The organism is Ensifer sp. ENS11 (assembly GCF_014851895.1).
Taxonomy (GTDB): domain Bacteria; phylum Pseudomonadota; class Alphaproteobacteria; order Rhizobiales; family Rhizobiaceae; genus Ensifer; species Ensifer canadensis.
On sequence record NZ_JACVAN010000015.1, the window covers coordinates 1 to 55,517 of the forward strand.

57 protein-coding genes, 4 tRNA genes and 1 pseudogene (1 of these 62 running past the window's edge) are annotated in these 55,517 nt (G+C 60.0%); 37 read left to right on the plus strand and 25 right to left on the minus strand.

Annotated elements, in window-relative coordinates; translation table 11 throughout:
* The first annotated feature begins 284 nt into the window (after positions 1–284).
* Positions 285–1,232 (plus strand): phosphoribosylaminoimidazolesuccinocarboxamide synthase, encoded by a 948-nt coding sequence (locus IB264_RS23775; RefSeq protein ID WP_025427063.1) that lies wholly within the window; start codon positions 285–287, stop codon positions 1,230–1,232.
* Between the two features lie 33 nt (positions 1,233–1,265).
* Here IB264_RS23775 and IB264_RS23780 read toward each other — a convergent pair whose 3' ends face one another.
* The 3 genes from IB264_RS23780 to metG are packed head-to-tail and all read right to left on the minus strand — an operon-like array spanning position 1,266 to position 4,449.
* The gene (locus IB264_RS23780; RefSeq protein WP_025427062.1) at positions 1,266–2,102 is read right to left on the minus strand and encodes an MBL fold metallo-hydrolase; all 837 of its coding nucleotides are present in this window, start codon (positions 2,100–2,102) and stop codon (positions 1,266–1,268) included.
* A gap of 1 nt (position 2,103) precedes the next feature.
* Positions 2,104–2,883 (minus strand): TatD family hydrolase, encoded by a 780-nt coding sequence (locus IB264_RS23785; RefSeq protein WP_025427061.1) that lies wholly within the window; start codon positions 2,881–2,883, stop codon positions 2,104–2,106.
* A gap of 15 nt (positions 2,884–2,898) precedes the next feature.
* Positions 2,899–4,449 (minus strand): methionine--tRNA ligase, encoded by a 1,551-nt coding sequence (gene metG / locus IB264_RS23790; protein WP_025427060.1) that lies wholly within the window; start codon positions 4,447–4,449, stop codon positions 2,899–2,901.
* A 179-nt stretch (positions 4,450–4,628) separates the two neighbouring features.
* Here metG and IB264_RS23795 point away from each other — a divergent pair, with 179 nt between their 5' ends.
* Entirely contained in the window at positions 4,629–4,934 is a 306-nt protein-coding gene (locus IB264_RS23795) for a pyrophosphatase (protein ID WP_025427059.1), read from the plus strand.
* On the opposite strand, the gene IB264_RS23800 is transcribed toward IB264_RS23795, so the two are convergent.
* The 4 genes from IB264_RS23800 to IB264_RS23815 form a co-directional block, all read right to left on the minus strand.
* Positions 4,929–5,960 (minus strand): DNA polymerase III subunit delta', encoded by a 1,032-nt coding sequence (locus IB264_RS23800; RefSeq protein ID WP_025427058.1) that lies wholly within the window; start codon positions 5,958–5,960, stop codon positions 4,929–4,931. The genes IB264_RS23795 and IB264_RS23800 overlap by 6 nt on opposite strands.
* A complete protein-coding gene (gene tmk, locus IB264_RS23805) occupies positions 5,957–6,637 on the minus strand; it encodes a dTMP kinase (protein WP_038576098.1) in 681 nt (226 codons plus the stop codon). Before tmk ends, IB264_RS23800 begins: the two co-directional genes overlap by 4 nt.
* 80 nt (positions 6,638–6,717) lie before the next feature.
* Entirely contained in the window at positions 6,718–7,878 is a 1,161-nt protein-coding gene (locus tag IB264_RS23810; protein WP_025427057.1) for a D-alanyl-D-alanine carboxypeptidase family protein, read from the minus strand.
* Between the two features lie 60 nt (positions 7,879–7,938).
* A complete protein-coding gene (locus IB264_RS23815; protein WP_025427056.1) occupies positions 7,939–8,970 on the minus strand; it encodes a septal ring lytic transglycosylase RlpA family protein in 1,032 nt (343 codons plus the stop codon).
* 276 nt (positions 8,971–9,246) lie between these two features.
* Here IB264_RS23815 and IB264_RS23820 point away from each other — a divergent pair.
* The 4 genes from IB264_RS23820 (at position 9,247) to IB264_RS23835 (ending at position 11,406) form a co-directional block, all read left to right on the plus strand.
* Positions 9,247–9,336 (plus strand) — tRNA-Ser (locus tag IB264_RS23820).
* 673 nt (positions 9,337–10,009) lie between these two features.
* Complete coding sequence (locus tag IB264_RS23825; protein WP_025427055.1) at positions 10,010–10,300, plus strand: DUF4242 domain-containing protein; 291 nt, start codon at positions 10,010–10,012, stop codon at positions 10,298–10,300.
* A 108-nt stretch (positions 10,301–10,408) separates the two neighbouring features.
* Positions 10,409–10,621, plus strand: coding sequence for a hypothetical protein (locus IB264_RS23830; RefSeq protein ID WP_038576095.1), 213 nt, complete (start codon positions 10,409–10,411; stop codon positions 10,619–10,621).
* Between the two features lie 497 nt (positions 10,622–11,118).
* Positions 11,119–11,406, plus strand: coding sequence for a hypothetical protein (locus tag IB264_RS23835; RefSeq protein WP_025427054.1), 288 nt, complete (start codon positions 11,119–11,121; stop codon positions 11,404–11,406).
* Positions 11,407–11,464: 58 nt separating this feature from the next.
* Here the strand turns inward: IB264_RS23835 and IB264_RS23840 are convergent, their stop codons facing one another.
* A complete protein-coding gene (locus IB264_RS23840; RefSeq protein WP_025427053.1) occupies positions 11,465–11,704 on the minus strand; it encodes a hypothetical protein in 240 nt (79 codons plus the stop codon).
* Between the two features lie 180 nt (positions 11,705–11,884).
* Here IB264_RS23840 and lexA point away from each other — a divergent pair, with 180 nt between their 5' ends.
* On the plus strand, positions 11,885–12,601 hold the full coding sequence (gene lexA / locus IB264_RS23845; RefSeq protein ID WP_025427052.1) for a transcriptional repressor LexA: 717 nt from the start codon (positions 11,885–11,887) through the stop codon (positions 12,599–12,601).
* Between the two features lie 219 nt (positions 12,602–12,820).
* Here lexA and IB264_RS23850 read toward each other — a convergent pair whose 3' ends face one another.
* Positions 12,821–13,153 (minus strand): hypothetical protein, encoded by a 333-nt coding sequence (locus tag IB264_RS23850; protein ID WP_025427051.1) that lies wholly within the window; start codon positions 13,151–13,153, stop codon positions 12,821–12,823.
* Between the two features lie 643 nt (positions 13,154–13,796).
* Positions 13,797–13,943 (minus strand): hypothetical protein, encoded by a 147-nt coding sequence (locus tag IB264_RS23855; protein WP_025427050.1) that lies wholly within the window; start codon positions 13,941–13,943, stop codon positions 13,797–13,799.
* A gap of 435 nt (positions 13,944–14,378) precedes the next feature.
* Here IB264_RS23855 and IB264_RS23860 point away from each other — a divergent pair, with 435 nt between their 5' ends.
* On the plus strand, positions 14,379–14,810 hold the full coding sequence (locus IB264_RS23860; RefSeq protein WP_025427049.1) for a GFA family protein: 432 nt from the start codon (positions 14,379–14,381) through the stop codon (positions 14,808–14,810).
* A 301-nt stretch (positions 14,811–15,111) separates the two neighbouring features.
* On the opposite strand, the gene IB264_RS23865 is transcribed toward IB264_RS23860, so the two are convergent.
* The 3 genes from IB264_RS23865 to IB264_RS23875 form a co-directional block, all read right to left on the minus strand.
* Positions 15,112–15,185, minus strand: a tRNA-Cys gene (locus IB264_RS23865).
* Positions 15,186–15,855: 670 nt separating this feature from the next.
* Positions 15,856–16,557 carry a thermonuclease family protein gene (locus tag IB264_RS23870; RefSeq protein ID WP_025427047.1) on the minus strand — a complete coding sequence of 234 codons (702 nt, stop codon included), beginning with the start codon at positions 16,555–16,557 and terminating at the stop codon, positions 15,856–15,858.
* Positions 16,558–16,798: 241 nt separating this feature from the next.
* Positions 16,799–17,092: a hypothetical protein gene (locus tag IB264_RS23875; protein WP_025427046.1), complete on the minus strand. Its 294-nt coding sequence runs from the start codon at positions 17,090–17,092 to the stop codon at positions 16,799–16,801.
* Positions 17,093–17,242: 150 nt separating this feature from the next.
* Here IB264_RS23875 and IB264_RS23880 point away from each other — a divergent pair.
* From IB264_RS23880 to IB264_RS23900, 5 genes are all read left to right on the plus strand, one after another.
* Positions 17,243–17,317: transfer RNA gene (locus IB264_RS23880), tRNA-Asn, on the plus strand.
* A gap of 101 nt (positions 17,318–17,418) precedes the next feature.
* The gene (locus tag IB264_RS23885) at positions 17,419–18,861 is read left to right on the plus strand and encodes a deoxyribodipyrimidine photo-lyase (RefSeq protein WP_025427045.1); all 1,443 of its coding nucleotides are present in this window, start codon (positions 17,419–17,421) and stop codon (positions 18,859–18,861) included.
* A 106-nt stretch (positions 18,862–18,967) separates the two neighbouring features.
* Positions 18,968–20,221, plus strand: coding sequence for a cyclopropane-fatty-acyl-phospholipid synthase family protein (locus IB264_RS23890; RefSeq protein ID WP_025427044.1), 1,254 nt, complete (start codon positions 18,968–18,970; stop codon positions 20,219–20,221).
* Between the two features lie 184 nt (positions 20,222–20,405).
* Entirely contained in the window at positions 20,406–20,777 is a 372-nt protein-coding gene (locus IB264_RS23895) for an SMR family transporter (protein ID WP_025427043.1), read from the plus strand.
* On the plus strand, positions 20,764–21,090 hold the full coding sequence (locus IB264_RS23900; protein WP_025427042.1) for an SMR family transporter: 327 nt from the start codon (positions 20,764–20,766) through the stop codon (positions 21,088–21,090). Before IB264_RS23895 ends, IB264_RS23900 begins: the two co-directional genes overlap by 14 nt.
* Here the strand turns inward: IB264_RS23900 and IB264_RS23905 are convergent.
* On the minus strand, positions 21,078–21,920 hold the full coding sequence (locus IB264_RS23905) for an SDR family oxidoreductase (protein ID WP_025427041.1): 843 nt from the start codon (positions 21,918–21,920) through the stop codon (positions 21,078–21,080). The two genes, IB264_RS23900 and IB264_RS23905, sit on opposite strands and share 13 nt — an antisense overlap.
* A gap of 324 nt (positions 21,921–22,244) precedes the next feature.
* Here IB264_RS23905 and IB264_RS23910 point away from each other — a divergent pair, with 324 nt between their 5' ends.
* From IB264_RS23910 to IB264_RS23930, 5 genes are all read left to right on the plus strand, one after another.
* A complete protein-coding gene (locus IB264_RS23910; protein WP_025427040.1) occupies positions 22,245–23,285 on the plus strand; it encodes a cysteine synthase A in 1,041 nt (346 codons plus the stop codon).
* Positions 23,286–23,293: 8 nt separating this feature from the next.
* On the plus strand, positions 23,294–24,043 hold the full coding sequence (locus IB264_RS23915) for an alanyl-tRNA editing protein (protein ID WP_025427039.1): 750 nt from the start codon (positions 23,294–23,296) through the stop codon (positions 24,041–24,043).
* A 15-nt stretch (positions 24,044–24,058) separates the two neighbouring features.
* Positions 24,059–24,913 (plus strand): 3-mercaptopyruvate sulfurtransferase, encoded by an 855-nt coding sequence (gene sseA / locus IB264_RS23920; protein WP_025427038.1) that lies wholly within the window; start codon positions 24,059–24,061, stop codon positions 24,911–24,913.
* 4 nt (positions 24,914–24,917) lie between these two features.
* Complete coding sequence (locus IB264_RS23925; protein WP_025427037.1) at positions 24,918–25,481, plus strand: GNAT family N-acetyltransferase; 564 nt, start codon at positions 24,918–24,920, stop codon at positions 25,479–25,481.
* A 91-nt stretch (positions 25,482–25,572) separates the two neighbouring features.
* On the plus strand, positions 25,573–26,040 hold the full coding sequence (locus IB264_RS23930) for a DUF1203 domain-containing protein (RefSeq protein ID WP_025427036.1): 468 nt from the start codon (positions 25,573–25,575) through the stop codon (positions 26,038–26,040).
* A gap of 40 nt (positions 26,041–26,080) precedes the next feature.
* On the opposite strand, the gene ald is transcribed toward IB264_RS23930, so the two are convergent.
* The gene (gene ald, locus IB264_RS23935) at positions 26,081–27,199 is read right to left on the minus strand and encodes an alanine dehydrogenase (RefSeq protein WP_025427035.1); all 1,119 of its coding nucleotides are present in this window, start codon (positions 27,197–27,199) and stop codon (positions 26,081–26,083) included.
* Between the two features lie 155 nt (positions 27,200–27,354).
* Here ald and IB264_RS23940 point away from each other — a divergent pair, with 155 nt between their 5' ends.
* Entirely contained in the window at positions 27,355–27,816 is a 462-nt protein-coding gene (locus IB264_RS23940) for an Lrp/AsnC family transcriptional regulator (protein ID WP_025427034.1), read from the plus strand.
* Between the two features lie 15 nt (positions 27,817–27,831).
* Here the strand turns inward: IB264_RS23940 and IB264_RS23945 are convergent, their stop codons facing one another.
* Positions 27,832–29,079 carry a GGDEF domain-containing protein gene (locus IB264_RS23945; protein WP_025427033.1) on the minus strand — a complete coding sequence of 416 codons (1,248 nt, stop codon included), beginning with the start codon at positions 29,077–29,079 and terminating at the stop codon, positions 27,832–27,834.
* A gap of 221 nt (positions 29,080–29,300) precedes the next feature.
* Here IB264_RS23945 and IB264_RS23950 point away from each other — a divergent pair, with 221 nt between their 5' ends.
* Positions 29,301–31,283, plus strand: coding sequence for a bifunctional 2',3'-cyclic-nucleotide 2'-phosphodiesterase/3'-nucleotidase (locus IB264_RS23950; protein WP_025427032.1), 1,983 nt, complete (start codon positions 29,301–29,303; stop codon positions 31,281–31,283).
* Positions 31,284–31,495: 212 nt separating this feature from the next.
* Here the strand turns inward: IB264_RS23950 and IB264_RS23955 are convergent, their stop codons facing one another.
* Both IB264_RS23955 and ilvA read right to left on the minus strand, forming a co-directional pair.
* On the minus strand, positions 31,496–31,816 hold the full coding sequence (locus IB264_RS23955) for an HlyU family transcriptional regulator (RefSeq protein WP_025427031.1): 321 nt from the start codon (positions 31,814–31,816) through the stop codon (positions 31,496–31,498).
* Positions 31,817–31,903: 87 nt separating this feature from the next.
* The gene (gene ilvA / locus IB264_RS23960) at positions 31,904–33,154 is read right to left on the minus strand and encodes a threonine ammonia-lyase (RefSeq protein ID WP_025427030.1); all 1,251 of its coding nucleotides are present in this window, start codon (positions 33,152–33,154) and stop codon (positions 31,904–31,906) included.
* Between the two features lie 153 nt (positions 33,155–33,307).
* On the opposite strand from ilvA, the gene IB264_RS23965 reads away from it, so the two are divergent.
* The 9 genes from IB264_RS23965 (at position 33,308) to IB264_RS24000 (ending at position 38,551) form a co-directional block, all read left to right on the plus strand.
* Positions 33,308–34,762 carry a TrkH family potassium uptake protein gene (locus IB264_RS23965; RefSeq protein WP_025427029.1) on the plus strand — a complete coding sequence of 485 codons (1,455 nt, stop codon included), beginning with the start codon at positions 33,308–33,310 and terminating at the stop codon, positions 34,760–34,762.
* Between the two features lie 80 nt (positions 34,763–34,842).
* Positions 34,843–35,433: a hypothetical protein gene (locus IB264_RS23970; protein ID WP_025427028.1), complete on the plus strand. Its 591-nt coding sequence runs from the start codon at positions 34,843–34,845 to the stop codon at positions 35,431–35,433.
* Positions 35,434–35,437: 4 nt separating this feature from the next.
* A complete protein-coding gene (locus IB264_RS23975) occupies positions 35,438–36,172 on the plus strand; it encodes an HAD family hydrolase (RefSeq protein WP_057210396.1) in 735 nt (244 codons plus the stop codon).
* 228 nt (positions 36,173–36,400) lie between these two features.
* Positions 36,401–36,658, plus strand: a complete 258-nt coding sequence (locus IB264_RS23980; RefSeq protein WP_025427026.1) for a hypothetical protein — start codon at positions 36,401–36,403, stop codon at positions 36,656–36,658.
* Between the two features lie 209 nt (positions 36,659–36,867).
* Entirely contained in the window at positions 36,868–37,113 is a 246-nt protein-coding gene (locus tag IB264_RS23985) for a DUF982 domain-containing protein (protein WP_025427025.1), read from the plus strand.
* A 299-nt stretch (positions 37,114–37,412) separates the two neighbouring features.
* Positions 37,413–37,616 carry a hypothetical protein gene (locus IB264_RS23990; protein WP_128090372.1) on the plus strand — a complete coding sequence of 68 codons (204 nt, stop codon included), beginning with the start codon at positions 37,413–37,415 and terminating at the stop codon, positions 37,614–37,616.
* Between the two features lie 48 nt (positions 37,617–37,664).
* Positions 37,665–37,787 (plus strand): hypothetical protein, encoded by a 123-nt coding sequence (locus tag IB264_RS35180; protein WP_255569942.1) that lies wholly within the window; start codon positions 37,665–37,667, stop codon positions 37,785–37,787.
* Positions 37,788–37,981: 194 nt separating this feature from the next.
* Positions 37,982–38,224 (plus strand): hypothetical protein, encoded by a 243-nt coding sequence (locus IB264_RS23995; RefSeq protein WP_025427023.1) that lies wholly within the window; start codon positions 37,982–37,984, stop codon positions 38,222–38,224.
* A 242-nt stretch (positions 38,225–38,466) separates the two neighbouring features.
* Positions 38,467–38,551, plus strand: a tRNA-Leu gene (locus IB264_RS24000).
* 95 nt (positions 38,552–38,646) lie between these two features.
* Here the strand turns inward: IB264_RS24000 and IB264_RS24005 are convergent.
* The 3 genes and pseudogenes from IB264_RS24005 to wrbA all read right to left on the minus strand — a co-directional run bounded on the left by IB264_RS24005 (position 38,647) and on the right by wrbA (position 40,031).
* Positions 38,647–38,865, minus strand: a complete 219-nt coding sequence (locus tag IB264_RS24005; protein WP_025427022.1) for a hypothetical protein — start codon at positions 38,863–38,865, stop codon at positions 38,647–38,649.
* A gap of 90 nt (positions 38,866–38,955) precedes the next feature.
* Complete coding sequence (locus IB264_RS24010; protein WP_025427021.1) at positions 38,956–39,198, minus strand: DUF2188 domain-containing protein; 243 nt, start codon at positions 39,196–39,198, stop codon at positions 38,956–38,958.
* A gap of 232 nt (positions 39,199–39,430) precedes the next feature.
* Positions 39,431–40,031, minus strand: a pseudogene (wrbA, locus tag IB264_RS24015) (NAD(P)H:quinone oxidoreductase).
* A 164-nt stretch (positions 40,032–40,195) separates the two neighbouring features.
* Here wrbA and IB264_RS24020 point away from each other — a divergent pair.
* Entirely contained in the window at positions 40,196–40,951 is a 756-nt protein-coding gene (locus tag IB264_RS24020) for a competence/damage-inducible protein A (RefSeq protein WP_025427019.1), read from the plus strand.
* A gap of 163 nt (positions 40,952–41,114) precedes the next feature.
* Positions 41,115–41,612 (plus strand): xanthine phosphoribosyltransferase, encoded by a 498-nt coding sequence (gene gpt, locus IB264_RS24025; protein ID WP_025427018.1) that lies wholly within the window; start codon positions 41,115–41,117, stop codon positions 41,610–41,612.
* Positions 41,613–41,689: 77 nt separating this feature from the next.
* Here gpt and IB264_RS24030 read toward each other — a convergent pair whose 3' ends face one another.
* Entirely contained in the window at positions 41,690–43,168 is a 1,479-nt protein-coding gene (locus IB264_RS24030) for a bifunctional ADP-dependent NAD(P)H-hydrate dehydratase/NAD(P)H-hydrate epimerase (RefSeq protein ID WP_025427017.1), read from the minus strand.
* Between the two features lie 342 nt (positions 43,169–43,510).
* Between IB264_RS24030 and IB264_RS24035 the strand changes: the two genes are divergently transcribed.
* From IB264_RS24035 to hspQ, 3 genes are all read left to right on the plus strand, one after another.
* Positions 43,511–43,849, plus strand: a complete 339-nt coding sequence (locus IB264_RS24035) for a P-II family nitrogen regulator (protein WP_025427016.1) — start codon at positions 43,511–43,513, stop codon at positions 43,847–43,849.
* A 65-nt stretch (positions 43,850–43,914) separates the two neighbouring features.
* Positions 43,915–45,324, plus strand: coding sequence for a type I glutamate--ammonia ligase (gene glnA / locus IB264_RS24040; protein WP_025427015.1), 1,410 nt, complete (start codon positions 43,915–43,917; stop codon positions 45,322–45,324).
* Between the two features lie 212 nt (positions 45,325–45,536).
* On the plus strand, positions 45,537–45,866 hold the full coding sequence (gene hspQ / locus IB264_RS24045) for a heat shock protein HspQ (RefSeq protein WP_025427014.1): 330 nt from the start codon (positions 45,537–45,539) through the stop codon (positions 45,864–45,866).
* Positions 45,867–45,950: 84 nt separating this feature from the next.
* On the opposite strand, the gene IB264_RS24050 is transcribed toward hspQ, so the two are convergent.
* The gene (locus IB264_RS24050; RefSeq protein ID WP_057209395.1) at positions 45,951–46,580 is read right to left on the minus strand and encodes an invasion associated locus B family protein; all 630 of its coding nucleotides are present in this window, start codon (positions 46,578–46,580) and stop codon (positions 45,951–45,953) included.
* 271 nt (positions 46,581–46,851) lie between these two features.
* Here IB264_RS24050 and IB264_RS24055 point away from each other — a divergent pair, with 271 nt between their 5' ends.
* Both IB264_RS24055 and IB264_RS24060 read left to right on the plus strand, forming a co-directional pair.
* On the plus strand, positions 46,852–48,666 hold the full coding sequence (locus IB264_RS24055) for an extracellular solute-binding protein (RefSeq protein WP_025427012.1): 1,815 nt from the start codon (positions 46,852–46,854) through the stop codon (positions 48,664–48,666).
* Between the two features lie 194 nt (positions 48,667–48,860).
* Positions 48,861–49,517 (plus strand): DsbA family oxidoreductase, encoded by a 657-nt coding sequence (locus IB264_RS24060; RefSeq protein WP_025427011.1) that lies wholly within the window; start codon positions 48,861–48,863, stop codon positions 49,515–49,517.
* Between the two features lie 97 nt (positions 49,518–49,614).
* On the opposite strand, the gene mfd is transcribed toward IB264_RS24060, so the two are convergent.
* The gene (gene mfd, locus IB264_RS24065) at positions 49,615–53,124 is read right to left on the minus strand and encodes a transcription-repair coupling factor (protein WP_025427010.1); all 3,510 of its coding nucleotides are present in this window, start codon (positions 53,122–53,124) and stop codon (positions 49,615–49,617) included.
* A 4-nt stretch (positions 53,125–53,128) separates the two neighbouring features.
* On the minus strand, positions 53,129–53,434 hold the full coding sequence (locus IB264_RS24070; RefSeq protein ID WP_025427009.1) for a succinate dehydrogenase assembly factor 2: 306 nt from the start codon (positions 53,432–53,434) through the stop codon (positions 53,129–53,131).
* 117 nt (positions 53,435–53,551) lie between these two features.
* Between IB264_RS24070 and recG the strand changes: the two genes are divergently transcribed.
* Positions 53,552–55,517, plus strand: partial view of an ATP-dependent DNA helicase RecG gene (gene recG / locus IB264_RS24075; protein ID WP_025427008.1) — the 5' portion only. The gene runs 140 nt beyond the window's last position; only the first 1,966 of its 2,106 coding nucleotides appear in the window; its start codon is at positions 53,552–53,554; its stop codon lies off the right edge, out of view.

The window sequence follows — 55,517 nt, forward strand, 5'->3', positions numbered from 1 at the left end:
CAATCCGCTGCAGGTCACGCTCGCTCATCGCAATCAATCCCATCCGCAATCTCCCAGGTCATCAAAACCCGGGGAGAGTGACATTCTTACTTTGCAGGATCAGGACACTTCAACTTTGCGGCTACACGAGAAAATCAGATAAGATAGATTATGGAACATATAGATGTGCCGAAATGCCCGTTTCCGGGCGTATTGCACCTACTCTTGGCTTGACCCAGCCGTTCGCGGCTGCTTATTCGTTCGCCACGAAACCTCGTTTTGCAAGGCCCGATGCGATGAGCGAATTGCGCGTTCTTTCAGATGCTTTCATTCCAGAACTGCCAAACCGCTACAATGGCAAAGTGCGCGAAAACTATGATCTGCCCGGCGGCGAACGCATCATCATCGCGACCGACCGGCTGAGCGCCTTCGACATCATCCTGACGTCCATTCCGCACAAGGGTCACGTGCTGACGCAGACGGCGCGCTACTGGTTCGAGGAAACCGCCGACATCTGCCCGAACCATGTGATCAGTTATCCCGACCCGAATGTCGTCATCGGCAAGCGGCTCGACATCCTGCCGGTCGAAATCGTCGTCCGCGGCTATCTCGCCGGCACCACCAGCACGTCGATCCTGACGAAATATCGCAACGGCGAGCGCGACATGTATGGCATTCGTTTGCCCGACGGTCTGCGCGACAATCAAAAGCTTCCGCAAGCAATCATCACGCCCACCAGCAAGGCCTTCGACGGAGGCCATGATGAACCGCTGTCGGAAGACGAAATTCTAGAGCAAGGCCTCCTGACGAAGCAACAGCTCGATACCGTGTGGAGCTATGCGCTGGCGCTGTTTGCGCGGGGCCAGGCGCGAGCCGCCGAACGTGGCCTGATCCTTGTCGATACGAAGTACGAGTTCGGCACCGACAAGGATGGAACCATCATCCTTGCCGACGAGATCCACACGCCCGACAGCAGTCGATACTGGATCGCCGACAGCTATCAGCAGAGCTTTGAAAACGGCGAGCGGCCGAAAAGCTTCGACAAGGATTTCGTGCGCGCCTGGGTCACCGAGCGCTGCGATCCCTACAGGGATCCGGTCCCGGAAATCCCGAGAGAACTGGTCGAGCAAACGTCAGCTGTCTATATCGAAGCCTATGAGAAGATCACCGGGCGCACCTTCGTTCCGAATCTTTCGGGTGGCACCGTGCTGGAGCGCATCCGCAAGAACCTGGCGCCGTATTTTTCGAAATAGGCCTGAATATTAGATATTTCGAACACGTGAAGTTCAGGCGTCTCCGAGCACGGGGACGTCGACTTCGAATTCGAGACGCATCAGGTCATAAGCCGGCTCGACATGATCAGGCGTTTCACCTTGGACGGTGTCGTAGTCGAGCGGCACATGCATATGCGTCAGAACGGCTTTCTTCGGACGAAGCCGATCGATCCAGCCAAGTGACTGCACCAGCGACAGATGGCTCGGATGAAATTTGTACTGGAGGGTATCGAGCACCAGAAGCTCGAGACCATAAAGGTTTGCGATCGTTTCCGGCGGAAAGTCGCTGACATCGCTGCAATAGGCGAAATCGCCGACGCGAAATCCGAGCGAGTGGATATTGCCGTGAAACTGTATCAAGGGCTGGAAGGTGATCGGGCCACCTGCCCCTGTTATGATCACGGATGAAAGATCGTCGGCGATGATATGTGCGTCGACGATGGGCGGATAGCCGCTTCCGGGCGGCGATTCCAGGCAGTAATGAAACCCTTCGCGAATCCGGCCCATAGTGAAAGCGTCCGCCCAGATCGGTACTCTCTTCTTATTTTCAATGACATAGCCGCGCAAGTCATCGATGCCATGCAGATGGTCCGCATGGGCATGGGTATAGAGCACCGCGTCGATGTGGCGGACATTTGCCGCCACCATCTGGGCGCGAAAATCCGGACCGGTATCGATGACCACAGTCGTCTTGCCGCCATCCGGCGCGATCTGCTCCACCAGCAGAGCGGCGCGCATGCGGCGGTTCTTCGGATTTTTGGGATCGCAGGCGCCCCAGTCCCCGGTGATACGCGGCACGCCAGGCGACGAACCACAGCCGAGAATGGTGAAAGCGCGCCTGAATGCCACGTTAGAGCCTCGGCATCTTGGAGAAGATGCGGAAAGCGTTTTCCGTCGTATGCGTTGCAATCTCGTCCTTCGTCACACCGATCGTATCGGCCAGAACATCGGCCGTGTGCGCCACATAGGCAGGCTCGTTGCGCTTGCCGCGAAACGGCTTGGGCGCAAGATAAGGTGCGTCGGTCTCAACAATCATGCGATCATGCGGAACCGTCTTCGCGATCTCGCGCAGTTCTTCCGATTTCGGGAAGGTCAGGATGCCGGAGAACGACACGTAGCCGCCGAGCTCGACGCCAATTCGCGCCAGATCCGGACCCGACGAGAAGCAATGCAGAAGGAAGGGGAAGGCGCCCTTCCCTGTCTCTTCGGTCAGGATCGCCGCCATGTCGTCGTCTGCCGAACGGCTATGAATGACGAGCGGCAAACCGGTTTCGCGCGCCGCAGCGATATGCCGGCGCAGACCCTCGGCCTGAGCGTCGCGCGGCGCGTTGTCGTAGAAATAATCGAGACCCGCCTCGCCGATCGCCACCACCTTCGGGTGGGCCGAAAGCCGGATGAGATCGTCTGCAGTGATATCAAGCTCTTCATCCGCGTTGTGCGGATGGGTGCCGACGGAACAGAAGACGTTCGGATAAGCTTCCGCAATCGCAAGGATCGTGTCGAACCGCTTCACGCGTGTCGAGATCGTGATCATCTGGCCGACGCCTGCTGCGCGCGCGCGCTCGATGATAGCGTCGCGCTCAGCCTCGAAGTCGGGAAAATCCAGATGGCAATGCGTATCGATAAGCATGCTGATCGTGCCTTATTACGCTTCCGGGGCGACATAGCGTGGGAAGACCGGCTTCGGCGCTTCAAGCGGCGTTCCGGAGACAAGACGGCCGGTCTCGCCGAGTGCCGCAAAGTCGCGCTTGTCGGCTGGGGCTGCCACCAGGTCGAGCAGTTTTCCTGACGATTCCGGCATGAAGGGCTGCAACAGGACGGCAATCTGGCGAACGACCTCGGCGGTGACGTAGAGCACGGTTGCCATACGCGCCGGATCGGTCTTTTTCAGGGCCCAAGGCTCCTGGCCGGCGAAATAGCGATCGGTCTCCGAAACGACCGCAATGATCGCCGCAAGCGCGCGGTGGATCATCTGCTTGCCCATCTCGTCGCGGGTGATCTCGAGCAGCGCATCGGCGGCCGCCAACATCGCCTTGTCTTCGTCGGTCAACGCACCGCAGACAGGAATATGGCCATCGCAATTCTTGACGATCATCGACAACGAACGGCTCGCCAAGTTGCCGATGCCATTGGCAAGGTCGGAGTTGATGCGGGTTGCAATCCCCTCCTCGCTGTAGCTTCCGTCCTGGCCGAAGGAAACCTCGCGCAGGAAGAAGTAGCGGATCTGGTCGAGACCGAAATGCTCGACGAGATTGAACGGATCGACGACGTTGCCGAGCGACTTCGACATCTTCTCGCCCTTGTTGAGCAGGAAGCCGTGGGCGAAGACGCGCTTGGGCAGCGGCAGGCCGGCCGACATCAGGAAAGCGGGCCAGTAGACCGCGTGAAAGCGGATGATGTCCTTGCCGATGATATGGATGTTCGCCGGCCAGAATTTCGCCCGCGGTCCCTGCGGATTGTCGAGATAGCCGGTCGCGGTGATGTAGTTGGTGAGCGCGTCGACCCAGACATACATGACATGACCAGGATCGTTCGGCACCTTGATGCCCCAATCGAAGGTGGTGCGCGAAACAGACAGGTCCTTGAGGCCTGACTTCACGAAGGAGATCACTTCGTTGCGGCGCTCAGCCGGGCCGATGAAGTCAGGGTTCTCTTCGTAGTGCTTCAGCAGCTTGTCCTGATACTCCGACAGCTTGAAGAAGTAGCTCTGCTCCTCGACCCATTCGACCGGCGTGCCCTGCGGACCGTAACGCACGCCGTCGGCGCGCAGCTCGGTCTCGTTCTCCTGGTAATAGGCTTCGTCGCGCACGGAGTACCAGCCGGCGTAGGAATCCTTGTAGAGGTCGCCCGCCTCGCCCATGCGGTTCCAGATGTCCTGCGACGCCTCGTGGTGGCGCTTCTCGGTGGTGCGGATGAAGTCGTCATTCGACGCGTTCAGGAGAACCGCCATCTTCTGGAATTCCGAGGAGTTCCGGTCGGCGAGTTCCTGAGGCGTCACGCCTTCGCGGCGCGCCGTCTGCTGCATCTTCTGGCCGTGTTCGTCCGTGCCCGTCAGGAAGAATACGTCGCGTCCGTCCAGGCGCTGGTAGCGCGCCATTGCATCCGTTGCGATCAACTCATAGGCGTGGCCGATATGCGGCTTGCCGTTCGGGTAGGAAATCGCGGTGGTGATGTAAAAGGGGGACGTGTCTCTCATAAGCGGATTCAATCTATCTCGGATAAAGCTACCGACGCTCTTAGCGCATACGCCGCGCGGAAGGAACCGGGAGATGGCAGAAAAGCCCGCACCGAAGCCGCTGATCGACATCCATTCCCGCTTGTGTGGACGCAAACGAAACAATAGAACAAATAGGAAACAAACGCGAAGGGATCGTCATGTTGCGCCAGCTTGAACGTCAATTCGAAGCGGCATCGGCCCACTACGCCGAAGACAACGGCATCGAGCGGGATGCAGATTGGTTCATGCTCAAGATGCAGGAGGAAATCGGCGAACTGACCCAGGCCTGGAACAAGTACACCGGCCGCGGCAGGCGGCATGGAAAATCAGAGGACGAGATCCAGACCGATATGGCGGACGAGGCCGCAGATCTGCTGGGTCACGTGCTGCTTTTCGCCCACCATCACGACCTGGATCTGGTCGCTGCGATCAAGCGCAAATGGAAGTTTCAGGTCCAGCTATAGCGCCGCCTTGACGTCGTCCAGCAGCGAAAGAATGGTTTGCTTGCGATCGAGATTATAGGCGTCGCTGATGGTGAGGCGTTCCCCGGTCGTGGCCGAAAGCCGGGCGAAACGCTCGGCGCGCATGATGTCGCCGGCAACGGCCGCATCGCGGGCTTCGCGCATCAGCCGGCCTGTCAGCAGCGACGTGAAGAAATCGAAGATCGTTTCGCTGTCCTTGGCCGAAAGCACGTCGGCAAGTTTGTGCATGTCCTTGCGGATCCCCGGCCCTTGCCCCGCGAGGATCGCCTCGAAGGTCGCGGTGATTTCCAGACCGCCGTAGTTGATGAGCTTCAGCGCCTCCGCCACGCTGCCATTGGCAGCGGCCAGAACGCGCGCGGCATTTTCGCTCTCAAGATCGAAGCCGAGATGACCGAGCGCCTGGCGCAGCGCCAAAGGCTCCAACGGCTTCAGCCGCAGCGGCAGGCAGCGCGAACGGATGGTTGGTAATAGCTTACCCGGCGCGTGGGTCAGCACCAGGAACAGCGACCGACGCGGCGGTTCCTCGAGAATTTTCAGGATGGCGTTGGCGGCGTTCCGGTTGAGATCGTCGGCCGGGTCGATGATGACGATGCGCCAGTTGCCGGTGCCGGATGTCTGCGAAAAGAACTTGCCGGCCCTTCGCACCTCGTCGACGGTGATGGCACCCTTGACCCTGCCCGTCTTCTCGTCGACCGGCCGCGTCAGATGCAGAAGATTGTGCGATGCGCCGGAGGCCAATTGCCGGCCGACGATCGAGGCCGGGTCGGGATCCTCAAGCCTTTCGGGCGCAGTCGCGGGATCCGGGTGATTGAGGATGTGGCTGGCGAAGCGAAACGCAAGCGTCGCCTTACCGATACCCTCCGGCCCTTCGATCAGAATGGCGTGGTGTCCCTTGCCCGAACGGTAGCTCTGGGCCAGAAACGCTTCCGCCTGCTCATGACCAAACAGCCGGTCGTTCTGGACCGGCGCGATTGCCCCTTCAAGTACACCTGGCGCTTCCGACGTCATGGTGCGGACCCCGCATTCGAAGGCCCGGAGACTTCAGCGTTCGCAAGCAAGCTCTCTAGCAGGCCGAGCACCTCTGCGGCAATCGCCTCGGCGGATTGCGTCGCATCGATAACCCGGCACCTGTCCGGATCCGCCCGTGCGATATCGAGGAAGGCTTCGCGGCGCTTTTCATGCGTCTCAAGCTCTTCCTTCTCGAAACGATCCGGGCTGTCATCGCCGGCGCGGCGTTGGGCGCGCTCGAGACCGATAGTCGCCGGCAGATCGAAAATCACGGTCCGGTCCGGGACTACGCCATTGATGGCAACCCGCTCCAGCGTCTCGACAAAGGCCGGCTCCAGATTGCCGGTGATGCCCTGGTAGACGCGCGACGAGTCCATGAAACGGTCGCAAAGCACGATCGTTCCCCCAGTCAGCGCCGGCCGGATGACCTCTTCGACATGATCGCTGCGCGCCGCAGCAAACAGAATGGCTTCCATTCGGACGCCGAAGGCTTCGGCCGCCCCCGAAAGCAGCACATGGCGCACCGCTTCGGCCCCGACCGATCCGCCCGGCTCGCGCGTCGTCAGCACCTTGTGGCCGAGCGCGCGCAGAGAATCGGCGAGCAGGCGCAACTGGGTCGATTTGCCGGCCCCTTCCCCGCCCTCGAATGTTACAAACAGACCTTTTGCCAGCGGCACAATGCTTTCCTATATCGGCATGCGATTTGGCTCTGTTTAGCCGATTGGCCCACCCGATGAAACCGCCAGAACCGGTTTTGTTACAGCCAGAAGAAGAAGAGTTCCTGCAGAGCGTCGAGCGCGCGGCTCGCCAGTGTCCCTTGGCCCACTGCTCCCGCCGTCTTGACCGGAACCTCGCGTAGCAGCTTTTCGCCGTTCCACAGTCGGACGACACCGACCTCGGCGCCGGCTTCCACGGGAGCGCGCAACGGCCATTTGTAGACGACACGGGCCGTCAGGCGTTCCGGGTTGTTGACCGGCAGCAGCACATCAACCGGCCCACCAGCGACAAGCGCGACATGGGAGGCCGCACCGCCGTAGATACTGGCCTCGCCGATCGCCTCGCCATCAGCAAAAATTCGCCGCTTTTCGAACGCCGTCATCGCCCAGTCAAGCACCTTGCGGCTTTCCTCCGTACGCTCCTTATCGGTATCGAGCCCGCCCATCGCGAGATAGACACGCCGGTCGCCACGCTGCATCGATGCGGCCAGCGAAAAACCGTAGCCTTCGGCAAAACCCGTGGCGACACCATCGACCCCGAGTTTGGCCGCGATCAACGGGTTCTTGTTGCGCTGAAGGATCTTGTTCCACTCGAACTCAGGCTGGGCGTAGAGCCGATAGAGATCGGGGTGCGCCTCGTGCAGATGACGGGTCAGCGTCACCAGTTCGGTCATAGTGATCCGGTTCTGGGGATCCGGCAGACCTGTGGCGTTACCGAACGTGGCGATAGGCATGCCGAGTTCGCGAGCGCGGGCCGTCATCTTTTCGGCAAAGGCGGTTTCGCTACCGGCCATCCCCTCTCCGAGGATGATGCAGGCATCATTGGCAAGCTGAACGGCCACCCCTTGCAACAGATCGGCCACGCGAATGCGCGACTTCAGCGCAGCAAACATCGTCGAAGTGCCGGATGGGGCGCCGCCCGTGCGCCACGCGTGTTCGGAAACGTCGAAGGCCGTTTCGGCCGAAAGCTCACCCTTGGCGATGGCCTCGGCCACCACTTCCATCGTCATCAACTTGGCAAGAGAGGCGGGCGGAACCGGTTCGTTCTCGGCGCGGGAAAACAGAACGGTGCCGGTTTCGGCATCCACCAGCAGGATCTGCTTTGCCTTGGTGTCAAACGCCACCGGCGGCGTCTGAGCCGCTGCCGCACTCGCGAGCAACGCCGCAAGGCCGAACGTGACCGTAAGCATCATCAAGCGCATGGGAAACTCCGGTTTCCCATTGGGCATAGCAGCGTCATCAGAATGGTACAACGCCCCAGGTTACCTGAGCGAACCGGTTCTGCCTTGGCGCTTCGCATGGGCAACGATGGATTCAGGCGTAAGCGGATTGGTCTCGACCATGATCGCTTCAAACGGCGATTCCGCATCGCTTACCCGCACTTCCACATAGGCGGCCGCATAGGCCATGTTGCCGTCAGGCATCGGAATGTATTCCGGTCGCTCGCGCGGGATCGGCCCGATTTCCGGAAGCATGACGAACTCGCTCAGCGACGGCGGTGCTGCAAATTGCGGGACAGGTGCAGCCAACGCCGTTACCGTACCGGCGGTATCAAGGGACGATTTCGGCGGAATGACCAGCGTTCCCAACTGGTTGCGCATCGGCTCATTCGAGGCGACCATCACGCCGGTTGCGATCTGGCCCTCCGGCATGACGCCCGGACTGCGGTCGCCCTTCGTGACATAGGACGCCATGAGATAGGGCATGTCGTTGCCTTCAAGCGGTGCGCGGCCGACATATTGCACCCGAACCTTGGCACTGCCCTTCTGCTTGATATCGAGCAAATCGGCTGTCTTCGACGAAACGTCGATGATGCGGCCATATTCATAGGGACCGCGATCGTTCACACGAACGATGACGGAAGTGCCGTTTTCGGTGTTGGTGACACGCGCATAGCTCGGCAGCGGAAAGGTCGGATGCGCGGCGGACAGATGAAGCTTGTCGTAGACTTCGCCATTGGCCGTCAGGCGACCATGAAAGGCCGAGCCGTACCAGGACGCGACACCGGTCTTGTTGTAACCGAAATCTTCCTTCGGCTGGTACCACTTGCCCTTGACCTGATAGGCTTTGCCGACCTGAAAGCGGCCGCCGCCCTTCGGAATATTCTTGCCGGTAGCGACACGGGGGCTCGCCTTCACGCCATAAACGGACTCAGCAAAGTATTCTTTGCTTCTCGACTTGCTCTTCTTGATACTGGACGTCGATCCGCAAGCCGCAAGCGTTGCGCAAAGCACAGGGACCGCCGCAAGGCGCAGTCCCTTGATCAGATATGCCGCATTTTTACTGGATGTCATCTGTCCCACAACATCATTCGAATAAGCCGTACTCGAAACCTTCCACTCGTGCCCCCAGCGGAAATCTCGGCGTCCCGAAACGGAACAGTCGATTAATCATGACAGCAACAAGGCAAAATTGCGAACCGACGAATGGCTGACGGCTCGAAATCTCCAGTTATGGTTTACGAATGGTTACCCGGACAAAATGGGCAGCGGATGCGCCAAGAAAATCTTTCCGCCCACGCATGTTAAATCTTGCAAAGCAGCAAGGCTTCGCGCAATAACGCCCTGCCCGGAGGAGTGGCCGAGCGGTTTAAGGCACCGGTCTTGAAAACCGGCGTGCGTGAAAGCGCACCGTGGGTTCGAATCCCACCTCCTCCGCCATGGCTGTCTCATTTTTCGCCACCCATTATTGCGCTCGGTCGCCAAGTGAATGCTTTGGCGGCGAACGCATACAAGTTTTGCGAGTATTCCCCGATCATAGCCGCAGCATTGACGGCGCTTGCAAGGCGGTGGCTCGACCCGCTTGCCATCCCAGATAATTTGAGGGAAAGTCTGATTCCGGCCCATCGAGCCCTGGGCGATCTCCCAGAACTAGAGAAAACCATGCCTCTTAAATATTTGACGACAGCCGCTTTTCTCGCGCTTCTTGCGCTTGCCGGATGCGCAAGCACCGGCGGCAGCAACACGACCTATGCGCAGTGGCAAGGTCCAACACCTGTACCCGATCCGTCTGCGGCGAGTCCCGGCGGTTTCCGGCTCAGCTACTAACTTGCGCTAGTATACGCGTGTCGGACGGAGCGCATCGCGCGCTCCCATCCCCGGCCGCGCGATTTCAGTCGCATAGAGCTATTGGCCGCGAGATATTGTGATCGCGGGGCGATACAGGCGCCCATCGTTTGATCGGACGCCAGTCCCGGTGGAGCCCCTTCCGCTGCTTGATCCTATACTTCCAGGGAAATCGTCGTGAATCGCCGCATCACCGGTGGAAAGTATTGACTTCAATTATATTAGATATTCTTGATATTCAGTCCTCCAACAACCGAGGAACTGAACGATGCCCACCTACATCATTGAACGCGACGTCCCAGGGGCCGACAAGCTCAACCAGGACGACCTTTGCGCATTATCGGCAAAATCCAATGCTGTCGTCGCCGATCTTGGCGTACCATATACATGGATCACCAGTTATGTCGCCGGCGACAAGATTTACTGCGTCCACGAGGCATCAAGCGCCGACGTCATTCGCGAACATTCGGAACGCGCCGGATTTCCGGCGAACAAGATAACCGAAGTTGCTGCCGTCATAGGGCCTGCGACAGCATCCCAGGGGCGCAACGGTAAGTGACCGAAGCGACGTTATCATCGCAGTGCCCGGACACCGGGCACGAATGCGCGACGCAACGCCGGCAAAACAGTGATCCACCGGCACCGTCATTGACTTACGGCGGTATCAATGCAGGCTGGTTTGCCGGCATTCGGCGCCCATGCAGGGTTCCCCGGCACACCTTCCAAGGAGACGATCATGGCAAAAGGTCAAGTGCGAAGTAACCGCGAGGTTAGAAAGCCAAAGAAGGACAAGACTGTCAAAGCCGCCGTTGTGACGGAAGGCTCACAGGTGAAGCTGGCCGGCAGCAGTTTCTCCCTGGGCAAGAAAGACAAGAAGTAAGACGGTCGGCTTTAACCTCTCGAACTAACGACACGAGAGAGATATCCGTCAGTGGCCAGTCGAACTGGGGTGCGCAACGTCTCCGCGACATCCCGGCGCGACTGGTCGAGCACCCGCGGTCAGATGCCGGTTTCGTAGCGCGTTTGAACGTCGTATGTATTTGGCTGGAGATGCGAAGATCGCTACAGGCGGATGCCGCTGGCCACTCGCACTCCATTACGGCGTCCAACATCATCGGAAGCATTTGCGGCGGGTATTGTTGATCAGCTGCCAGCGCCACGCTTTGAGGCGGGCGCCGGAAAATCGAAAACGCCAACGCACCTCACGCCAATCTTTGTGCCTTCATTGCCACAGCTTGAGCACCAGTGCTCGCCTTTCGCAAAGAACTGTTGAACACGGCACAGTGCCCGGCATGCTTGCTGGACTTCGGAACGAAAGCACGGTTCACATCGTTAACCAAACCATCGCCGCCACCTCTGATCTAGTGGACGTTCACCGTGCTTGCAGCCTTGCTTATCGCCTCGATTATCGCATCGCCTAACATCGCCCTCAGCGCTGCCACGGTCGACGACCTGCAAGCCGACTTCGAAACGGCCGTGCCCTGCCAGCAGATAGACGGCCGGAACGTTTGGAAGGGAACGATCGCCTACTACATCCAGTCCTTCGTCTATCAAGGCGACACGCCGGTCGCGACCGAAGCGGCCGACGCTGTGCTGCCGGAGGACAACTCCGCGGAAACCGTCAAGGAATTCGAGGACGCCTGCTCCGCGACGCAGCCGGCCTGATTCAGGCCTCCTCTAGCAGATCGCCCATCGATATTTCTGCTGATCCCTTGATGGCAGGCTATTTCCACTGCGTCCCATCGGCCGCGGCGCAACCGTGCGGCGGGTGTCCGTTGCCAAATGTCAGCTTCAGCCGGTCACAACCCCATTGATTGAGCGGCCCGGGCATCGCCGCATTCAACGCGATACCAACTTCGTCAAACGGGCTCTGCTTGTTATCCACGTATTGATACCAGCGAAACCCAAGGATCGCGGTCGCGGCGACAACGATGGTCAGCAAGATTTGAATCAGCTTCGTCATTAAACCCTCATTCCATAAACGGAAGGAGGCATATCAGCCTCGCGCGGCGCGTGCAGCGACGAGTTGGTCAATCTGCGCTTGATTGAACCAACATTCACAGAATTTTAGGCACTTGCGGAACACATATGGAACAGATAGTGTCTGTTCTTGATTTGTTTCACGCCTCTGGAGCGACTTGCCATGCTGACCCGCAAGCAACAGGAATTGCTTCTTTTCATCCATGAACGAATGAAGGAGTCCGGTGTACCGCCGTCCTTCGATGAGATGAAGGATGCACTCGACCTGGCATCCAAGTCGGGCATTCACCGGCTGATCACAGCGCTCGAGGAACGCGGCTTCATACGCCGGCTTCCCAACCGCGCCCGAGCGCTCGAAGTCATCAAACTGCCGGAAGCCTATGCTGCGAGCGCGCAGCCCCGTCGCGGGTTTTCGCCGAGCGTCATCGAGGGTAGCCTTGGCAAACCGCCCGCCCCTGCCCCCGCGGCGAAAACGCTGCCGGTTGCCGACAACAGCTCCGTGTCGGTTCCAGTGATGGGCCGCATTGCCGCCGGCGTGCCGATCTCGGCGATACAGAACAACACCCACGACATTACCGTGCCGCTCGATATGATCGGCAGCGGCGAGCACTACGCCCTTGAAGTGAAGGGTGATTCGATGATCGAGGCCGGCATTTTCGATGGCGATACGGTGATCATCCGCAATGCCACCACGGCCAATCCCGGCGATATCATCGTGGCACTAGTCGATGACGAGGAAGCAACGTTGAAACGCTTCCGGCGCAAGGGCGCTTCAATTGCTCTAGAGGCCGCCAACCCGGCCTATGAGACGCGCATCTTCGGGCCTGACCGGGTCAAGATTCAGGGCAAGCTCGTCGGCTTGATCCGCCGCTACCACTAAGCCCGTCTCACGCCAGCGCAATTCGAGGAAAAGTGCGGAGCGGTTTTCCGCCAGGAAATGCGTAAAAACAAATAGATAGAGCGCCTAGTGACTCCGTTTAAACCGGAAACGCTCTAGCCGCCTTCATGCCGGCCAGCCGCTCTCTTACTTCAACGTCTCGCCACATAGGGTAGCGAGACGGAGATTTTCGGATCGAGTGTTTTTCACGCTCGACGGATTTTACTCGTGAATCGAGTACTCGCCCAACTCGCAGAGATCCTGCTTGTCTTCAGTCGTGTCGAGACCGGAACCTTCTTCGAATTCAAAGCGCATGTCGTATTTGCAGACATCACGTCCGTCGGCGATGGTAATTTCCATGCTTTCGCCCGGATTAAGCACCTGCCGCCCGAAGACGTCGTCTTCCCACTGATCAACACCGACCGGCGATGTGTAGAAGTTCGTCAAAACGGCATTCGTCTTGTTCTTAAGCTGAAAGACGAGATCCTCAGCGCTTGCGGTGGCCGTCGTTACGGCAAGAATGGCAAGAGCAGTCAGGGCGATCTTATATTTCATTTTATGTCTTTTCCTCCATTGTTGGCTTTGTTTGACACTACCTATACGGGTCGCGCTGTTGGGATATTCATTCCCAGTTCTGTCTAGAGACAATATTTTCAGCACTGACAATAGTGACCGAATCACCATTTCGGGGCGCGTCCTCGCAAGGCCATGTCGTTGGCGACTGCGGACGTTCGCAAACTGGCGGGCAAGCGCAGCCCGGTCGAATTGCGCTTTGAAAACAGTGGTTGGCTGCGATGCGGGCAGCCTCGCTGCGCGTGTTGGACGCGCCGCATTGGCCCATGTTCCTTGCCCCCCGAAAACCGTACCTGCGTGCCGGCAGCATGTCCTTTGCGCAGGCACGCACAGCGTTTCACTTTCGACAATCGGGCTGCTATTGACGGAGAACCGCTTTAGCCAATCGCGCAGGCGCTGGGTGACTTGTTGCTTTCATCGTGCGAGGGGCTGAATCACGCGCTCGCCCGCCCTATCTACGTCACACTTTCGTTGACGCTCGCAACGAGCACGCGGCCGCTTACGCCACCGATGGCCGGTATTTCGACCGCCTTCGGATCTGCGTTCGCCTTGAACCTCGCGTGGGGCGTCGACCGCCAGCGGCATTCGCCGCTGCCAAACCTGTTGAGCGTGTGGCCGATGGCGCTCAATTCTCCTGAACGGAAACCCCGTCCTGGCCAATCTTGATCTCTACGCCGGTCGGTTTTGTTTCCTCGCGGTAGACATAGGCGCCGAGACCAATGACGGCGACGGCGAGCATGGCAATGATCAGATAGAGCCCATTACGGTTCATTCAGCAATTCCTCGCTTGGGTACGGTATGGGTAACTAGGTTCGTACCCAAGAAAGGCAACGGTGCGACGCGGACTGTTCGCTCCTCGCGCGGATGATGCAGGACGGATGCGAACGGCCGTAGGCTTTTTCTCCGCACGATCCGTTGGCCGAGCGCTCTTGCGACGCATCGGCTCGGGCCGCGGAACGTCCCCGACGTGGAGCACGAAAGCGTGCTGGCGCACGTATCGGGCACTTGGTCTGAATATGTGCCCGATGCGCGACGAGACGCCTCGTACCCCGCGCCTGAGCCCAATCGGCTGATGGCCCTACAACGAACGGCCTCAACGGGAGTGCGGTCCTCTGGATTGAGACTGCCCCCGAATGCGCTTGAGCACAAGCAACCCACCTCATAAGAAAGCTCATCAAATGCGCTTCAAAATCAGATGGATGATTGGATGAATCTCGATGTTCAGAACCTTGACGGAGCCTGCCACTGCGGAACGGTTCGCTTCAATGTGAAACTGAAGAGCGGCCTCCGCACCGCCCGCCGTTGCACTTGCTCCTATTGCCAGTTGAAGGGCGCGGTTGCCGTCTCTGCCGCCAAGGACGGGGTCACGGTTCTCTCCGGCGGCGAGGCACTCACCAAATATCAGTTCAACACGAAGGCTGCAGAGCATTACTTCTGCTCGAAGTGCGGCATCTACACATTCCACAAGCCGCGCGCGAACCCGGATTTCTACGGCGTCAACGCCGCGTGCCTTGAAGGCATAAGCCCATTCGATTTCGAGGAGCTACCGGTGAACGACGGCATCAACCACCCGATGGACACGAAGGGATCGACCGGCCCAAGGCTCGCAGGAACGCTCAAGTTTATCCCGGCGGAGTGACGACAGGCGCGGCTGGCAGGACGCCGGCCGCAGCCGTTCAAACTGCTGCACCCTGAATGAGGGGGGCGTTCGTTGCGCCGCCAAGACGTCGAAGATCTACTCGCGGAACGCGAACGGGCGCGCTTGACGAGGCAGAGTGTTGCCAGAAGCAATGGGGATGGAATCGGCAATCTGCTGCTTGGATCGAACGTCGAAGAGGGAGATAACGGGAACCAATTGCCACACAAAGAGGAATGTGTGGCAGCAGATGAAATCCTGCAGTCCAAATAGCGAAACTAATTCAACTACTTAGGAGTGGCTTTGGAGGCCTCGCCCGGAATTGAACCGGGGTACAAGGATTTGCAGTCCTCTGCGTCACCACTCCGCCACGAGGCCTCATCGACTGAGATTATCAAGTCGTGGCGAGCGTTTAGAATGAATATAGAAAGAGCGCAAGAGGGGATTTCTGAAAAACGTCCTCAGGCATTTCTGAAATTCCATCTTTCTCCAACTCTTCCACAGGCTTACCGATCCGGCCCCATAACGGATCGCCGCGAACCCCTTCGACGACAGGCGGCGGGCGCTATACGGCAGCGTCCGACACGAGGCAATTGGATGGATTTACCATTTCGACAGACGGCCCGAATCTTCCGTCCAACCCTTCTTCCGACGTCGCGGGGCGCTGCTACCTTGTACACCGTTTCACGGTAAAGCTACCTTGCACCAAGATTCTTCAGGGAATTGGACGTTGAATCCAGAGTTGATCATCTACCCAAGCTCATACTGACGGTAGTTTTCTGTGGAATGTGCATTGCGGTCGCAATCTGGCGTCTATTCCAGCTCGCGGTGACCGGCCGATTGGACATGTCGCCAATTTTCCCGAACCTTAAGGCAGATTTCCGAGCCAATCCCATCAAGCTGCTTCTAGCAAGCTCTCTTGTTGTGTTCTTTCTGGCACTATCGGCTCTGGGGTTGATAATCGGTATTGATATCGCGCTCGGTGGATAACTTAGACGGCTACACGCTTCCGGCCCTCATCATTCTCTCTGATGACGCCGAGCACCGTCTAACACCAGGGCTTGGGCTGTCCCTTCCAGGGCCGAACCAAGCCCTCCGATACGAGCACGGCGCCGAGAGAGCGGCCGTCGCGCATCACCACGCGCAGCTTTTCGCTGTTCTTGTCGTCGCTCCTGCCGATGGCCTCGATCAGCCTGAACTCGCCGGCGTTCAGCAACTCGCGCAATCGCTGCTTGGCGTAGAAGCCGCGGGCACGTTCGCTATCGCAACTCGCCTGCTTGATTCGCGGTGCATCGACGTCGGCGACACGGATCTCCTCGCCCTGGTAGCGGAATGTTCCGCCGTCGACGACGCAATTGTCGTTGCGGGTACCGCAGAAATAGAACTGATTCGCCTGGGGCTCGACGGCCGTGGGCTGCGCGATCGGGCGCTCGACGGGTGTCGGTGCGGCCAACCCGACATTGACTGCGGGTATCGGTCCGTCGACAGGCTTCGTCTTGTGCGTAGCCGAGGGCATGGCGACACGGGCCTGCGCCTTCGGCCGATCGTCCGACCTGGATGTGGATGTCGACTTGGGCGCCGATGCGAACACATCCGAAACGCCCGGCAGATCCCGCAACTGTCCACGGTGGTCGTACGCAACAACGCCGCCGACTGTCAGCACCGCGGCGAGATACCAGGGCAGCATTCCGCCCTTTTTCTTTGTCCGGCTGCCGCGGCGACGCCCGCGGCTTGTCGTGGTCTTAGCCATTCCGCCCCATCCTTAATCCGGGCGGCATTATGCTGCCGATCCGTTGCCGAATGGTTTTCAACGACAGCCCGAATGCGGGAGTTTGCGCACAAGTCGGTCGGGAGGACGCGGCGGTCCATGACTTTTATTCGATTGGAGCCGCCGCCACATCGTCGCCGACGAAGGAGCCGAATAGGCTCGGCTTCCGTGTAGCGTGAGCTTGTGGCGCCCAGTCGAAGCGAGGATCGCCCTCGCGAAAGAATCATCGTTCCTTCGAAGACCCCGTCCCGTTGCGTCGGCGCGCCCACCAGACTGCGAACCTTCGGCGGCGGCGGCGTACTGAAGGAATATCGTGCGAGAGGATGAGTAAGCCCAAGGGCACCATCCAGAATCCGAGCACGGGCAGAAAGCCGAGAAAGCCGCCGAATATCAGCAGCCCGCCAACCAGCATGCGCAGCAGTGGTGATTCCGGCAGCCTCAGGCGCCATTTGCCAAGCACGATCTGCCGTGTGTGCGGGTCTATGCCGAAATGCGTCTGTTTTCTGTTTTTATGCATCATTCCCTATCCGGCTGCCTTTCCCACAATTGGGGGCTTCTCCACAGGCTCGCAACAAAACTTCTCACTTTTTTTAAAAAAACAGCTTGGCAAATCGGAAAAGCATTTGTATTAGCAGCCTCACTTCTGCAGGACACGCCGCGCAGATGATCCCTGGTAGCTCAGCGGTAGAGCATTCGACTGTTAATCGACAGGTCGCCGGTTCGAATCCGGCCCGGGGAGCCAGTTTTTAAAGAGCCATTCGCGGTAACGCCCGAATGGCTCTTTTTCATTTTGCGGCTATGGTGCCGGCGACGCCTTCCTCCTTCCTCGCCCCCGGGAATGTCATGAGCGCAAATCCCACAACGCCGATTCTGGTCTGGTTTCGTCGAGATTTGCGCCTTCAAGACAATCAGGCACTTGCCACCGCGGCGCAGACGGGTGGACCGGTGATTCCGATCTACATCAATGAACCGGAGGAAAGCGGCAATGGGCCGCTTGGTGGCGCGCAGCGTTGGTGGCTGCACCATTCGCTCCAGGCATTGCGGGCATCGCTGCGGGCACACGGCTCCGACTTTATCCTGCGGACCGGTGCGCCGTTGGATGTGATCGCCGAGATAGCGCGGGAATCGGGCGCGACGACCGTGTTCTGGAATCGCCGCTACGACCCGAGCGGAATAGGAACCGATGCGCCGTTGAAGAAAGCGCTCGTTGAACGCGGCTTCACCGTCAGCAGCTTTGCAGGGCAACTGTTGCATGAGCCGACACGGCTCCTCACGAAGGGTGGCGGCCCTTATCGCGTGTTCACGCCGTTCTGGCGTGCGCTTGAGGCCAGCGGCGAGCCGGCGGCGCCGATTGAGACGCCGGAAATGATCAGAGCGCCTGTGAGGTGGCCGGCATCCGAGGAGCTTGAACGGTGGAAGCTCTTGCCGACGCGGCCGGACTGGGCATCGACGTTCGCCGAAATCTGGACGCCGGGCGAGCAGGCCGCTGCCGAACGCCTGCACAAATTCGTTGAACATGCCCTTGCCGGCTACAAGGCTGAGCGGGACGTCCCTGCAGCGCAAGGTACGTCCATGCTCTCTGCGCATCTTGCCTTCGGCGAAATCTCTCCGGCGCAGATCTGGCAGGTCACGCGTGGCCTGACGGAAACGCCGGTGGACGATGTCGTCACTTTCCGCAAGGAACTCGCCTGGCGCGAGTTCTCCTACAATCTGCTGTTTCACAATCCGGATCTCGGCCGTCAAAACCTCGATCGTCGTTTTGATGGCTTTCGCTGGCTGGACAATGACGAACAGTTCCACCGCTGGACAAGGGGCCTGACCGGCTATCCGATTGTCGACGCCGGCATGCGGCAGCTCTGGCGCCACGGCTACATGCACAATCGCGTCAGGATGATCGTCGCCTCCTTCCTGATCAAGGACCTGCTGATCGACTGGCGACGCGGAGAGGCGTGGTTCCGCGACACGCTGGTCGATGCAGATCCGGCCTCGAACGCAGCAAGCTGGCAATGGGTGGCGGGGTCCGGCGCCGATGCCTCGCCTTTCTTCCGCATTTTCAACCCGGTGCTCCAGGGCGAGAAATTCGATCCGGAGGGGCTTTATGTGAAGCGTTTCGTTCCGGAGCTCGCTGATCTCGAGGCGCGTTATATCCATCGACCATTCTCGGCCCCCTCGGCAGTACTGGCTGCCGCCGGCATCGAGCTTGGAGTCTCCTACCCCACCCCCATCGTCGACCACGCCTTCGCGCGCGACCGCGCGTTGGCCGCGTTTCAGGAAATCAGAACCTAAAAAATCGCTACAACCGCGCCGCCACCGGTACAAATCCATGGTTGGCCTCTCGCAGGATTATCGCTAGGCTCACGTTACGGATGCAACGATTGCCGGAGGGTGGTTTATGCATGATACAGAAGCCTGCTTTGCCGAATTCGACAACGCCGAGCACCTTTCGACTGAAAATCTCTCGCAGGTGCTGAAGGACTTTCCGCTCAAGGCCCAGATGGTCCTGCGCGGCCTCGTTCACCTTGAGGCCGGCGCGCTGGCGCTCGCTTTGCCCAACGGTCGGCGGCTGCTGGTCAAGGGAAAGGTGCCGGGGCCATGCGCCGCCGTGACACTTCACAACTGGAATCTTCCGCACCGGGCAATCACCGGTGGCACCATCGGCGCCGCGGAAAGTTATATAGACGGCGATTGGGACAGCCCCGATGTCGGCGCCTTTCTCGAGCTTTTCCTTGTCAACGCAGACATCGGCAACAGATTCCCTAACCGGGCGCGCGGGTTGATGCGGCTGGTGGAAAAATTCCTCCACTGGCGCAATGCCAACACCAGGACGGGCGCACAGCGCAATATCTCTGCCCACTACGACCTCGGCAACGCCTTCTACCGTGAATGGCTCGATCCGAGCATGACCTATTCGTCGGCACTTTACGCTAGCGGCGCCAACGATCTGCAGTCGGCCCAGACTGCCAAATACCGGGCACTGGCCGAGGCGACGAATCTACGGCCCGGTGACCATGTGCTTGAGATCGGCTGCGGCTGGGGCGGTTTTGCAGAATTTGCGGCGACCGAGATCGGCTGCAAGGTCACCGGCCTGACCATCAGTCGCGAACAACTCGCGTTTGCCCGGGAACGCATGCACAGGGCCGGCGTCGCCGACCGCGTCGAGCTGAAATTCCAGGACTATCGCGAGGAGAAGGGCCTCTATGACCGAATCGTCTCGATCGAAATGTTCGAGGCGGTCGGGGAAAAATTCTGGTCGACCTATTTCTCGCAGCTGAAGCGCTGCCTGAAACCCGGCGGCAAGGCCGGCCTGCAGATCATCACGATCAAGCCGGAAGCCTACGAGGAGTACCGCTCCAATCCGGACTTCATCCAAAAGTACGTTTTCCCCGGCGGCATGCTGCCGACGCGCGAGCATCTGGTCGATCTCGGGCGCAACGTCGGTCTGCGAATGATCAACGATTTCGGCTTCGGTGGCGACTACGCCCGAACGCTCGGCGAGTGGCGGCAGCGCTTCTGGTCGGTGTGGAGCCGGATCGAGCCGCTCGGTTTCGATCTGCGCTTCAAGCGCCTGTGGGAGTTCTATTTCTACTACTGCGAAGCCGGTTTCCGCGCCCGCAACATCGATGTCCGTCAGATCGTCTTCGAATGAGGCTCGCCGCCGCTACAGCGCCGCGCGTCTTATTAGACGCGCAAAGGTCGCTGTAGCACTTTGAATGGCTGCAAGTTTTTATCCTTAAATCGAATAGGATTTAAGGAAACATGCAGTAGGCTTTACCGATCGTCCGACAACGCCTATGAGGCAACCGATCCAGATCTTTTCTTGAAGGTTCCTCATGCGGCTTGCATGGTTTTTCCTGGCGCTCGCCATCGCGACTGAGGTGGCGGGCCTGACGGCGATGAAGGCCGCATCCGCCAATGGCTCCTATCTCGGCCACGTAGTGATGTATGTCTCCATTGCGCTTTCCTACGTCTTCCTGGCAAAGGCCGTGAAGACCATTTCCGTCGGCGTTGCCTATGCCATCTGGGAGGGGTCCGGGGTCGCGATCATTACGCTCGTTTCGGTGTTCGTGTTCGGCCATGTGCTGACCGGCCGGGAAATGCTGGGCCTGTCGATGGCGGTGGCCGGTATCCTGCTCGTCAATGCAGGCGAACACCGCGAAGAGGACGCTCCGGCCACGGAGGGAGCCATCGATGAGCGCACCTAGTCTCTATTTCGTCTTTGCCGTCATCGCCGGCATCCTCGACATCGCTGCCAATCTCGCTTCGACCAAATCGAATGGCTTCGCGCGCCGCGGCTGGGGCGCGCTTTCCATCGTTCTCGTGCTCGCCGCCTTTGCCTTCCTTGCCGAAGCGGTCAAGGGCATGGAACTTGCGATCGCCTACGCGGTTCTCGGCGCGACCGGGATTTTCGGCACGGCCATTTGCGGCCGCCTGCTCTTCGGCCAGAAGCTCAAGCCGATCGGCTGGGTCGGCCTCGCCCTGATCTTCGGCGCAGTACTGGTGCTTCACACGGCCTGATGTGGCCGCCCCTTGGCGCTCGTGCGGGTGTTCGTCGCTTTTGGCGGCGTCGCGCCTTGCCGGGTCAGCCGGTCAACGAGCGCGAAGTAGGCACCATATGGCAGCAGGCGTGACAACTTTGCGATAGTGATAGAGCGCTTCGGGAAGCTGACTTCGAAATGCTTCGACTTCAGGCCCTCGACGACGTGCTGAGCGGCCTCGTCTGCACTGACCATGCCGGACCTTGCAAATCCAAGCCGCGGCGAACCGGTCGTGTCGACAGGCCCCGGATTGATCAACTGCAGGCGAATGCCGATCCGGTCCAGATCGAGCTTCAAGCTCTCGGCCAGATTGATCAGGGCCGCCTTCGTGGCGCCATGGGCGGCGTTGCCCGGCAAACCGCCATAACCTGCAGCCCCCGACACGATGGCGATGTGGCCCTGCCCCCTTGCCTTCATGTGGGCCACTGCCGGCAGCAGACAATTGACGACACCGTTCACATTGACCGCAAAGCTCCGCTCAAAAGCGTCGCGATGCAGATCGTCGCCCCTCACCGGGATTGTCACCCCCGCATTGAACACGGCCAGAGACAGGTCGCCGTGATCATATTCGATCGATGCCAACACACGTTCCATATCCTGAGGGTCGGTGACATCGCCATCGAGAACGATGATGCGGCCGTCGGCGGCAGCTTCCTGTTGCAGGGCCACCAGTTTTTCGTGATTTCTGGAGGTGACGACCACCGAATAGCCGTCTCGCACCAGCCGCAATGCCAGCGCTCGGCCTATTCCCGAACTCGCTCCCGTTACCCATGCCAACCCATGCTCGGAATTCGTCTTGTGCATACTCATTGCCCATACCTCGGCACGCACCCGCCCGGTGCACGCTCAACTCAAGGGGCCGGCGAATGACACGCCCGGCCCAGACCAATCCCCCTCCAATATCCGGCGCGCACCCAGAGCGGCCTCGACCCTAAGCTTTCCCCTCGAAGACGTTTTTTGTTCGGGACAGGGCAGCGGTGAAACGCTATTTCTTGCCTGGGAAACAGGCTGAGCCGAAAACACGCCAATATTTCGGCGATCCGGTGTCGTTCTCAACGTTCGCCGGCCACTCGGCGTTTTTCTTCGGTAACGCGGCTCGCTTCAGCGGCCGTTCTCAAGCACGAGGTTCTGCAAATGGCCATTCTTCCGTCCGTTCTTGAAGCAATCGGCAACACGCCCCTGATCCGGCTGAAATCCGTATCCGAGGCAACCGGCTGCACGATCCTCGGCAAGGCGGAGTTTCTCAATCCGGGACAGTCGGTGAAGGATCGCGCCGCGCTCTGGATCATCCGGGAGGCGGAGAAGGCCGGGCAGTTGAAGCCGGGGGGCGTGATCGTCGAAGGGACTGCCGGCAATACCGGCATTGGCCTTGCCCTCGTCGGGCAGGCACTCGGCTATCGGACCGTCATCGTCATTCCGGAAACCCAGAGCCAGGAAAAGAAGGATGCGCTGCGTCTTCTTGGAGCAGAGCTCGTCGAAGTGCCGGCTGTGCCGTACAAGAACCCGAACAACTACGTGAAGATCTCCGGTCGCCTGGCCGCTGAACTCGCAAAGACCGAACCGAACGGCGCCATCTGGGCAAACCAGTTCGACAATGTCGCCAATCGTGACGCCCATGTCGCCACCACGGCGCCTGAAATCTGGCGCGATACGGACGGCAAGGTCGACGGCTTCATCTGCTCTGTCGGCTCCGGCGGTACGCTTGCGGGCGTTGCAGAGGGCCTGCGCGCCAAGAACCCTGCGATCAAGATCGGCCTTGCCGACCCTGATGGTGCGGCGCTCTACAATTACTACGCGCACGGGGAGTTGAAGGCGAGCGGAAGCTCCATCACCGAGGGCATCGGCCAGGGCCGCATCACCGCCAACCTCGAAGGCTTCAGTCCAGACTTTTCCTACCAGATCTCCGATGCCGAGGCCGTGCCGCTGGTCTTCGACCTGATCGAACGCGAAGGCATTTGCGTCGGCGGATCAACGGGCATCAATATTGCCGGCGCCGTCCGGCTCGCCAAGGAGCTCGGTCCGGGACATACGATCGTGACGATCCTTTGCGACTATGGTAACCGCTATCAATCGAAACTCTTCAACCCGGACTTCCTGGCCTCGAAGGGCCTGCCTGTTCCGGCCTGGTTGAAGGGCCCCTCAAGCATCACCGTTCCATACGAATCAGTCGGATAAGATTTGCGATGACAAAGACCGTGACTGCCCTCTTCCGCGAAGATTTCTATCTCTCGACTTGCGAAGCAAGTGTCACCGGAATTCTGGAGGATGGCGGGATCGAGCTTGATCAGACCTGCTTCTACGCCACGTCAGGCGGACAGCCGGGCGATAGCGGCTTCCTGGAGCGCAGCGACGGCAGCCGCATCGACGTTGCCGTTGCCCGTCATGGCGCGACGAAGGACATCATCATCCATGTCCCGGCGGAAGGACAGCCAGCGCCTGATATCGGCGAGAAGCTGGTCGTGCATATCGACTGGCCGCGCCGCTACCGGCTGATGCGCATGCACACGGCTTGCCATCTGCTCTCCGTCGTTTGTCCCTTCCCGATCACGGGCGCAGCCGTAGGCGAAGATGAAAGCCGGGTCGATTTCGACATGAGCGAAACGATCGATAAGGACGAGGTGACGGCAGCGCTGAGGAAGCTCGTCGACGAGAACCACCCGGTCTATCTGCAGTGGATCACCGACGAGGAACTCGCAGCCAACCCCGGTATCGTCAAATCCAAGAATGTACGCCCGCCCGTCGGGCTTGGTCGCGTCAGCCTTGTCTGCATCGGTGAAAACTCGGCGATCGACAGCCAGCCCTGCGGCGGTACACATGTGTCGGAAACCCAGGAAGTCGGCGCGATCCACATCGCCAAGATCGAGAAGAAGGGCAAGGAAAACCGCCGTTTCCGCATCCGCTTCGGCACGGCAGACGACCGCCAGACAATCTGAACAGGAGATACGACCATGACCAACAACAAAAGCGCTTACGTCGTTTCTCCGGACTGGTTGCAGCAGCGGCTCAACAATCCCACCATTCGCATTCTCGATGCCGCCTGGTATCTGCCAGCCCAGAACAGAGACCCGAAAGCGGAGTACGACGTGGGCCACATTCCCGGTGCCGTGTTCTTCGACCAGGATGCGATAGCCGATCACACGAGCGGACTGCCGCATACGCTGCCGACGCCGGAAGCCTTCGCCACGGCCGTTGGTGCGCTCGGTGTCAGCGAGACCGATACGATCGTCGTCTATGACGGCCCGGGCATCATGACCGCGCCGCGCGTGTGGTGGATGCTGCGCATCATGGGCGCAAAGGACGTCTATGTGCTCGATGGCGGCATGGACGGCTGGAAGAAGGACGGACGCCCGGTGACGACGGACGTTCCCTCGCCCACGCCCGTCACGTTCAACGTTACTTTCACGCCTTCGGCGGTAACCTCGCTTGAGCGCATGAAGGACATCGTGCAATCAGGCAAGGTCCAAATTGCCGATGCGCGGGGCGCCGGGCGCTTCCTCGGCGAAGAGCCAGAGCCGCGTGCCGGAATGCGCTCCGGCCACATGCCGGGCGCGCACAGCCTGCCTTCCACCACCTTTTCCGAGAACGGCAAGTTCAAAGATCTCGACACGCTGCGCAAGACATTTGCCGAGGCGGGCGTCGACCTTTCCAAGCCCGTGGTGACAACCTGCGGCTCAGGCGTCACGGCAGCCATCATCACGCTGGCGCTGCAATCCCTCGGCCACACCGACAATACGCTTTACGACGGCTCCTGGTCCGAATGGGGTGGCCGCGCGGATACCTCCGTTGTGACCGGCAGCGAGTGACATCATGCGCCCTCCCAAGCTCGCCTCACTGACTGCCCACGTCACCGAACTGGAAATGACGGCACCGCCCAAGCAGAGCTTGCCGATGCCGGTCAACATCCAGACGGCAATCCTGCGCGTGTCCGACATCCCGCTGAATTACTATCGGTTCCTCTATCTGCGGGTTGGCAAACGCTGGCACTGGGCCGATCGTATCCGCATGAGCGACGAAAAGCTGGCTGCGCTACTCGCCGACAAACGCACGAGCGTTACCGTGCTCTATGTCAACGGCGCACCTGCCGGCTTCTTCGAGCTTCACCAGGCCGATGACAACGTCGTCGAGCTGACGCATTTCGGCTTGATGGAGCACGCGCTCGGGCTTGGCCTCGGCAAATGGTTCCTGCTGCAAACGCTGTTTGCTGCGTGGACCTTGAACCCGAGCAAGGTTACGGTCACGACCAACAATCTCGACCACCCACGGGCGCTCCAGCTCTATCAGCAATTCGGCTTCTCGCCCGTCGCCACCCGCGAAGCGACCATCGAGCCGCTGACGGACGAAGAACTGCTGGCCTTCGCTAAGAATCTCTGACGTCCGCACGGCCGCAAGTTTCGGGTGTCGCCGCCGCACCAGGCGGGGCACAGTGCGCATCAAATGATCCCTATTGATCTGGAGATGCACGATGGCCCTGCGCTACATACCGATGTCCACCGATCAGGCCGAGCGCCTAAGACAGGGTGGCAACGATGCTTATGGCAACCCGCCGGAACGCCAGATATCCGATGGCGACGGCGTTCCCTGTCGGCATTGCCTTGGCAACGTCGATGCCGGCGACACCTATCTGATCTTCGCGCTGCGGCCTTTTACGTCGCTGCAGCCCTATGCCGAGACCGGTCCGGTTTTCATGCATGCCGACGAATGCCCGGCATATAGCGACGAAGTTCGGCCGCCCATCCTGACGTCGAGCAAAGACTATCTGCTGCGCGGCTACGGCAGCAATGAGCGCATCATCTATGGGACCGGCGGCGTGGTTCCCGCCGAGCAGCTCGAATCTCGCGCTGAAGCTCTGCTCTCCATGCCTGAGGTCGCAAGTGTGCATGTCCGATCGGCCAAGAACAATTGTTATCAATGCAGGATAGAGCGCCCCTGAAGCGTCGGTCCGGCCATGGCCGGACCGACTTCGTTAGGGTTCAGGCGACGTTGAGCACCGCTTCCGGCGCGTAGGCGTCGTAACCGAGTGCCTCGGCAACGGGGGCGTTGGTCACCCGTCCGCGGTGAACGTTGAGACCGGCACGCAGGTGCCGATCTTCCGCGACTGCCTTCAGACCACGATCAGCCAGTTGCAGACCGTAGTGCAGCGTGGCGTTGTTGAGCGCATGGGCTGAAGTCACCGGGACGGCGCCAGGCATATTCGCGACGCAATAGTGGACGATCCCGTCGACCTCGTAAGTCGGGTCCGAATGGGTGGTCGCGTGCGATGTCTCGAAGCAGCCGCCCTGGTCGATGGCGACATCGACGATGACGGCACCCTTCTTCATCCCGGTCAGCATTTCCCGCGTCACAAGCTTAGGTGCGGCAGCGCCTGGAATGAGAACGGCTCCGATGACCAGATCGGCAGAGAAAACCTCATCCTCGAGGGCATCGATGGTGGAGTAGCGCGTGTGTATACGACCGCCGAAGATGTCGTCGAGCTGGCGCAGACGAGGAATAGAGCGATCGAGGATGCTGACATCAGCGCCAAGTCCAGCTGCCATTCTGGCGGCATGGAGGCCGACGACGCCGCCGCCGATAATCGCGACCTTGGCGGGAAGCACACCGGGCACACCGCCGAGCAGAATGCCGCGGCCACCGTTGGCCTTCTGCAGCGATGTCGCACCGGCCTGAATGGCCAGGCGACCCGCGACTTCCGACATCGGCGCCAGAAGCGGCAAGCCGCCGCGCTCGTCCGTGACGGTTTCATAGGCGATGGCCGTGACGCCCGAATTGAGCAGACCCTTGGTCTGTTCCGGATCCGGCGCGAGATGCAGGTAGGTATAGAGAATTTGGCCCTCGCGCAGCTGTGCCCATTCGGAAGGCTGCGGCTCCTTGACCTTGACGATCATGTCCGATTTTTCGAACACATCCTTTGCCGTCGCGACTATCTTCGCGCCAGCGGCACGGTAGGTATCGTCATCCGCGCCGATCCCCGCTCCTGCCTTGGTTTCAATGATAACCTCGTGGCCGTGAGCGACATATTCACGTACCGACCCGGGGGTCAGGCCGACTCGGTATTCATGGTTTTTGATTTCCTTCGGGCAACCGACACGCATCGCGCGTTCCTCTCCTGTTGTGGGCAATTTTGCCTCATTGACACGCCCTCAGCAAAACACGCGGCGAAACGAATGTCCTTGCAAAGATGTCTCCGCGGAGGCATCAATTTCGAAGAATATTGCGTCATTGTCCGAGCTATTGGTGGAAATCGCGAATGAGTGAACTTGATGCCATCGATCATGCGATTCTGCGCATTCTTCAGCAGAACGGCAGGATTTCGAACGCCGATCTGGCGGCCAAGGTAGGGCTGTCGCCATCGGCCTGTTCGCGCCGGGTCGATATCCTGGAGAAATCAGGCACCATCAGCGGCTACCACGCCCGCCTCGCCCACAAGGCGCTCGACTACCAGATCATGGTGATCGTGCATATTTCCCTGTCCGGGCAGTTCGCCAAGACGCTGGCCGAGTTCGAGGCAGCGGTAAAGCTCTGCCCCAATGTTCTCGTCTGTTACCTGATGTCGGGCGAATACGACTACATTCTGCGGGTCGCGGCCAAGGACCTGCAGGACTACGAACGCATCCACCGAGACTGGCTTTCCGCCCTGCCCCATGTGGTCAAGATCAACTCGAGCTTTTCCTTGCGGGAAGTGATCGACCGGCCGAACGTCGGCATATAACGAGCTGCGATAGCGTTAGCGGCCGACGACGCAATCGCGACCACGCGCTTTCGCTGAATAGAGCCTGAGATCAGCCTCAGACAGCAGATGCGCAATCGCGACACCATCGTCAGGCGTGGACGACAATCCGATGCTGACGGTCACGGCTTTGCCATCGGGGGTGAAAACACCAGCGGACACCGCTAGCCGGATGGTCTCGGCATGCCTCAGCGCATCGGCATGCGACAATCCCGGGCACAGCACGACGAACTCTTCACCGCCATAACGAAAGAGCCGATCTCCCTGGCGCAAGCGTGCTTTCATCACTTCCACAAGCTTCTGCAGGATGCGGTCACCCTCCTGGTGGCCGAAGCGATCGTTGACGCCCTTGAAGTGATCGACGTCGATGATCAACAGACTGACCGCAGCTTTTGAGGCTACGGCAGCGCGCAGCATCTGCGGCCCTTCGATATCGAAGCGGCTGCGGTCGAGACATCCCGTCAGCGTGTCCTGGCCGGACCGTGAAAGCAGGTCTTCATAGCGTTCGCGGAAAGTCAGATCGTTGAAGATGTCGCCGAGAGGCCGGTCCGACATCGCCAGGAACGGATGGCGCGAAACATTGAGATAGAGGCCGATAGCGATGGCGTAGAAAGTCGCGGCCAGCATTTTCGCGATCCATCCGCCCCACAGCACCTCCATAGGCGCATCGTTCAGCCAGTGCAGAGCCGCGTAAAATGCCAATTGATCGAAGCTCAGGATCACGACACCGCAGATCAGGAAGCGGACGGTTACGAAGCGGCGCAACCATTTGCCGAGACGCTCGTAGAGCAGGATGATCAGGAGCGTATCGAGGTAGAGAACCAACGTCCCCCACACCATCAGCCCGCCCATTTCATCGATGAAGGCGATGTCGGCCGAACGGCCCGGAACAATCGAAACAGTCTCGTGCTGGCGCAGCAGCAGGCTGAGGATGACCGTGAGCAAGTTTCCCGCGAGCAGACCATAGATCGGCTGACGGACGGTCGCGGCATCCTCCTTCACGTAAAGCAAGAGGATGATCATCAGCTTGCCGGAGAAAAGCACGACCGATCCCGGAGAGACGATCCCGAACGGCAATTGCACGTAAAAGACCGCCGCCAGATAGGTTTCGATGAAATGCATCACGCCCAGGGCCGCGACAAAAACGCCGAGACCCAGCCGGGCACGAAGCTGCAACAACCAGATCATCGCCGTGACGTAGACCAGTGCTTCGCCGACGAAAATAATGAGATTGGCGTTGGGCATGCTGTTGAAAAGGTTCCGGTTTCGCCAGACAAACCGTTAGGTGGAAAGCTTAAAGAAAACTTTAGCTCGGTTGCAGACGGACCGGAATTGCAATGCGAGAATCAACTGCTTTGCGAAGTGTTGCCTTTCCGGCATAGTCGCGACCAACCCACCGTGGTTCGCATGTCAAATCAGAAACCGCGGATTGCACACGCAATGGCATTCATCAATGGAGGGCAAGCATGCAATCGACGACATCCCCGTTCCACCTCTCGCGCCGCTCGCTTCTGTCCGGCGTCGCCGCCGCCTCGGCGCTGGTAATGCTTCACCCCTTCTCCGCACGTGCTGCCGCCAACCAGGCGCATCTGCGCATCATGGAAACGACCGACCTGCACGTTCACGTCTTTCCCTACGACTACTACGGCGACAAGCCGAACGACACGCTGGGGCTAGCACGCACGGCCTCGATCGTCGACGCCATCCGGGCGGAGGCAACCAACTCGATCCTCGTCGATAACGGCGACTTCCTGCAGGGAAACCCGATGGGCGACTACATCGCCTATCAGCGTGGCATGAAGGATGGTGACATCCATCCTGTTATCGCTGCAATGAACGTGCTTGGCTACGATTGCGGCACGCTCGGCAACCACGAATTCAACTATGGCCTTGATTTCATGTTCAAGGTGCTGAACGGCGCCAACTTCCCGCTGGTCTGCGCCAACCTGACCAAGGGCGCGCTCGCCGCCGATGCCCGACAGGACCAGCTGTTCCTCAAGCCCTACGTCATTCTCGACCGCAAGGTGAAGGACGGTGCCGGCGCCGAGCATGCGATCCGGGTCGGGCTCATCGGTTTCGTGCCTCCGCAGATCATGTCCTGGGACGCAAAGCACCTTGAGGGCAAGGCCAATGCCCGCGATATCGTCACGGCGGCCCAAGCCTGGGTTCCGCAGATGCGCGAGGAAGGTGCCGATATCGTCATCGCGCTTTCCCACTCCGGCATCGGTCAGCAGGACTACGCCGAAAACCTCGAAAACGCATCGGTTCCGCTGGCCGCGGTCGAAGGCATCGACGCCATCGTGACCGGGCATAGCCATCTCGATTTCCCCGGTCCGAAGTTCGCCAAAATCGCCGGCGTCGACAATGCCAAGGGGCTGATTTCGGGCAAGCCCGGCGTCATGGGCGGGTTCTGGGGTTCGCATCTCGGCCTGATCGATCTGCTGATCGAACGCGAAGGCGGCGCCTGGCGCGTCATCAGCTCCACCAGCGAAGCGCGGCCGATCTACCGGCGCGAGGACAAGAAGGTGATCGCCGAGGTCGCCGAAAAGCCGGAAGTGCTGGCGGCGGCACAAAAGGAACACGAGGCAACACTTGCCTATGTTCGCACGCCGGTCGGCAAAAGCGCGGTGCCGCTCTATTCCTACTTCGCCCTGGTCGCCGACGATCCGTCTGTCCAGATCGTCAGCCAGGCGCAGACCTGGTACATCAAGGACATGCTGAAGGATACGGAGCACAAGGATCTGCCTGTGCTCTCCGCTGCGGCTCCATTCAAGGCCGGCGGTCGCGGCGGCGCCGACTACTACACCGACGTTCCGGCCGGCGACATCGCCATCAAGAACGTCGCCGATCTCTATCTCTACCCCAACACGGTCCAGGCCGTCGTCATCACCGGCGAGCAGGTGCGCAACTGGCTGGAAATGTCCGCAGGCATCTTCAACCAGGTGAAGGCTGGAGCCTCGGATGCAGCCCTGATCAACGGTGACTTTCCGTCCTACAACTTCGATGTCATCGACGGCGTCACTTACCAGATCGACCTGTCCGAGCCGCCGAAGTTCGACAAGGACGGCAATGCCATCAACCCGTCAGCCAATCGTATCAAGAACCTGAACTTCAATGGACAACCGATTGACCCGGCGCAGAAATTTGTCGTCGCGACGAACAACTACCGCGCCGGTGGCGGCGGCCATTTCCCTGATATCGCTGCCGACAAGGTGGTCTTCGTGGCACCCGACACCAACCGCGACGTAGTGGTTCGCTACATCATTGACCAGGGAACCATAAATCCGGCGGCCGATGCCAACTGGACCTTCGCGCCACTCGCGAACACCAGCGTCACGTTCGACAGCGGCCCGAAGGCAAGGCAGTTCCTGTCGCAGGTCAAAGGCGTGACGATCGAGGATGCGGGTGAAGCCGCAGAAGGATTCGCCCGTTTCCGCATCAAGCTGTGATGCCGAGTGCCCCCGCAAGGCGGGGGTACGTCCCCTGGCGTGGAGAACGGAAGTGCCGCTACCAGCAAATGCCAAAAGCGGCAATGCGGATGCTGAAGCAGCCATCAATCTGGACGTGAGTGAGCCGCTTGCGCTTACGATGGACACGAGCTCTTGACGCCAAGTCACTGCAATATTTTTATAAATCGGACGTCGCGGCTTGCCGCCAACAATCAGACTTGCCGCGACGGGGCGTCGTCAGAAAACAACGACGGTCCGGTCTGGTCGATGATCTGGCGGCCCTTGCGGAAAGCGGCATCGATCGCGTCTTGTTCGGACGTGAACAGATCGGCCCGGATGAAGCTGCGCACCCGCACGTCGCCTTCGGCGATCGTCTTCTCGATGCTGCCAGCCAGACGGAACTGCGAGCCTTCGCGCATCGGTGTCGCGCGGATCGTGCACTCTGCATAGGCTTCGGTTTTTCCCGATGCGCCTTGAGCCTCGTTTTCGGTGGAGCCGGAGCGGCCGAACAGTTTTGAGAAAAATGATGCCATGAGCAAGACTTAGACGCGACGGCGAAAGCTGTCAAAGCCAAAGTGTCGATGTCGACCCTCTGCCATTACGTCTCCGCCCACCAGCCGTCAGATGATCAGATTGGACAGGATCTCGTTCTCGGTGATGTCCTGATACCGCAGGCCGGCAGCGTCGAACCGCGACTTCAGGATCGGGAAATTCTCCGCGTGCTTGGTCTCTATGCCGATGAGGATCGAACCGAAATTGCGCGCGGACTTCTTCAAATATTCGAAGCGCGAGATATCGTCCTCGTCGCCGAGCAGGTTGAGGAAGTCGCGCAAGGCACCAGGGCGCTGCGCCATGCGCAGGATGAAATACTTCTTGAGCCCCGCATGCCGCATCGCCCGCTCCTTGACGTCAGGAAGACGCTCGAAGTCGAAGTTGCCGCCGGAGACGACGGCGATGACGGTCTTGCCTTCAAGCTTTTCGCGACCGATCGCGTCCAGCGCCGTGATCGACAATGCGCCTGCGGGCTCGAGCACAACGCCCTCGACATTCAACATGTCGATGATCGTCATGCAGATCGCGTTTTCCGGAAGCAGCATGACCTGGTCGGCAGAGAAGCGGCGAAGAGCCGCAAAATTCAGATCGCCGATCCGCCCGACAGCTGCGCCATCGACGAAGTTGTCGACTTGGTCGAGCGTGACAAGACTGCCGGTCTCGAGGCTCTGCCGGAGGCTCGGCGCGCCTGATGGTTCGCAGAAGACGAAATGGTCGGCGGCGACATCATCCTTCAGATAGCCGGTGACGCCGGCCGACAGGCCACCGCCACCGACCGGAAGCACGACGAGATCGGGCCTGACGCCCTCGGGCAATTGCTCGGCGATTTCAGCGGCAACAGTCGCCTGCCCTTCGATGATGTCGAGATGATCGAACGGCGGCACCATGACGCCATCGATCGTTTCCACATGCTCGCGCGCAGCCTTGTAGCATTGGTCGAAGATGTCGCCGACAAGGCGGATCGTGATGAACTCGCCGCCGAACATGCGGGTCTTGTCAATCTTCTGCTGCGGCGTGGTCACCGGCATGAAGACGACGCCAGGAACACTGAAATGCCGGCAGACGAAGGCGAAGCCCTGCGCGTGGTTGCCTGCCGAGGCGCACACGAAGGTCTTGCCCGTCGCGCCGGCACCAAGCACCTTGCGGAAGAAATTGAACGCGCCTCTGATCTTGTAGGAGCGAACCGGCGAAAGGTCCTCGCGCTTGAGGAAGATGTTGGCGCCGTACCTGGCGCTCAGATGTTCGTTCAATTGCAGCGGCGTGGCCGGAAAAATATCACGCATCGCCGTGGTTGCGTTGTCAACATCCTGCTTCGTCACGTGAGGTCATCCATTGAGTTTGCCGATGGCAGCCGCTATTGCACATTGCAGCGCTCGAGGCCATCGCTTTGACTCGAATCGACCGGCGGTGGACAATGTAACCGCTTCGCGCCTCGCCAGATCACGTAGTTTCATTTCCAGGAAATCGAACGTTTGAACGCAACCCTGATCCGGCATGCTGTGCACATCGCAGCGATCCTCGGCCTCTACCTGTCGGTGGCGATGCTCGTGCCGGCGATGGTCGACCTCTATTACGGCCATCGCGATTGGCAGATCTTTGCTGTATCCGCCTTCATGATCGGCGGCCTTTCGGCAGCGACGTTCATGGCGACGCGCATGGGACCGCCGCCGTTTTCGAAGAAGTTCGGCTTTCTGCTGGTCAACCTGCTCTGGGCGGTATTTTCAGTCGTCGGCGCCATCCCGCTGTGGCTGTCTTCATTGAAGCTCGACTTCGCGCAGGCGCTGTTCGAATCCGTCTCCGCCATCACGACAACCGGATCGACCGTCATCGTCGGGCTCGACGATGCGCCGCCGGGACTGCTCGTCTGGCGCTCGCTCTTGTGCTGGCTCGGCGGCATCGGCATCGTCGTCCTTGGCCTGTTCATCATCCCCTATCTCCGGGTTGGCGGCATGTCGTTCTTCAAGATGGAATCCTCCGATACGAGCGACAAGCCGTTCGCTCGCGTCGCAAGCTTCAGCCGCGCATTCCTTCTCATCTATATCTCGATCACGGTTCTCTGCACGATCGGGTACAACATGACGGGCATGAACCGGTTCGACGCGATCAATCATGCGATGTCGACGGTGGCGACGGGCGGTTTCTCGACGCATGATGCGTCATTCGGCTATTTCGGCAGTATCCCGCTGCTCTGGACGGCGACCTTCTTCATGGCGCTCTGCAGCCTGCCGTTCTCGATCCTGATCGTGCTTGTCGTGCGCGGCCGCCTCGACGCGCTTCGCGACCCGCAGATCATCGTCTTCCTCGGCTATCTCTCGGCCTTCTCGATCGCCGTGGCGATCTATCATCGCCTCGTCAGTGGCGTCGAGTTTCACCTGGCGCTTGCACATTCCTTCTTCAACATCACCTCGATCCTTTCGACCAGCGGCTATGCGAGCGAGGACTACAGCCTGTGGGGTCCCTTCGTGGTGATGGTCGCTTTCATCGCAACCTTCATGGGCGGCTGTTCCGGATCGACTGCCGGCGGCATCAAGGCCTATCGCTTCGTGGTGCTCTTCAACGCCATCCGCTCGGGCCTCAACAAGCTCATCTACCCCAATGCGATCTATGCCGTACGTTACGGTAACAACACTGTTGATGCCGATACGCAGCGCGCGATCTTCCTGTTCTTCACCACCTATATCCTGCTGTGGGTGCTGGGCAGCCTCGGCATGGGCGCGCTCGGCTATGATTTCATAACCGCGACCTCAGCGGTCATCACCTGCCTTTCCAATGTCGGTCCCGGCCTCGGCAGTCTCATTGGCCCGGCGGGCAACTTCTCGACACTCCAGGACCCGGAGCTTTATCTCCTGTCGCTGATGATGTTGCTGGGTCGTCTGGAAGTGCTGACCGTTCTGGTGATTCTGACGCCGATCTTCTGGAAACATTGACCATTGCCGCGCCGGCCCTATCGTCTTGACTCGATGCGGCAAATGCCGAAAGTCGCATCCAAGGGACAAAGGGGAACGTCATGGCGAAACATCGGTCACTGCTGGCGGTGCTAACCGCCGCAAGCATGCTCTGCATAAGCGTCGAGGCAAAGGCCGGGCCGCTCGTCGACGCCGCGACCAAGGCGGAACAATTGGCGACCTCCGGCGACCCGGCCAAAGCACGGGAACTCCTGCGGCAAGCGGTCGGTGATTTTTCGCAAACCCTGCCGTTCTCCATCGGCAAGGCCGTCTTCATCACCAAGGAACCGGCTGGCTATGCCATGTACGAGCCCAAGGACGGGACCGTCTTCAAGACCGGGGAAGCGCTCGTATCCTACGTCGAACCGGTCGGCCTCACCTGGAAGGACGCGGCCACCAAGGGCAAGTTGGAAACGCACTTCACCGTCGATTTCGACATCCTCAATCCCAAGGGCGATATCCTTGCCGGGCAGAAGGCATTTGGCGACTTCACCTTCACCGGTTACCTCAAGAACCAGGAGATCTATTCGACCCTGACGATCGACGTTTCCGGGGCTCCGGTCGGTGACTACGTGCTGCGCTTCCATTTCAACGATATCAACAGCGGCAAGACAGCGACGATCGATCAGCCGTTCAAGATAGCCGGACCGTGAGACAATGCCTGACATGATTACGACGATCGGCTTCGATGCCGATGATACGCTTTGGCAAAACGAACAGTTCTATCGCCTGACCGAGGCGCGCTTCGCCGAACTGCTCAAGGACCATGCCGACACGGAAAGCCTGCCCGCACGGCTGCTGGCCGCCGAAAAGCGCAACCTCGGCCTGTACGGTTTTGGCATCAAGGGCTTCGTGCTGTCGATGGTGGAGACCGCTGTCGACGTGACGGACGGGCGCGTCCCGTCATCGGTGATCGCAGAAATCCTTGCGGCCGGACGCGAGATGCTGGTCCACCCGGTCGAGCCGCTGCCACATGTCAAGGAAACGCTCGAGACGCTTCATGGCACCTTCCGGTTGGTGATGATTACCAAGGGCGACCTCTTCGACCAGGAGCGCAAGCTCGCCGCCTCTGGATTGGGCGATTACTTCAACGCCGTCGAAATCGTCAGCGACAAAACGGCCGCCACATACGATCGCATCTTCACACGCCACGGCGACGGCCCGGCGAAAAGCCTGATGGTCGGCAACTCGTTGAAGTCCGACATCGTCCCTGCCCTCGAGGCCGGCAGTTGGGGCATCTATGTGCCGCATGCCCTCACCTGGGCATTCGAGCATCACGACAAACCCGACAGCCATCCGCGCTTCCGCGAGATCGCCGATCTCGGTGGTCTGTCGGATGCACTGCAAACGTTGCCCGACGACAGCGCCGCGCGTCTAAATAAGACGCGCTAAGGTCGCTGTAGCCCTTTGAATTGCTGCCTGTTTTTATCCTTAAATCGAATAGGATTTAAGGAACCATGCAGTAGGGCTCTCGCCTGGACCAGAGCGGCTTTGACATCGTAAGTTGCGATGACGAGGCTTGTGGTCCTGCGCTTTAGGGCGACCCGAAAAGAGCTATGAAATCCGAACGAATCGGAGAAAGCTGCGGGAAACCGAAAGGCACGTTGAGGGAGAAACAGTTTGGCGGAGCTATTCGGGGCCACTGTCGCCATGGCGTTCACCAGCATGCTGATCGGGTGGATTGTCAGGAAGCTTTCCTCCACGGGCGTCTTTGCATCTCGCCTTGTCGGCTTGGCAATAATGCTGTTCATCGCACCGCCGATCTACATTTTCGCGTCAGGCGGCCCGTATTTCCAGGCATTCTTCGCCTATAGCCTTGGAGCACTGCTTGCTGGCGCGATCTTCTATTGTCTGCGCCAGAAGGAAAAGGACGCATAAACTCCGCCCGATCCAAAGCGCCTTCCGCTTTGCGGCCGTCGAAATAGCCCGATCCACGGCCCGGCAGCGGGCCCGAAATTGCAATGCAGAGCGTATGTGCGCGTGCAGACGACCGGGTATCGCAGAGACGCTGGCAGCCATCGCACCGCTCGCGGAATCGGCCAGATCTGTGTTATGTGCCGCCATCAATCGAAATCGAGGTGATCGACATGGCCGAAAATTGGGAAAAGCCCGTAGCTTTGGCCCTGGAGGGACCGGAGAAATACACGACCATTACGAACACGACCGAAGCGTCCTGGGCGATGATCGAGGACTGGCCGCTCGAAGACAGCGCGCTGCTGACACTGGCACTCGATACGTGTGCTGCCGTGATCGAGGGCAAGCAACCGGCAGAGGCCGCCCGCAAAGCCTTCATCGATGCTGCGCGCGAAGCGGGCATTCCCGTCCGGGAGTAACCTTGCGCCCCGGCATAGAGCCCGGCTTACCCCTGTTACAAATGTACCTAAAGCGACGCGCGTCTTATTAGACGCGCAAGGTCGCTGTAGCACTTTGAATTACTGCAGGTTTCCTTAAATCGAATACGATTTAAGGAAAGTAGGTCGCCCTCCGGTGGATCGGCACTACCGGCTTCAAAGGCAAATTGGTCGCGCCCAATATAAAGCGACGCCTAAAACATGCCGAACGAGGCGCGAACATCCACAGTACGAACCCGGCCTACCCTTCCCCAATAACCCATTTGAGGGAGGAACAATTGGTGAAAGCGCCGGCAGCGGCTGAGGTCGTCCGGCTGCTCCAAACTCACCGTGAGGCTCACGCTATCGGCCAGCAAGAACGCGACAATCAAGTTTGGATGCAGAACCGCTTCGCCTTCGGACGATCCGCAACAATAAAGACTTCTGAAGACGCCATTTTTCGTTTCTCGACAGCCATTCGACAGCTGCCGTTCAGCTTCAATTAAGCCTAACTCCCAAATAGTGGGGACGATCATAAATCGAGGAAATCTGTGGTGGCGCTTCCCGGACCGGCTTTCATTCTCGCTCTCGTCGCCTTCATCGTCGTGGTACCTCTTGCGGCCAAGAAGGCTGAAGAGGGCCGGATTTACAGCCACAGCATCGCCACGAACTTCTAAACTGACGCCGCAGGTCTGCAACACGCCCCGGCGCACATCTCCTAAAGCTTGCCGTAACCATTCCTAGGTTTCGCCACCTCGACCGCGGTCGAAATACGGCATCTGCCGTATGTCACTGATCTCCCTGCCGATCTACGCCAAGGTTCCCCGTTTGCTAACCGTAGTGCGCCGGGTTCGAACCAAGGAGACTATCAATGAAGATCATCATTGCCGCAGTGGCATCGCTCGCGTTTGCCGGCTCGGCCTTCGCCGCTGTGTCGTCCGCGCCTGTCGAAAAGCAGACAGCCGTCAAGACCCACATCGGTCTTGAACTGGCCTATGGCCGGAATCGCATGAACGCTATAAGTCGTGATGGACCTCCAGCCTCGGAAAAAAAGGCACAGGATAAACGTGGGGCTGCATCGAGTAACGGTAAGTCTTTTTACAACGGCAACTGAATTTTAGGAAAGGGCGGCCTCGGTCGCCCTGATTTCCGGATATTTTCACCCATGGTCGGGCGCACGCCCTTGGCGTATTTGCCCTGGCCCGAAACCCTATGTAGCGCATCGAACACCGGCGCGCGTTCCGCGGGCGTTGTTTCAAACCAGTGAGGGCAACACGGGCACATGAACTGGGCAACGAAAAATCCGCTGTTAGCCCTTCCAAAACGATAACGCCCAAGGTACTGAAAACGCCCAGTGCGGGCGTGGCGAAACTGGTAGACGCAAGAGACTTAAAATCTCTCGGCCTCGGCTGTGCGGGTTCGATCCCCGCCGCCCGCACCAGATGGCTGTTGCGGAAAGTGCTTCACGCGCAACACAGCGCGCCTACCCGCTCACCCGATGGCCCTACGTAAGTCCGCCTTTAGTTGGTGTGCCGCTTAGTGGTAGTAGAAGCAATCGCATTCGGCCCGCTGAGCATCATCGTGCCAGACCCTGACCGCCAGTTTCGTGCAGGCTCCCTTGTCCTCTAACCGCAGGCCAAGCAGGGAAACCGCTGCCGCCTTAGGGTTGAGTGCATCGACTTCAATTGCCGACCCTACCTGTTGCACGCCATTGCGGGCGGTCCAGGTGAAGATCTGAACGCTGTAGTGTTGCATTGAAAATCCTCCGCTATGCAGATGCAGTGGACGCAATACTCTTGCAGAAGCTTACGTGGAACGGACCGATCAAATTGTCCGAAAAGTCTGTCAACCGTCTTCGACGGTTGCCTCGGGTCGGTCACCGCCATCGGTATGCTCGAAGTGCCAGTCGCCTTTTTCGTCCTGGAAACTGATATCCTCGTCGTCGCCGCCGACCTGCTGTTCAGCCGCTGCGGCCTTGGCGGCCGCCAGCGCCATTTCTCGGCTGGGAAAGGGTTCCGAAAAAGCGTCGGCTGCCTTGTAGGCCCAACCGCCGTCGTGGGGAACGATGGAGTACGTGATGCGCGCCATGCTTCTCTCCCTGCACTCCGAAAGGCAATCCCGCCTTTCGCGGGCCGTTACCGCCCGGCCCAATATTCCTCCTCGTCAATGGCATTCTCATGCCGAACGGGGCGGATATTAACACAGGAATAGGCCGATAGGCCACTTTCGCGAATCAGAATGTGACAGGCCGTGCAACAACGAAAAAGCGGCCCTTTGCGGGGGCCGCTTTCCTTGTGATCTTTCAAGTCTTTTCCGTGGCTTAGGCTGACAGCTTCGTCGCAATCTTGGCGACATGCGCACCCTGATAGCGAGCGGCATCGAGCTCGACCGCCGAAGGCTGGCGCGCGCCGTCAGCGCCGGTGATGGTCGAAGCGCCGTAGGGCGAACCGCCCTTGATCTCTTCAAGACCCATCTGTCCCTGGAAGGCATAGGGAAGGCCGACGACGACCATGCCGTGGTGCATCAGGGTCGGAATGAAGCCGAGAATGGTTGTTTCCTGGCCGCCATGCTGCGTTGCCGATGACGTGAAGGCCGAGCCTACCTTGCCGACCAGCTTGCCCCTGCGCCCAGAGAGACCCGGTCTGGTCGATGAAGTTGCGCATCTGCGAGGCAACGGTGCCGTAGCGTGTGCCGGCGCCAAAGATGATGGCGTCATAGTCCGCCAGTTCGTCGATAGTTGCGATCGGTGCGGCCTGATCCACCTTGTAGTACGATGCCTTGGCAACGTCTTCCGAGACCAGTTCGGGAACGCGCTTGACGACGACGTCGGCACCTGCCGATTTGGCGCCTTCCGCAACCGCGTTGGCCATCGTTTCGATGTGTCCATATGCCGAATAGTAGAGAACGAGAACCTTGGCCATAAATGCTCCTTTGGATTCAGGCAATTCCGCTTGATTACCGTCGCCTGCAGGATTTATCAAAATGCGTCCGGTTGCCAGGAGCCGTACGGTCAACAGAGCGTCCTCAATTCTCGAGCAATCACCTGATGCTACTGAACAATCATCTCACATAAGCAGGATCGCCAATGAGCAGCCCTAAGATCGTTACTGCCGCCATGGTCGCCATTGGCGACGAGCTGCTGTCCGGCAGGACCAAGGACAAGAACATCGGCCATCTCGCCGACATGATGACGATGGTCGGGATCGATCTGCGCGAGGTCCGCATCGTTCCCGACGAGGAAGCCTCGATCGTCGACGCCATCAACGCCGTGCGCGAGCGCTATGACTACGTCTTTACGTCTGGTGGGATCGGGCCGACCCATGACGACATCACGGCCGACGCGGTCTCGAAGGCTTTCGCTGTAGACTGCATCTATGACGAACGAGCCATGACACTGCTCGGCGCGATGTACGAACGCCGCGGCATGGAATTCTCGGACGCGCGCAAGCGCATGGCGCGCATGCCGGAGGGTTCCCGATTGATCCCCAACCCGGTCTCCACCGCACCGGGCTTTGCCATTGGCAACGTGCACGTGATGGCCGGCGTGCCACAGGTGTTCCAGGCGATGCTCGACGCGATCATGCCGGATCTGCAGACCGGTACGCCGTTGCTCTCGCAATCGGTCCGCTCGCCCTATGGGGAAGGCGACATCGGCACGCCGCTGACCGAAGTGCAGAAGAACCATCCGGAGACGAGCATCGGCTCCTACCCCAAATTCGACGGCAAGGTCTTCTCCACCGACATCGTCGTGCGGGCGCGCGATCCGCAGGCTTTGTCGGCGGCCGCTGCCGATGTGCAGGCAATGATCGATACGATCACCGCCTCCCGCGCCAAAGTCTGACGGCCGGCGGGAGGAGCCGGCAGATGTGGAAGGATGCGAAGCTCTTGCGCACCGGCCGTCATTGCCGCTATTGCATGTCGGCAAATCAGGATGAAGCGTCAGCGCCTGCCCGATCTGCCGGATGCTTCGCCTTTACCTCGTCCAGACAAGCCGGAGCCCAGAAATGTCCCTGCCCGATAAAGCCTTCCCCGTTTCCTGGGATCAGTTCCACCGCGACGCGCGCGCGCTTGCCTGGCGGCTGGCCGACCAGGGGCAGGAATGGCGTGCCATGGTCTGCATCACGCGCGGCGGACTCGTGCCGGCGGCCATTATCTGCCGTGAGCTCAATATCCGCATGATCGAGACGGTGTGCATCGCTTCCTACCACGACTACGACACGCAGGGACAGATGAAGGTGCTGAAGGGCATCGCGCCTGAGATTGCCAAGGATGGCGGCGAAGGCGTGCTGATCATCGACGACCTGACCGATACCGGCAAGACGGCAGCCGAAGTTCGAGCCATGCTGCCGAAGGCACATTTTGCCGCCGTTTACGCCAAGCCCAAGGGCCGGCCGATGGTTGACACGTTCGTGACCGAAGTGAGCCAGGACACCTGGATCTACTTTCCGTGGGATCTGGGCTTCACCTATCAGGAGCCGATCGCCAAGGGAACGCGCGGCTAATAATCAGCTAATGCCAACATGTACGCCCTCGGCTCGCGCCAGCGAACCGAGGGCTTTTTTTTACAACGCCGAACGCTTCAGCCAAGCGGCGGGATCGACGTCACCAAGGTTTCGGCCGTCAACCCCGGTCCGGCACGCGCACCGGCAGCACCATGGCGCCAGACACCGGCCGCGGCAGCCTCGAAGGCCGGCATGCCCTGCGCCAGATGCGCACCGACAATGCCTGCGAGAACATCGCCGGATCCCGCCGTTGCCAGTGACGGCGGGGCGTTGGCGTTCACGGCAACCTTCCCATCCGCCCCCGCGATGACGGTATCGGCTCCCTTGTAGACAATTGTGGCGTGGCTGATCCGCGCCGCCGCCTGGGCCTTCTCGATCTTCGACAGCTTTTCGTCGCGAGCGATCTCGGGGAAGAGCCTGGCAAACTCGCCCTCATGCGGAGTCATCACCACCCTGCCGGCCGCAACCGCCAGCCGCTCGAACAATTCTGACCTGCGCTCCTGAAACGACGTGATGCCGTCCGCATCGAGAACCAGCGCGCGGTCGCAAAGTTGTAGCGCAAAGTCGCACGCTCGGTCGCCAACGCCGAACCCGGGCCCGAGAACAAAACCGCCGAGCCTTGTGTCCCGCAACCAATGCTCCAGGTCCTGCCGATCATCGATCTCCCTCAGCATCACCGCCGTCAGTTGTGCCGCATTGATATCAAGAGCCGATTTCGGTGACGCCACCGTCACCAGACCGGCCCCGGCGGCAAGACCGGCCGCTGCCGACAGCCGCGCGGCACCAGTCGCCTGAGCTCCTCCCGAGAAGACAACCAGATGGCCACGGCGGAACTTGTGGGTCGACGCGTCAAACCTTGACGCCTGATCTGACCAGAGCGCCGGCGTGTTGAGGCGCCAGCCGCCGCCTTGCGCCTGCACGATGCGAGCCGGTATGCCGATATCGACTACGTCAAGCGCGCCGGACAGGGAGCGGCCGGGAAGCAGCAGATGACCCGGCTTCCTCGCCATGAAGGTGATCGTGTGGCTTGCCGCGAATGCCGCCCCCCGGATTTGCCCGGTTCGACCGTCAACGCCGCTCGGCAGGTCGACGGCAATGACGGGCACGCCCTTAGCGTTGATCCTTTCAATTACTTGCACCACCTGTTCCGGCAGATCGCGCGAGAGCCCTGCGCCGAAGAGTGCATCGACGACAACATCTCCAAGATGCGGCACGAGCGAAGCAAGCGGATCTATCGCGCCATCCCACAGTTGCCGTGCACGGTCCGCATCGCCAGAAAGGGCGGCGGCCGGGTCGCCGAAGGCGAAAACGGCAACGTTCGCACCGCACTCGGCAAGCGCTGATGCCGCGACATAGCCGTCGCCACCATTGTTGCCGGGGCCGCACAGCACGACATAGCGTTGTGCCTGCGGAAACAACCTGAGCACTGCGGCAGCCACTGCCAACCCGGCGCTGCGCATCAGCAGGAAGCTGTCGATCCCCGATTGCGCGGCTGCCAGGTCTATAGCCGCCATTTCGGCCGGCGTAATCAACACGTCATGAAGCGAAGAGTGCATGCCTCAGACTTAACGCTCTGCGCCGGCCAACGGCAAGTGGCACGCACAAAATGCTATCTGCTCATCTTTGATGCATCTGCACATATTTATTGCTTAAATAACGTGCTTTGATGCCTTCCACGACCAGACCATCGTCGCAAATCCGAGGACACCGGTGGAAAACTTATAAAAATAGGCAGACCTCCTGGCGGCAAAGGCATGGAAAGCAGCCACCGCTCGTCACCCAAAAGAAATTTTGCCACTCGGCAATCATTTTGCAGAAAAACTGGCATGCAACGTGCATATTGAGCGGCGAGCGGGCATGATCCTGCTTTAAAGGGAGAAGCGGAGAGACATTTTCTCATGAAAAAGATCGAAGCGATCATAAAACCCTTCAAGCTCGACGAAGTGAAGGAAGCCCTTCAGGAAGTCGGCCTGCAGGGCATTACCGTCACGGAAGCAAAGGGCTTCGGTCGACAGAAGGGTCACACGGAGCTGTATCGCGGCGCCGAATACGTCGTGGACTTCCTGCCGAAGGTAAAGGTCGAAGTGGTGCTGGCGGACGAAAACGCGGAGGCTGTCATCGAGGCAATCCGCAATGCTGCACAAACCGGCCGGATTGGCGACGGAAAGATTTTCGTTTCCAACATTGAGGAAGTCATCCGAATTCGTACCGGCGAAACCGGCCTCGACGCCATCTGATCCTCAGGGGCCACTCGGCCCTGCACTTTTCAAACCTCGTCATCTCACACAGGGAATTACTGACAATGACGACTGCAAGCGATATTCTGAAGCAAATCAAGGACAACGACGTCAAGTTCGTCGACCTGCGCTTTACCGACCCCAAGGGCAAGCTGCAGCATGTAACGATGGATGTCGTCTGCGTCGACGAAGACATGTTCGCCGACGGCGTCATGTTCGACGGTTCCTCGATTGGCGGCTGGAAGGCCATCAACGAGTCCGACATGGTGCTGATGCCCGATCCGGAAACAGCGCATATGGACCCGTTCTTCGCGCAGTCGACGATGGTCATCATCTGCGACATTCTCGATCCGGTTTCGGGCGAAGCCTACAACCGCGACCCGCGCGGCACGGCAAAGAAGGCCGAAGCCTACCTGAAGGCCTCCGGTATCGGCGACACCGTCTTCGTTGGCCCGGAAGCCGAATTCTTCGTCTTCGACGACGTCAAGTACAAGGCCGATCCTTATAACACCGGCTTCAAGCTCGACTCCTCGGAACTGCCGTCCAACGACGACACCGACTACGAGACCGGCAACCTCGGCCACCGTCCGCGCGTCAAGGGCGGCTATTTCCCGGTCCCGCCGATCGACAGCTGCCAGGACATGCGCTCCGAAATGCTGACGGTTCTGTCCGAAATGGGCGTCACCGTCGAAAAGCATCACCATGAGGTGGCCGCTGCGCAGCACGAACTCGGCGTCAAGTTCGATGCTCTGGTTCGCAACGCCGACAAGATGCAGATCTACAAGTACGTCGTGCATCAGGTCGCAAACGCCTATGGCAAGACCGCAACCTTCATGCCGAAGCCGATCTTCGGCGACAACGGCTCGGGCATGCACGTGCACCTGTCGATCTGGAAGGACGGCAAGCCGACCTTCGCAGGCGACGAATATGCCGGCCTGTCGGAAAGCTGCCTCTACTTCATCGGCGGCATCATCAAGCATGCAAAATCGCTGAACGCCTTCACCAACCCGTCGACGAATTCCTACAAGCGTCTCGTCCCCGGCTACGAAGCCCCGGTTCTGCTTGCCTATTCCGCCCGCAACCGCTCGGCATCGTGCCGCATTCCGTTCGGCACCAACCCGAAGGCCAAGCGCGTCGAAGTCCGCTTCCCGGATCCGACCGCCAACCCCTACCTCGCCTTCGCAGCGATGCTGATGGCCGGCCTCGACGGCATCAAGAACAAGCTGCATCCGGGCAAGGCCATGGACAAGGACCTCTATGACCTGCCGCCGAAGGAACTGAAGAAGATCCCGACCGTTTGCGGCTCGCTGCGCGAAGCGCTCGAAAGCCTCGACAAGGATCGCAAGTACCTGACCGCCGGCGGCGTCTTCGACGACGATCAGATCGATTCCTTCATCGAACTGAAGATGCAGGAAGTCATGCGTTACGAAATGACCCCGCACCCGGTTGAGTACGACATGTACTACTCGGTCTAAGACCGACGGGTCGGACGGCGGATGCCGCACCCGGCCCGAAACGACGTGGCAAGCCGGCGGGGTTCAAGGGACCCCGTCGGCTTGTTTTTTAGGGGCAACCTGCCGCGGAGGTGTAAGAAGGCAGGGAAGACGTACACGAAGCCGTGCATGGCACCCTATTGATGTTTTGGGTTTGGCAACCCAGATAATCCCTTGAAAGGATGTGTTGCGTCATGAAACAGAGAAACGCGAAATTCGAGATCGGACAGGTGGTTCGCCATCGGGTTTTCCCGTTCCGCGGCGTCGTCTTCGACGTCGACCCGGAATACGCAAACACCGAGGAATGGTGGAATGCCATCCCGCAGGAGATCCGCCCAAGCAAGGATCAACCCTTCTACCACCTGTTCGCCGAAAACGACGACAGCGAGTATGTCGCCTACGTGTCCGAACAGAACCTGGTTTCCGACGAGAGCGATCGGCCGATACGCCACGCTCAGGTCGACGCCCTGTTCGAGAAGGATGACATCGGGCATTACAAGCCCAAGGTGACGTTCCGCCACTAGCGGCCGATACTGCCGCCTCGCCCAAATGAAAAACGCCCGGATTTCGTCCGGGCGTTTCTTTATTCCTGGCGTGGGCCGAAGCGCTTAGTTCTGCTTGGCCGCCTTCTGGGCGTCTTCAAGCTTCTTGCGCGCGTCTTCAGCCTTCTTCTGCATTTCTTCCTGCAGCAGGCGCTGGCGCTCTTCGAGCTGCGACTGTTCGATCGGCTCGCCGTCGAAAATGCCGGTAAAGCCTTCGAGACCCATCTTGATCGGGTTCGGTGCGCGCTGGAAGTTGACGGAGGTGAAGACCACCTCGTTGCCCTTCTTCAGGCTTGCGATCAGCTGGTCGGACAGCGGGGCTTCAGCCACGCACTTGTCGGGCATGCAGATGGCGTAGTCGAGCTTCACCGGCTTGCCGCCGTCGATCTGCATCTGGACGCCGGTCGGGATCAGTCGCGCTGACGGCACCGAAATCTGCAGGACCTTGCGGTTGACCTTGCCGGTTACGGTGATGAGGCCAACTGCGGTGACGAGCTGACCGTTGTTTGCTGTCAGCAGATTCTGAACGATGCAGACATCGTTGTCTTCCTGCTTGGTGCAGACCTTGAACCAACCCTGCGGGGGCTTGCCACCTGCCTGCTGGGCAGATGCAACGCCCGGAACGCCCGCAGCTGCTACAGAAAGCGCCAGCGTTGCCAGTCCCGCACGTTTGGTGAAGTTCGACTTGAAGATCATTGTGATTCCGTCTCCTGAAATCCGGTAACGGAACAATTCGTTCCGCAGGTGAGTATCGTCAGCCGCCGTTGTCCTGTTGGCCAAATAAGGCAAATGCATGACCCCGTTTCCGGAAACACCTGTTACATTGGCTCGTGCGGTTTATCCAGTGTTTCTTGCTTTTTTTTGACCTCTTGCCCGCCGGAATTTGCGTATAGCTTCGGTTGGAATTGTCGACCGGCATTGGTAACGTGCCGGGAATCGGCCTAATGCCACTTCACTGGAGATAACGTTGCGCACAATTCTTTCCGGTCTGGCCATCCTGCTGGCCGCAACCGCATTCGGTGGCGCCGCGACGGCCGCTCCCGTGCATGCCATCTCAATGCACGGCGAGCCTGCCCTGCCCGCGGACTTCAAAAGTTTCCCCTACGTCAACCCCGATGTAAAGAAGGGCGGCAAGATTTCCTACGGCGTGGTCGGGACCTTCGACAGCGTCAATCCCTTCATCCTGAAGAGCATGCGCACGACAGCGCGCGGCATGTGGGATCCAGAATACGGCAATCTCGTCTACGAATCGCTGATGCAACGCTCCCGCGACGAGCCGTTCACGATGTACGGCTTGCTCGCCCAGACGGTGGAATGGGACGACGACCGGACGTTCATTCAATTTAACATCAACCCGGATGCCCGCTGGGCGGACGGGCAGCCCGTAACGGCTGATGATGTCATCTTCACCTTCGAACTGATGCGCGACAAGGGCCGCGTTCCCTTCAGCAACCGAATGGCGAAGGTGGCGAAACTAGAGAAGGTCGGCGACCTCAGCGTCCGCTTCACCTTCACCGAAGATGCTGACCGCGAGCTGCCGCTGCTGCTCGGGCTTTCTCCGGTTCTGCCGAAACATGCAACCGATGTGGCGACCTTCGACCAGACAACGCTCAAGGCCCCGCTTGGCTCGGGCCCCTATCGCGTTGCTGAAGTCAAGCCGGGCGAACGGATCGTCTATCGCCGCAACCCGGATTATTGGGCCAAGAACCTTCCTTCCAAGGTCGGATTCGACAATTACGACGAGATCTCCGTCGAGTATTTCCTGCAGGAAAATTCCCTCTTCGAAGCCTTCAAGAAGGGCGAAATCGACATCTACCCGGAAGGCAGCGCCACAAAATGGGCGCGCGGCTACGATTTTCCGGCCGTGCGCTCTGGCGATGTCGTCAAGGAGACGTTCACACCGAAGACGCCTTCGGGCATGCTGGGCATCGTCTTCAACACCCGCAAGCCGATGTTCGACAACCTCAAGCTCCGCCAAGGCTTGGCGCTCGTCTTCGACTTCGAGTGGGTCAACAAGAACCTGTTCGACAGCGCATACACCCGCACCCAGAGCTACTGGCAGAACTCGACGCTTTCGTTCCTAGGCGCGGCAGCCGATGACCGCGAACTCGGGCTGATCGGCGATGCGCGCGAACAGATCAACCCGGCGATCCTCGACGGCACCTACCGCCTGCCGGTGACGGATGCCTCCGGCCGCGACCGCAATGTGCTGCGCGTTGCCGTCTCGCTGCTGCGCGAGGCCGGCTATCAGATCAAGGACGGCAAGATGGTCGACGCCAAGGGCGCACCGCTTGCCTTCGAAATCATGAGCCAGAATGCCGGCCAGGAGAAGATCGCCCTTGCCTACCAGCGCTTCCTGGCGCCGCTCGGCATCAAGGCCTCCGTGCGCACGGTCGACGATTCGCAGTATCAGCAACGCAGCCAGTCGTTCGACTACGACGTCATTATCAAGTCCTTCCCGTCCACGCTCTCGCCGGGCATCGAGCAGGTGGGGCGCTGGACCTCGCAGTCGCGCGATCGCCAAGGAAGCGACAACTTTGCCGGCGTTGCCGACAAGGACGTCGACCGGATGGTCGAGAACATCCTGCAGGCCAGAACGACAGAAGATTTCACCGCGGCCGTTCGTGCCCATGACAGGTTGCTGGTCAACAATTCCTACCTCGTGCCGCTCTACCACTTGGATGCCCAGTGGGTTGCACGGCGCAAGCATATTGCCCGGCCGGCCACCGTGCCGCTCTATGGCTACCAGTTGCCCGCCTGGTGGGACGCGAACGCCCAATAAAAGGGTCGCTTCCCTCTACAGCGCCGCGCGTCTTCTCAGACGCGCCAGGGTCGCTGCGGCACTTTGAATTGCTGCATGTTTTATCCTTAAATCGAATGCGATTTAAGGATAAAACATGCAGCAGGAACGCATTGAAAGCCCGATGGAACCGGCTTATCTCGCAGCTTTGTCCAAGAGGAAAGGCATCTCACATCATGCAAACCGTCAGCATCGATATCGTCTCCGACGTCGTCTGCCCGTGGTGCTATCTCGGCAAGGCTAGGCTCGACCAGGCGATCGCCGATGTCGCCTCGGAGTTGCAGGTCGCAGTGCAGTGGCGTCCCTATCAGCTCAATCCCGACCTTCCGCCTGAAGGCGTCGATCACAAGCAGCATCTTGCCGCCAAGCTCGGTGGCCAGGCAGCGGTCGACAAGGCGCATGAGACGTTGAAAGCACTCGGCAATGCCGATGGCATCGCCTTCGATTTCGATGCGGTGAAGATCAGCCCCAATACGCTCGACGCGCACCGGCTCATTCGCTGGGCGGCGACCAATGGCGAAGTGGCGCAATCGGCCGTCGTCAGCCTGCTCTTCAAGGCGAACTTCGAGGACGGCCGCAATGTCGGCGATCAGGCTGTTCTGCTCGATATCGCCGCTGAGGCCGGCCTCGACCGGCCCGTTATCGCAGCGCTCCTCAACTCGGATGCCGACAAGGATGCAGTCAAAGAAGAGATCGGCATGGCACGCGAGATGGGCGTCACCGGCGTCCCCTGCTTCATCCTCGACGGGCAATATGCCGTCATGGGTGCGCAATCGGTCGAAGTGCTCAGCAACGCGCTTCGCGAAATCGCGCAGATGAAGGCTACCGCTTGATTCCCTTAAATCGGAAGCGATTCAAGGAAGTACGCAGAAAAGCTAAAGCAATGGCAAGTCCTCTCGCGCCGCCAAAGGAACAGCGGCGCGAAGGCGATTAAACCTGTTTCGCCAACCCTGCGAGCTGCGTCATCACCATCGCCGCGCCCGAGAGGCGCTTTTCCGGCGTAACCAGCTCGCGCTGGAAGAAGATGCTGTGATCCGGCCTGATCTTCGCCAGCGTGCCCTGCTTGGCGATGTAGCCGACCAGCGCTGCCGGGTTCGGGAATTCCTTGTTGCGGAGCTGCACGACGACGCCCTTCGGGCCGGCATCGAGCTTTTCGACATTGGCCGTGCGGCAGAGCGACTTGATATAGACGATCTTCAGGAGGTGCTGCACCTCGATCGGCAGCGGGCCGAAGCGGTCGATCATCTCCGCGCCGAAACCGTCGATCTCCTTGAGGTCCGTCAGTTCGCCAAGGCGGCGGTAAAGGCCAAGCCGCAGATGCAGATCCGGCACATAATGTTCCGGGATCATCACCGGCGTGCCAACAGAGATTTGCGGCGACCAGCCGGTATCGTGGACCTCTTCCTCACCCTTGAGCTCAGCGACCGCTTCCTCGAGCATCTGCTGATAGAGTTCGAAGCCAACTTCCTTGATATGGCCGGACTGTTCTTCGCCGAGCAGGTTGCCGGCGCCGCGAATGTCGAGGTCGTGGCTTGCCAGCTGGAAGCCGGCGCCGAGCGTGTCCAGCGACTGCAACACCTTCAACCGCCGCTCGGCCGTTGCCGTCAGCGTCTTGTTGACCGGTAGCGTGAACAGCGCGAAGGCGCGCACCTTCGAACGACCGACGCGGCCGCGAAGCTGGTAGAGCTGCGCCAGGCCGAACATGTCGGCACGATGCACGATCAAGGTATTGGCCGTTGGCACATCGAGGCCGGATTCGACGATGGTCGTCGACAGCAGAACGTCATACTGCCCTTCATAGAAGGCGTTCATGATGTCTTCGAGTTCGGTTGCCGGCATCTGGCCGTGGGCGACGGCGACCTTCAGCTCCGGTACATCGGATTTCAGGAAGTCATGGATCTCCGAGAGATCGCTGAGGCGTGGGCAGACATAGAAGCTCTGGCCGCCGCGATAATGCTCGCGCATCAAGGTCTCACGGATCACCAGCGCGTCGAACGGCGAAATGAAGGTGCGCACCGCCATGCGGTCGACAGGCGCCGTGGTAATGAGCGACAGTTCGCGCACCCCGGTCAATGCCAGTTGCAGCGTGCGCGGGATCGGTGTCGCCGACAGCGTCAGCACATGCACGTCCGACTTCAGCTCCTTCAGCCGTTCCTTGTGCTTGACGCCGAAATGCTGCTCCTCGTCGATGATCAGCAAGCCAAGGTTGGCGAAATTGACCGTCGTTCCGAGCAGGGCATGGGTGCCGACCACGACATCGGTCTTGCCATCAGCTACTTCCTTCTTGGTCAGCGCCAGTTCCTTGGAGCCAACAAGGCGCGACGCCTGCTGGATGCGGATCGGCAGGCCGCGAAAACGTTCGGTGAATGTCTTGAAATGCTGCCGCGCAAGCAGCGTCGTCGGCACGACGACAGCAACTTGAACCCCATTCATTGCCGCGATGAAGGCCGCCCGCAGCGCAACCTCCGTCTTGCCAAAGCCGACGTCGCCGCAGACAAGGCGGTCCATCGGCCGCCCGCTGCCAAGATCCTCGCGCACGGCATCGATCGAACTCAGCTGGTCCTCGGTTTCGTCATAGGGGAAGCGCGCGACGAATTCGTCATAGGCTCCATCCTGGGCCACCAGCACGTGCGCATGCCGGGTGTGGCGCTCGGCGGCGATGCGGATGAGACCGCCCGCCATATCGAGCAGACGCTTCTTGAGCTTCGCCTTGCGAGCCTGCCAAGCGACGCCACCGAGCTTGTCGAGAATCGCATCGGTCCCTTCGGACCCGTAGCGGGACAGGAGCTCGATGTTTTCGACCGGGAGAAAGAGCTTGGCGTTGTCGGCATAGAGGAGTTCGAGGCAATCGTGCGGCGCGCCGACCGCTTCGATCGTGCGCAGTCCGACGAAACGGCCGATACCGTGTTCGGCGTGCACCACGTAGCTGCCTTCATCAAGGCCCGCGACCTCGGCAATGAAGTCGGCACCGCGCTTGCGCCGCTTGGAGCGGCGGACCATGCGATCGCCGAGAATGTCCTGCTCGCCGATAACAACGAGATCACCCGTTTCAAAACCCGCTTCAAGGCTGAGGACCGCCGCTGCGGCTTCGCCTGACTTCAGCGTGTTGACGTCGGCCAGCGCCTTGATCTGGCGAATATTGCCAAGGCCATGTTCCACGAGAACCTGCAGCAGGCGGTCGAGAGACCCCTCGCTCCAGCCTGATACGACGACCTTGAAGCCTTTGGAGCGCTTCTCAGCGATGTATTTCACCGCCTGGTCGAAGACGTTGACGCGATCGCTCTCCGCCTCGCCTTCGCCGGCGCTCTTTGCCCAGCGCGCACCTTGCCGCGCATCGACGGTGACGACCTGGCGGACCTCGCCTTCCTGCTCGTTGAAGGGCGTGAGCCGGACGGCGCTGCGCTCGACTAGCGCCGCCGTAAATCCTTCCGCGTTCAGATAGAGGAACTCAGGCGGCACCGGCTTGTAGGGCGTGCCCTGAGTGGCCAGCGACCTGCCCGGCGACGCTGCCGTGTGGCGGGCATCGTAGTAGTCGAGAATGAGCTTCGACCGTTCGGCTGCGGCTTCCCGCGCCACATGGTCGGTGACGATGCGAAAGCCTTCGAGATAATCGAAGACGGTCTCGAGGCGATCGTAGAAGAGCGGCAGCCAATGCTCCATGCCGGCGTAACGACGCCCCTCGGAAACGGCCTGGTAGAGCGCATCATCGCGGGTCGTGGCACCGAAGAGCGACAGATATTGCTTGCGGAAATGGCTAATGGTTTCCGGCGTCAGCGACACCTCGCTCATCGGGTTGAGGTCGAGGGAGCGGACCTGGCCGGTCGTGCGCTGGCTGGCCGGATCGAAGGAGCGGATGGTTTCGAGCGTGTCGCCGAAGAAATCGAGCCGCAGCGGATCGCCACTGCCGGGAACGAAGACGTCGAGAATGCCGCCGCGCACGGCATATTCGCCGACTTCGCGAACGGTCGCCACGCGCTCGAAGCCGTTGCGTTCCAGACGCGCCGCGACATCGTCCATGCGCACCTGGTTGCCGGGACGCGCGGAGAAAGCGAGGCTTTCGATCACATCCTGCGGCGAAATCTTCTGCAGCGCGGCATTGACCGTCACCAGCACGATCGCCGCATGCGGCTTCTTGCGGTGGGCGATCAGAGCGCTGAGGGCCGCAAGCCTGCGCGCCGAGGTATCGGCACTCGGAGATACCCGGTCATAGGGAAGGCAGTCCCACCCAGGCAGGGTCAGGACCGGTATATCGGGGGCAACGAACCCGAGGACCTGCTCCAGGTCGGCTATGCGCTGGCCATCGGAAAGAATGTAGGCGATCGGCGCACCGGCGCGGGCCAGATCGGCAAGCACCAGCGCTTCGGCGCCGGATGGAACCGGGCCAATCGTGACTTCACGGGTCGCGGCGACAATCTTCTTCGGGTCAAGGCCAGCCAGCATCGATCTACTTCATCTCTTCGGGGAGCCGCTCGAAATTGGGGCGGTAGGCCGCGATGCGCGTAAACATCGGCGTCTGGTAGCGTTCGGGCACCGGCTTTTCGCCGATGATCCACCTAACGAGATCGTTGTCTTCCTCGCCCATGATGATCTCAAGCTCGTCCAGTTCAATGTCGGACAAGGCGGAAAGCTCGGCTTCTGCAAACTGCCCGAGGATCAGGTCCATTTCGCGTATGCCGCGATGCCAGGCACGAAACAGGATCCGGCGGCGACGCGGATCGAGATCGGCGCTGGTGCGTGAAATGCCAGTCATGGAGATTCCTTCCTGCCGTCCGCGGAGGTACGGTTTGTCGTCATTGGGCTCTATAAACGCTGAATAGATGATTGTCAGCCTTGCAAAACCCCGAATTGTCGTCGCAATTTCATTGCCATGCGCCCTGCCCTGCTCGACCCGCTCTTTTCACCGCTCAACACCCTACCCGGCATCGGCCCGAAGATCGGCGAGCTATATGCCCGACTTCTCGGCCGCGAAAGCATCGAAGACTGCCGCGTCGTCGACCTGGTTTTCCATGCGCCGCACTCGCTGATCGATCGACGGCAGCAGCCAGGAATCGCCAATGCGCCGCAAGGCGTCGTCGTCACGATCACCGGCCGCGTCGATCGCCATCAGCCTCCACCGCCGGGCAAGCAAAACCTGCCCTACCGTATCTTCCTGCATGACGACACCGGTGAACTGGCGCTCACCTTTTTCCGCGTCAAAGGCAACTGGCTGGAAAAATCGCTGCCGGTCGACGAAACCGTGATTGTCAGCGGCAAGGTCGACTGGTTCAATGGGCGGCCGTCGATGGTTCACCCGGACTATATGGTAAAGGCCAGCGAGGCGGACAACCTGCCGCTGGTCGAACCGGTTTATGGCCTGACGGCCGGTCTCTCCGCCCGCATCTTGCGCAAGTCGATCGAGGCGGCCGTCGCCCGCGTGCCTGACATGCCCGAGTGGATCGACGGTGCGCTTGCGGACAAGCAGGGCTTTCAAAGTGCCGCCGACAGCTTCCGCGCTCTGCATGAACCTCGCGACGCCACCGATATCGACCCGCAGGCGCCGGCGCGCCGACGGCTCGCCTATGACGAATTCCTGGCCGGCCAACTCTCCCTGGCCCTTGTTCGCCAGCGCCTGCGCAAGGTTACCGGGACGCCGGTGCATGCGACAGGCAAGCTGTCAGGCCCTGTCACCGCCGCACTGCCCTTCTCGCTGACCACGAGCCAATCGACTGCGATTGACGATATCCTCAAGGACATGGCCGGAAACGACCGGATGTTGCGGCTGCTGCAGGGCGACGTCGGCTCCGGCAAGACCATGGTTGCACTGATGGCGATGCTGGCGGCGGTCGAATCGGGCGGCCAGGCCGTGTTGATGGCTCCGACGGAAATCCTCGCCCGGCAGCATTTCGCGACGCTGTCGAAAATGGCTGCACCCGCAGGCATTACGATGGATGTTCTGACGGGACGCACCAAAGGCAAGGAGCGCGACGCGATCCTGGAGCGCATTGCCTCCGGCGAGACGCGGATCGTGGTCGGCACACACGCCCTGTTCCAGGATACGGTCAACTACGACCGGCTGACGCTTGCGGTCGTCGACGAACAGCACCGCTTCGGCGTCCACCAGCGCCTGCGCCTGACCGCCAAAGGCATCTCACCCCATATGCTGGTGATGACGGCCACGCCGATCCCCCGCACGTTGGTGCTAGCGGCCTTCGGCGACATGGATGTCTCCAAGCTGACGGAGAAGCCGGCGGGTCGAAAACCCATTCAGACGGTTACCATCCCGACCGAGCGGACCGACGAGATCGTCGACCGCCTCGCTGCAGCCCTCAAGGAGGGCAAGAAAGCCTATTGGATCTGCCCACTCGTCGAAGAATCCGAAGCGATCGACGTCATGTCAGCGGATGAACGTTATCAGGGTCTCTCCAAGCGCTTCGGCCGGGATGTCGGTCTCGTGCACGGCCGGATGAACGGCGCGGAAAAAGACACCGTCATGCTCGCCTTCAAGAACGGTGAAATCCGCCTGCTCGTGGCCACGACCGTCGTTGAAGTCGGCGTCGACGTGCCGGATGCCACCATCATGGTGATTGAACATGCGGAACGCTTCGGCCTGGCGCAATTGCATCAGTTGCGCGGCCGCGTCGGCCGTGGCGACGAAGCATCGACCTGTATCCTGCTCTACAAGAGCCCGCTGGGTGAAACCGGCCGGGCAAGGCTTTCGATCCTGCGCGACAGCGAAGATGGCTTTCTGATCGCCGAGGAAGATCTGAAGCTGCGCGGCGAAGGCGAACTGCTGGGAACGCGCCAATCCGGCACGCCCGGCTTTCGTATCGCCAGCCTCGAAGCGCATGGCGATC

Bases quoted from the DNA above. Each gene is read 5' to 3' on its own strand.
- IB264_RS23785 (WP_025427061.1), bottom strand. From the start codon at position 2,883: ATGCTTATCGATACGCATTGCCATCTGGATTTTCCCGACTTCGAGGCT.
- metG (WP_025427060.1), bottom strand. From the start codon at position 4,449: ATGAGAGACACGTCCCCCTTTTACATCACCACCGCGATTTCCTACCCG.
- IB264_RS23795 (WP_025427059.1), top strand. From the start codon at position 4,629: ATGTTGCGCCAGCTTGAACGTCAATTCGAAGCGGCATCGGCCCACTAC.
- IB264_RS23800 (WP_025427058.1), bottom strand. From the start codon at position 5,960: ATGACGTCGGAAGCGCCAGGTGTACTTGAAGGGGCAATCGCGCCGGTC.
- IB264_RS23810 (WP_025427057.1), bottom strand. From the start codon at position 7,878: ATGCGCTTGATGATGCTTACGGTCACGTTCGGCCTTGCGGCGTTGCTC.
- IB264_RS23815 (WP_025427056.1), bottom strand. From the start codon at position 8,970: ATGACATCCAGTAAAAATGCGGCATATCTGATCAAGGGACTGCGCCTT.
- IB264_RS23825 (WP_025427055.1), top strand. From the start codon at position 10,010: ATGCCCACCTACATCATTGAACGCGACGTCCCAGGGGCCGACAAGCTC.
- IB264_RS23830 (WP_038576095.1), top strand. From the start codon at position 10,409: ATGCAGGCTGGTTTGCCGGCATTCGGCGCCCATGCAGGGTTCCCCGGC.
- IB264_RS23840 (WP_025427053.1), bottom strand. From the start codon at position 11,704: ATGACGAAGCTGATTCAAATCTTGCTGACCATCGTTGTCGCCGCGACC.
- lexA (WP_025427052.1), top strand. From the start codon at position 11,885: ATGCTGACCCGCAAGCAACAGGAATTGCTTCTTTTCATCCATGAACGA.
- IB264_RS23850 (WP_025427051.1), bottom strand. From the start codon at position 13,153: ATGAAATATAAGATCGCCCTGACTGCTCTTGCCATTCTTGCCGTAACG.
- IB264_RS23855 (WP_025427050.1), bottom strand. From the start codon at position 13,943: ATGAACCGTAATGGGCTCTATCTGATCATTGCCATGCTCGCCGTCGCC.
- IB264_RS23860 (WP_025427049.1), top strand. From the start codon at position 14,379: ATGAATCTCGATGTTCAGAACCTTGACGGAGCCTGCCACTGCGGAACG.
- IB264_RS23870 (WP_025427047.1), bottom strand. From the start codon at position 16,557: ATGGCTAAGACCACGACAAGCCGCGGGCGTCGCCGCGGCAGCCGGACA.
- IB264_RS23875 (WP_025427046.1), bottom strand. From the start codon at position 17,092: ATGCATAAAAACAGAAAACAGACGCATTTCGGCATAGACCCGCACACA.
- IB264_RS23885 (WP_025427045.1), top strand. From the start codon at position 17,419: ATGAGCGCAAATCCCACAACGCCGATTCTGGTCTGGTTTCGTCGAGAT.
- IB264_RS23890 (WP_025427044.1), top strand. From the start codon at position 18,968: ATGCATGATACAGAAGCCTGCTTTGCCGAATTCGACAACGCCGAGCAC.
- IB264_RS23895 (WP_025427043.1), top strand. From the start codon at position 20,406: ATGCGGCTTGCATGGTTTTTCCTGGCGCTCGCCATCGCGACTGAGGTG.
- IB264_RS23900 (WP_025427042.1), top strand. From the start codon at position 20,764: ATGAGCGCACCTAGTCTCTATTTCGTCTTTGCCGTCATCGCCGGCATC.
- IB264_RS23905 (WP_025427041.1), bottom strand. From the start codon at position 21,920: ATGAGTATGCACAAGACGAATTCCGAGCATGGGTTGGCATGGGTAACG.
- IB264_RS23910 (WP_025427040.1), top strand. From the start codon at position 22,245: ATGGCCATTCTTCCGTCCGTTCTTGAAGCAATCGGCAACACGCCCCTG.
- IB264_RS23915 (WP_025427039.1), top strand. From the start codon at position 23,294: ATGACAAAGACCGTGACTGCCCTCTTCCGCGAAGATTTCTATCTCTCG.
- sseA (WP_025427038.1), top strand. From the start codon at position 24,059: ATGACCAACAACAAAAGCGCTTACGTCGTTTCTCCGGACTGGTTGCAG.
- IB264_RS23925 (WP_025427037.1), top strand. From the start codon at position 24,918: ATGCGCCCTCCCAAGCTCGCCTCACTGACTGCCCACGTCACCGAACTG.
- IB264_RS23930 (WP_025427036.1), top strand. From the start codon at position 25,573: ATGGCCCTGCGCTACATACCGATGTCCACCGATCAGGCCGAGCGCCTA.
- ald (WP_025427035.1), bottom strand. From the start codon at position 27,199: ATGCGTGTCGGTTGCCCGAAGGAAATCAAAAACCATGAATACCGAGTC.
- IB264_RS23940 (WP_025427034.1), top strand. From the start codon at position 27,355: ATGAGTGAACTTGATGCCATCGATCATGCGATTCTGCGCATTCTTCAG.
- IB264_RS23945 (WP_025427033.1), bottom strand. From the start codon at position 29,079: ATGCCCAACGCCAATCTCATTATTTTCGTCGGCGAAGCACTGGTCTAC.
- IB264_RS23950 (WP_025427032.1), top strand. From the start codon at position 29,301: ATGCAATCGACGACATCCCCGTTCCACCTCTCGCGCCGCTCGCTTCTG.
- IB264_RS23955 (WP_025427031.1), bottom strand. From the start codon at position 31,816: ATGGCATCATTTTTCTCAAAACTGTTCGGCCGCTCCGGCTCCACCGAA.
- IB264_RS23970 (WP_025427028.1), top strand. From the start codon at position 34,843: ATGGCGAAACATCGGTCACTGCTGGCGGTGCTAACCGCCGCAAGCATG.
- IB264_RS23975 (WP_057210396.1), top strand. From the start codon at position 35,438: ATGCCTGACATGATTACGACGATCGGCTTCGATGCCGATGATACGCTT.
- IB264_RS23985 (WP_025427025.1), top strand. From the start codon at position 36,868: ATGGCCGAAAATTGGGAAAAGCCCGTAGCTTTGGCCCTGGAGGGACCG.
- IB264_RS23995 (WP_025427023.1), top strand. From the start codon at position 37,982: ATGAAGATCATCATTGCCGCAGTGGCATCGCTCGCGTTTGCCGGCTCG.
- IB264_RS24005 (WP_025427022.1), bottom strand. From the start codon at position 38,865: ATGCAACACTACAGCGTTCAGATCTTCACCTGGACCGCCCGCAATGGC.
- IB264_RS24010 (WP_025427021.1), bottom strand. From the start codon at position 39,198: ATGGCGCGCATCACGTACTCCATCGTTCCCCACGACGGCGGTTGGGCC.
- IB264_RS24020 (WP_025427019.1), top strand. From the start codon at position 40,196: ATGAGCAGCCCTAAGATCGTTACTGCCGCCATGGTCGCCATTGGCGAC.
- gpt (WP_025427018.1), top strand. From the start codon at position 41,115: ATGTCCCTGCCCGATAAAGCCTTCCCCGTTTCCTGGGATCAGTTCCAC.
- IB264_RS24030 (WP_025427017.1), bottom strand. From the start codon at position 43,168: ATGCACTCTTCGCTTCATGACGTGTTGATTACGCCGGCCGAAATGGCG.
- IB264_RS24035 (WP_025427016.1), top strand. From the start codon at position 43,511: ATGAAAAAGATCGAAGCGATCATAAAACCCTTCAAGCTCGACGAAGTG.
- glnA (WP_025427015.1), top strand. From the start codon at position 43,915: ATGACGACTGCAAGCGATATTCTGAAGCAAATCAAGGACAACGACGTC.
- hspQ (WP_025427014.1), top strand. From the start codon at position 45,537: ATGAAACAGAGAAACGCGAAATTCGAGATCGGACAGGTGGTTCGCCAT.
- IB264_RS24050 (WP_057209395.1), bottom strand. From the start codon at position 46,580: ATGATCTTCAAGTCGAACTTCACCAAACGTGCGGGACTGGCAACGCTG.
- IB264_RS24060 (WP_025427011.1), top strand. From the start codon at position 48,861: ATGCAAACCGTCAGCATCGATATCGTCTCCGACGTCGTCTGCCCGTGG.
- mfd (WP_025427010.1), bottom strand. From the start codon at position 53,124: ATGCTGGCTGGCCTTGACCCGAAGAAGATTGTCGCCGCGACCCGTGAA.
- IB264_RS24070 (WP_025427009.1), bottom strand. From the start codon at position 53,434: ATGACTGGCATTTCACGCACCAGCGCCGATCTCGATCCGCGTCGCCGC.